At 60.6% G+C, this 55,672-nt stretch carries 60 protein-coding genes and 1 pseudogene (1 of these 61 cut by a window edge); 35 read left to right on the top strand and 26 right to left on the bottom strand.

Annotated features, from left to right (window positions below; all coding sequences use genetic code 11):
* Window positions 1-167: 167 nt before the first annotated feature.
* The 7 genes from AB4Y87_RS06535 to AB4Y87_RS06565 form a co-directional block, all read right to left on the bottom strand.
* Complete coding sequence (locus AB4Y87_RS06535) at window positions 168-1,037, bottom strand: MBL fold metallo-hydrolase (protein WP_442003611.1); 870 nt, start codon at window positions 1,035-1,037, stop codon at window positions 168-170.
* A gap of 101 nt (window positions 1,038-1,138) precedes the next feature.
* Complete coding sequence (locus AB4Y87_RS06540; protein WP_442003612.1) at window positions 1,139-2,161, bottom strand: VOC family protein; 1,023 nt, start codon at window positions 2,159-2,161, stop codon at window positions 1,139-1,141.
* 13 nt (window positions 2,162-2,174) lie between these two features.
* Window positions 2,175-3,089, bottom strand: coding sequence for an alpha/beta hydrolase (locus tag AB4Y87_RS06545; RefSeq protein ID WP_442003613.1), 915 nt, complete (start codon window positions 3,087-3,089; stop codon window positions 2,175-2,177).
* 128 nt (window positions 3,090-3,217) lie between these two features.
* Window positions 3,218-4,216: a helix-turn-helix domain-containing protein gene (locus AB4Y87_RS06550; RefSeq protein ID WP_442003614.1), complete on the bottom strand. Its 999-nt coding sequence runs from the start codon at window positions 4,214-4,216 to the stop codon at window positions 3,218-3,220.
* 159 nt (window positions 4,217-4,375) lie between these two features.
* Window positions 4,376-4,780, bottom strand: a complete 405-nt coding sequence (locus AB4Y87_RS06555) for a carboxymuconolactone decarboxylase family protein (protein WP_442003615.1) — start codon at window positions 4,778-4,780, stop codon at window positions 4,376-4,378.
* 52 nt (window positions 4,781-4,832) lie between these two features.
* On the bottom strand, window positions 4,833-5,843 hold the full coding sequence (locus tag AB4Y87_RS06560; protein WP_442003616.1) for a helix-turn-helix domain-containing protein: 1,011 nt from the start codon (window positions 5,841-5,843) through the stop codon (window positions 4,833-4,835).
* Window positions 5,844-6,086: 243 nt separating this feature from the next.
* The gene (locus tag AB4Y87_RS06565; protein WP_442003617.1) at window positions 6,087-7,004 is read right to left on the bottom strand and encodes an MBL fold metallo-hydrolase; all 918 of its coding nucleotides are present in this window, start codon (window positions 7,002-7,004) and stop codon (window positions 6,087-6,089) included.
* Between the two features lie 304 nt (window positions 7,005-7,308).
* On the opposite strand from AB4Y87_RS06565, the gene AB4Y87_RS06570 reads away from it, so the two are divergent.
* From AB4Y87_RS06570 to AB4Y87_RS06590, 5 genes are all read left to right on the top strand, one after another.
* Window positions 7,309-7,776, top strand: a complete 468-nt coding sequence (locus AB4Y87_RS06570) for a tautomerase family protein (RefSeq protein ID WP_442003618.1) — start codon at window positions 7,309-7,311, stop codon at window positions 7,774-7,776.
* Window positions 7,777-7,836: 60 nt separating this feature from the next.
* The gene (locus AB4Y87_RS06575; protein WP_442003619.1) at window positions 7,837-8,805 is read left to right on the top strand and encodes an alpha/beta hydrolase; all 969 of its coding nucleotides are present in this window, start codon (window positions 7,837-7,839) and stop codon (window positions 8,803-8,805) included.
* A gap of 231 nt (window positions 8,806-9,036) precedes the next feature.
* A complete protein-coding gene (locus AB4Y87_RS06580; RefSeq protein WP_442003620.1) occupies window positions 9,037-9,531 on the top strand; it encodes a tautomerase family protein in 495 nt (164 codons plus the stop codon).
* A 251-nt stretch (window positions 9,532-9,782) separates the two neighbouring features.
* Window positions 9,783-10,613: an alpha/beta hydrolase gene (locus AB4Y87_RS06585; RefSeq protein ID WP_442003621.1), complete on the top strand. Its 831-nt coding sequence runs from the start codon at window positions 9,783-9,785 to the stop codon at window positions 10,611-10,613.
* A gap of 233 nt (window positions 10,614-10,846) precedes the next feature.
* Window positions 10,847-12,232, top strand: a complete 1,386-nt coding sequence (locus AB4Y87_RS06590; protein ID WP_442003622.1) for an MFS transporter — start codon at window positions 10,847-10,849, stop codon at window positions 12,230-12,232.
* Between the two features lie 440 nt (window positions 12,233-12,672).
* Here AB4Y87_RS06590 and AB4Y87_RS06595 read toward each other — a convergent pair whose 3' ends face one another.
* Genes AB4Y87_RS06595 through AB4Y87_RS06605 form a run of 3 tightly spaced genes read right to left on the bottom strand, consistent with a single transcriptional unit; the run spans window position 12,673 to window position 15,479 of the window.
* Entirely contained in the window at window positions 12,673-13,704 is a 1,032-nt protein-coding gene (locus AB4Y87_RS06595) for a TDT family transporter (RefSeq protein ID WP_442003623.1), read from the bottom strand.
* Entirely contained in the window at window positions 13,701-14,552 is an 852-nt protein-coding gene (locus tag AB4Y87_RS06600) for an MBL fold metallo-hydrolase (RefSeq protein ID WP_442003624.1), read from the bottom strand. The genes AB4Y87_RS06595 and AB4Y87_RS06600 overlap by 4 nt, the downstream gene beginning before the upstream one ends.
* 33 nt (window positions 14,553-14,585) lie before the next feature.
* The gene (locus AB4Y87_RS06605) at window positions 14,586-15,479 is read right to left on the bottom strand and encodes an alpha/beta hydrolase (protein ID WP_442003625.1); all 894 of its coding nucleotides are present in this window, start codon (window positions 15,477-15,479) and stop codon (window positions 14,586-14,588) included.
* Between the two features lie 232 nt (window positions 15,480-15,711).
* Between AB4Y87_RS06605 and AB4Y87_RS06610 the strand changes: the two genes are divergently transcribed.
* From AB4Y87_RS06610 to AB4Y87_RS06640, 7 genes are all read left to right on the top strand, one after another.
* Window positions 15,712-16,881: a thiolase family protein gene (locus AB4Y87_RS06610; RefSeq protein ID WP_442003626.1), complete on the top strand. Its 1,170-nt coding sequence runs from the start codon at window positions 15,712-15,714 to the stop codon at window positions 16,879-16,881.
* A 219-nt stretch (window positions 16,882-17,100) separates the two neighbouring features.
* On the top strand, window positions 17,101-17,823 hold the full coding sequence (locus AB4Y87_RS06615; RefSeq protein ID WP_442003627.1) for a flavin reductase family protein: 723 nt from the start codon (window positions 17,101-17,103) through the stop codon (window positions 17,821-17,823).
* Window positions 17,824-19,041, top strand: coding sequence for an alpha/beta fold hydrolase (locus tag AB4Y87_RS06620; protein ID WP_442003628.1), 1,218 nt, complete (start codon window positions 17,824-17,826; stop codon window positions 19,039-19,041).
* A gap of 54 nt (window positions 19,042-19,095) precedes the next feature.
* The gene (locus AB4Y87_RS06625) at window positions 19,096-19,884 is read left to right on the top strand and encodes an enoyl-CoA hydratase/isomerase family protein (protein ID WP_442003629.1); all 789 of its coding nucleotides are present in this window, start codon (window positions 19,096-19,098) and stop codon (window positions 19,882-19,884) included.
* A 58-nt stretch (window positions 19,885-19,942) separates the two neighbouring features.
* Window positions 19,943-20,560: a CGNR zinc finger domain-containing protein gene (locus tag AB4Y87_RS06630; protein ID WP_442003630.1), complete on the top strand. Its 618-nt coding sequence runs from the start codon at window positions 19,943-19,945 to the stop codon at window positions 20,558-20,560.
* Window positions 20,561-20,640: 80 nt separating this feature from the next.
* Window positions 20,641-21,522, top strand: coding sequence for a sulfurtransferase (locus tag AB4Y87_RS06635; RefSeq protein WP_442003631.1), 882 nt, complete (start codon window positions 20,641-20,643; stop codon window positions 21,520-21,522).
* A 20-nt stretch (window positions 21,523-21,542) separates the two neighbouring features.
* Window positions 21,543-22,034, top strand: coding sequence for a PaaI family thioesterase (locus AB4Y87_RS06640; protein ID WP_442003632.1), 492 nt, complete (start codon window positions 21,543-21,545; stop codon window positions 22,032-22,034).
* A 79-nt stretch (window positions 22,035-22,113) separates the two neighbouring features.
* Here the strand turns inward: AB4Y87_RS06640 and AB4Y87_RS06645 are convergent, their stop codons facing one another.
* The 3 genes from AB4Y87_RS06645 to AB4Y87_RS06655 all read right to left on the bottom strand — a co-directional run bounded on the left by AB4Y87_RS06645 (window position 22,114) and on the right by AB4Y87_RS06655 (window position 24,988).
* Window positions 22,114-23,535: an MFS transporter gene (locus AB4Y87_RS06645; RefSeq protein ID WP_442003633.1), complete on the bottom strand. Its 1,422-nt coding sequence runs from the start codon at window positions 23,533-23,535 to the stop codon at window positions 22,114-22,116.
* Between the two features lie 257 nt (window positions 23,536-23,792).
* Window positions 23,793-24,341, bottom strand: a complete 549-nt coding sequence (locus AB4Y87_RS06650) for an AAA family ATPase (RefSeq protein ID WP_442003634.1) — start codon at window positions 24,339-24,341, stop codon at window positions 23,793-23,795.
* Entirely contained in the window at window positions 24,341-24,988 is a 648-nt protein-coding gene (locus tag AB4Y87_RS06655) for a bifunctional 4-hydroxy-2-oxoglutarate aldolase/2-dehydro-3-deoxy-phosphogluconate aldolase (RefSeq protein WP_442003635.1), read from the bottom strand. The genes AB4Y87_RS06650 and AB4Y87_RS06655 overlap by 1 nt, the downstream gene beginning before the upstream one ends.
* Window positions 24,989-25,138: 150 nt before the next feature.
* Here AB4Y87_RS06655 and AB4Y87_RS06660 point away from each other — a divergent pair, with 150 nt between their 5' ends.
* The 12 genes from AB4Y87_RS06660 to AB4Y87_RS06715 all read left to right on the top strand — a co-directional run bounded on the left by AB4Y87_RS06660 (window position 25,139) and on the right by AB4Y87_RS06715 (window position 36,362).
* Window positions 25,139-26,110 carry a Gfo/Idh/MocA family protein gene (locus AB4Y87_RS06660; protein ID WP_442003636.1) on the top strand — a complete coding sequence of 324 codons (972 nt, stop codon included), beginning with the start codon at window positions 25,139-25,141 and terminating at the stop codon, window positions 26,108-26,110.
* On the top strand, window positions 26,103-27,098 hold the full coding sequence (locus AB4Y87_RS06665) for a LacI family DNA-binding transcriptional regulator (RefSeq protein ID WP_442003637.1): 996 nt from the start codon (window positions 26,103-26,105) through the stop codon (window positions 27,096-27,098). The genes AB4Y87_RS06660 and AB4Y87_RS06665 overlap by 8 nt, the downstream gene beginning before the upstream one ends.
* Window positions 27,095-27,661 (top strand): VOC family protein, encoded by a 567-nt coding sequence (locus tag AB4Y87_RS06670; RefSeq protein ID WP_442003638.1) that lies wholly within the window; start codon window positions 27,095-27,097, stop codon window positions 27,659-27,661. Before AB4Y87_RS06665 ends, AB4Y87_RS06670 begins: the two co-directional genes overlap by 4 nt.
* Before the next feature lie 4 nt (window positions 27,662-27,665).
* The gene (locus AB4Y87_RS06675; protein WP_442003639.1) at window positions 27,666-28,568 is read left to right on the top strand and encodes a sugar phosphate isomerase/epimerase family protein; all 903 of its coding nucleotides are present in this window, start codon (window positions 27,666-27,668) and stop codon (window positions 28,566-28,568) included.
* Window positions 28,565-29,557, top strand: coding sequence for a Gfo/Idh/MocA family protein (locus AB4Y87_RS06680; protein WP_442003640.1), 993 nt, complete (start codon window positions 28,565-28,567; stop codon window positions 29,555-29,557). The genes AB4Y87_RS06675 and AB4Y87_RS06680 overlap by 4 nt, the downstream gene beginning before the upstream one ends.
* 71 nt (window positions 29,558-29,628) lie before the next feature.
* The gene (locus AB4Y87_RS06685; RefSeq protein ID WP_442003970.1) at window positions 29,629-30,828 is read left to right on the top strand and encodes an MFS transporter; all 1,200 of its coding nucleotides are present in this window, start codon (window positions 29,629-29,631) and stop codon (window positions 30,826-30,828) included.
* A 107-nt stretch (window positions 30,829-30,935) separates the two neighbouring features.
* Window positions 30,936-32,198: an ABC transporter substrate-binding protein gene (locus AB4Y87_RS06690; protein WP_442003641.1), complete on the top strand. Its 1,263-nt coding sequence runs from the start codon at window positions 30,936-30,938 to the stop codon at window positions 32,196-32,198.
* 58 nt (window positions 32,199-32,256) lie between these two features.
* Window positions 32,257-33,171, top strand: coding sequence for a carbohydrate ABC transporter permease (locus tag AB4Y87_RS06695; protein ID WP_442003642.1), 915 nt, complete (start codon window positions 32,257-32,259; stop codon window positions 33,169-33,171).
* On the top strand, window positions 33,168-34,028 hold the full coding sequence (locus AB4Y87_RS06700) for a carbohydrate ABC transporter permease (RefSeq protein ID WP_442003643.1): 861 nt from the start codon (window positions 33,168-33,170) through the stop codon (window positions 34,026-34,028). Before AB4Y87_RS06695 ends, AB4Y87_RS06700 begins: the two co-directional genes overlap by 4 nt.
* Window positions 34,025-35,011, top strand: coding sequence for a Gfo/Idh/MocA family protein (locus tag AB4Y87_RS06705; protein WP_442003644.1), 987 nt, complete (start codon window positions 34,025-34,027; stop codon window positions 35,009-35,011). The genes AB4Y87_RS06700 and AB4Y87_RS06705 overlap by 4 nt, the downstream gene beginning before the upstream one ends.
* Before the next feature lie 61 nt (window positions 35,012-35,072).
* Window positions 35,073-35,822, top strand: a complete 750-nt coding sequence (locus tag AB4Y87_RS06710) for an SDR family NAD(P)-dependent oxidoreductase (protein WP_442003645.1) — start codon at window positions 35,073-35,075, stop codon at window positions 35,820-35,822.
* Window positions 35,823-35,897: 75 nt separating this feature from the next.
* Window positions 35,898-36,362, top strand: a complete 465-nt coding sequence (locus tag AB4Y87_RS06715) for a VOC family protein (RefSeq protein WP_442003646.1) — start codon at window positions 35,898-35,900, stop codon at window positions 36,360-36,362.
* A gap of 176 nt (window positions 36,363-36,538) precedes the next feature.
* Here the strand turns inward: AB4Y87_RS06715 and AB4Y87_RS06720 are convergent, their stop codons facing one another.
* The 4 genes from AB4Y87_RS06720 to AB4Y87_RS06735 form a co-directional block, all read right to left on the bottom strand.
* On the bottom strand, window positions 36,539-36,799 hold the full coding sequence (locus AB4Y87_RS06720) for a type II toxin-antitoxin system RelE family toxin (protein WP_442003647.1): 261 nt from the start codon (window positions 36,797-36,799) through the stop codon (window positions 36,539-36,541).
* Window positions 36,796-37,062: a type II toxin-antitoxin system Phd/YefM family antitoxin gene (locus tag AB4Y87_RS06725; RefSeq protein ID WP_442003648.1), complete on the bottom strand. Its 267-nt coding sequence runs from the start codon at window positions 37,060-37,062 to the stop codon at window positions 36,796-36,798. The genes AB4Y87_RS06720 and AB4Y87_RS06725 overlap by 4 nt, the downstream gene beginning before the upstream one ends.
* A 297-nt stretch (window positions 37,063-37,359) precedes the next feature.
* A complete protein-coding gene (locus AB4Y87_RS06730; RefSeq protein ID WP_442003649.1) occupies window positions 37,360-38,544 on the bottom strand; it encodes a DDE-type integrase/transposase/recombinase in 1,185 nt (394 codons plus the stop codon).
* Between the two features lie 199 nt (window positions 38,545-38,743).
* Entirely contained in the window at window positions 38,744-38,947 is a 204-nt protein-coding gene (locus tag AB4Y87_RS06735) for a cold-shock protein (RefSeq protein WP_144648155.1), read from the bottom strand.
* Between the two features lie 204 nt (window positions 38,948-39,151).
* Between AB4Y87_RS06735 and AB4Y87_RS06740 the strand changes: the two genes are divergently transcribed.
* From AB4Y87_RS06740 to AB4Y87_RS06760, 5 genes and pseudogenes are all read left to right on the top strand, one after another.
* On the top strand, window positions 39,152-39,496 hold the full coding sequence (locus AB4Y87_RS06740) for a zinc ribbon domain-containing protein YjdM (protein ID WP_442003650.1): 345 nt from the start codon (window positions 39,152-39,154) through the stop codon (window positions 39,494-39,496).
* A gap of 15 nt (window positions 39,497-39,511) precedes the next feature.
* Window positions 39,512-40,018, top strand: a complete 507-nt coding sequence (locus AB4Y87_RS06745) for a universal stress protein (RefSeq protein WP_442003651.1) — start codon at window positions 39,512-39,514, stop codon at window positions 40,016-40,018.
* Window positions 40,005-40,436, top strand: a complete 432-nt coding sequence (locus tag AB4Y87_RS06750; RefSeq protein ID WP_442003652.1) for a fluoride efflux transporter FluC — start codon at window positions 40,005-40,007, stop codon at window positions 40,434-40,436. Before AB4Y87_RS06745 ends, AB4Y87_RS06750 begins: the two co-directional genes overlap by 14 nt.
* Window positions 40,433-40,804 (top strand): fluoride efflux transporter CrcB, encoded by a 372-nt coding sequence (crcB, locus tag AB4Y87_RS06755; RefSeq protein ID WP_442003653.1) that lies wholly within the window; start codon window positions 40,433-40,435, stop codon window positions 40,802-40,804. Before AB4Y87_RS06750 ends, crcB begins: the two co-directional genes overlap by 4 nt.
* A 45-nt stretch (window positions 40,805-40,849) precedes the next feature.
* A pseudogene (locus AB4Y87_RS06760) lies at window positions 40,850-41,380 on the top strand (ferritin).
* 46 nt (window positions 41,381-41,426) lie between these two features.
* Here AB4Y87_RS06760 and zapE read toward each other — a convergent pair.
* From zapE to AB4Y87_RS06780, 4 genes are read right to left on the bottom strand one after another with little or no spacing between them, the layout of a single operon-like run.
* Window positions 41,427-42,602: a cell division protein ZapE gene (zapE, locus tag AB4Y87_RS06765; protein ID WP_442003654.1), complete on the bottom strand. Its 1,176-nt coding sequence runs from the start codon at window positions 42,600-42,602 to the stop codon at window positions 41,427-41,429.
* Complete coding sequence (gene corA / locus AB4Y87_RS06770) at window positions 42,599-43,594, bottom strand: magnesium/cobalt transporter CorA (protein WP_442003655.1); 996 nt, start codon at window positions 43,592-43,594, stop codon at window positions 42,599-42,601. The genes zapE and corA overlap by 4 nt, the downstream gene beginning before the upstream one ends.
* Before the next feature lie 9 nt (window positions 43,595-43,603).
* Window positions 43,604-44,029 (bottom strand): DUF1761 domain-containing protein, encoded by a 426-nt coding sequence (locus AB4Y87_RS06775; RefSeq protein WP_442003656.1) that lies wholly within the window; start codon window positions 44,027-44,029, stop codon window positions 43,604-43,606.
* A gap of 48 nt (window positions 44,030-44,077) precedes the next feature.
* The gene (locus AB4Y87_RS06780; protein ID WP_396133431.1) at window positions 44,078-44,548 is read right to left on the bottom strand and encodes an Lrp/AsnC family transcriptional regulator; all 471 of its coding nucleotides are present in this window, start codon (window positions 44,546-44,548) and stop codon (window positions 44,078-44,080) included.
* Window positions 44,549-44,735: 187 nt separating this feature from the next.
* Here AB4Y87_RS06780 and AB4Y87_RS06785 point away from each other — a divergent pair, with 187 nt between their 5' ends.
* Entirely contained in the window at window positions 44,736-45,971 is a 1,236-nt protein-coding gene (locus AB4Y87_RS06785; RefSeq protein WP_442003657.1) for an MFS transporter, read from the top strand.
* 1 nt (window position 45,972) lies between these two features.
* On the opposite strand, the gene AB4Y87_RS06790 is transcribed toward AB4Y87_RS06785, so the two are convergent.
* The 3 genes from AB4Y87_RS06790 to AB4Y87_RS06800 form a co-directional block, all read right to left on the bottom strand.
* Window positions 45,973-46,479: an Lrp/AsnC family transcriptional regulator gene (locus AB4Y87_RS06790; protein ID WP_216925167.1), complete on the bottom strand. Its 507-nt coding sequence runs from the start codon at window positions 46,477-46,479 to the stop codon at window positions 45,973-45,975.
* 114 nt (window positions 46,480-46,593) lie between these two features.
* Window positions 46,594-47,256 carry a TMEM175 family protein gene (locus tag AB4Y87_RS06795; protein ID WP_442003658.1) on the bottom strand — a complete coding sequence of 221 codons (663 nt, stop codon included), beginning with the start codon at window positions 47,254-47,256 and terminating at the stop codon, window positions 46,594-46,596.
* Window positions 47,257-47,265: 9 nt separating this feature from the next.
* Window positions 47,266-48,516: an MFS transporter gene (locus tag AB4Y87_RS06800; RefSeq protein ID WP_442003659.1), complete on the bottom strand. Its 1,251-nt coding sequence runs from the start codon at window positions 48,514-48,516 to the stop codon at window positions 47,266-47,268.
* Window positions 48,517-48,624: 108 nt separating this feature from the next.
* Between AB4Y87_RS06800 and AB4Y87_RS06805 the strand changes: the two genes are divergently transcribed.
* Complete coding sequence (locus AB4Y87_RS06805) at window positions 48,625-49,599, top strand: LysR substrate-binding domain-containing protein (RefSeq protein WP_442003971.1); 975 nt, start codon at window positions 48,625-48,627, stop codon at window positions 49,597-49,599.
* On the opposite strand, the gene AB4Y87_RS06810 is transcribed toward AB4Y87_RS06805, so the two are convergent.
* Entirely contained in the window at window positions 49,574-50,602 is a 1,029-nt protein-coding gene (locus tag AB4Y87_RS06810) for a nitronate monooxygenase (RefSeq protein WP_442003660.1), read from the bottom strand. The genes AB4Y87_RS06805 and AB4Y87_RS06810 overlap by 26 nt on opposite strands.
* 40 nt (window positions 50,603-50,642) lie before the next feature.
* Here AB4Y87_RS06810 and AB4Y87_RS06815 point away from each other — a divergent pair, with 40 nt between their 5' ends.
* Window positions 50,643-51,578 carry an N-acetylglucosamine kinase gene (locus AB4Y87_RS06815; protein WP_442003661.1) on the top strand — a complete coding sequence of 312 codons (936 nt, stop codon included), beginning with the start codon at window positions 50,643-50,645 and terminating at the stop codon, window positions 51,576-51,578.
* 53 nt (window positions 51,579-51,631) lie between these two features.
* Here the strand turns inward: AB4Y87_RS06815 and AB4Y87_RS06820 are convergent, their stop codons facing one another.
* Entirely contained in the window at window positions 51,632-52,654 is a 1,023-nt protein-coding gene (locus tag AB4Y87_RS06820) for a pirin family protein (RefSeq protein ID WP_442003662.1), read from the bottom strand.
* 50 nt (window positions 52,655-52,704) lie between these two features.
* Between AB4Y87_RS06820 and AB4Y87_RS06825 the strand changes: the two genes are divergently transcribed.
* From AB4Y87_RS06825 to rsgA, 3 genes are all read left to right on the top strand, one after another.
* Entirely contained in the window at window positions 52,705-54,501 is a 1,797-nt protein-coding gene (locus AB4Y87_RS06825) for a glycoside hydrolase family 35 protein (RefSeq protein WP_442003663.1), read from the top strand.
* 41 nt (window positions 54,502-54,542) lie between these two features.
* Window positions 54,543-54,995 carry an NUDIX hydrolase gene (locus AB4Y87_RS06830; protein ID WP_442003664.1) on the top strand — a complete coding sequence of 151 codons (453 nt, stop codon included), beginning with the start codon at window positions 54,543-54,545 and terminating at the stop codon, window positions 54,993-54,995.
* A 222-nt stretch (window positions 54,996-55,217) separates the two neighbouring features.
* Window positions 55,218-55,672, top strand: the 5' portion of a protein-coding gene (rsgA, locus tag AB4Y87_RS06835) for a ribosome small subunit-dependent GTPase A (protein WP_442003665.1). Its footprint extends 733 nt past the window's final position; 455 of the gene's 1,188 nt are visible here — the first part of the coding sequence; the start codon lies at window positions 55,218-55,220; its stop codon lies off the right edge, out of view.

The following is a 55,672-nucleotide window of genomic DNA, read 5'->3' on the forward strand; positions in this document are numbered from 1 at the left end:
GCCCTTCGGAGTCAAGATCGCGGCCCTTCGGAGTCAAGATCGCGTTAGCATGGGACATTGAAGACCTCCTTGTGAAGCGGACTCTTAGACAAGCCCCACTCCACTCGGAGGTCTTCTTTTTGTCACCTAACCACGCCGAGTGTCCCTAACGTCCATGGTCAATACAGCTAGGCGGCGTGAGCCGCCTTTGCTGCCGCCCACGCGGAGCCAGGATTAGCGCGGTTTGGATGCTTTTCGAGGATGGCGGCATATAGCTCGGCGGAGGTTGTGGTGGCTTCGCGCAACACGTCAAAATCTTCAAGGTAGGACAACGTTTCTGCGATATCGTCCGGGTCATCCGGGTAGTCGCTGTGTTTATGCCCTGCCACCACAGCCCTGGCGCCGAGTCTGGACAGTTGCTCAAGTGCAGATCGCCAATTGTCCCGCGATAAGGGAGTAGTCTCCGCGAGGTACGGGTGCGTGTGGTTATAAACAACGTCACCGCCGACGAGCAAACCCAGACTAGGTACCCATACGGCCGTGGTGTCTTCGGTGTCTGTGAAACCCGTTGGAATGATTTGGAGTTCATGGCCATGAAGCTCCAGGACCGGCGAATCGATAACAGTGGGCAGTTGCAGCGGAGACGGGATCTCACCGGGGAACAGCATGCCCCAGAATTCCGTCAGCATTGCAGGCGAGGCATGCTTCCTAGCCTCCCGGACCGTTCCGGAGGTTGCGACTGCAGTGGCTTCCCTATACCGGCGGAGCAACTGTCCGATGCCGAAGAAGTGATCCCCATGCCCATGGGTGGAGTAAATTCGAACCAAGTTGCGGTCGAAAGAGGCGACCCACTCGACCAGCCTCTCGTTTTGTGCCGCCGTCGTGAAGGTATCGATCAAGATCGCGTCACGGGAGCCGTAGAGCAGGGTTGACGTATTCGTTACCCACTGAAGATCGGCAGGCCCATACGGGAGGTCTCGGGTAAGAGAGGGGCGACGGTCGACGAGAACGGCATACTTCAAGCTCTCGTCTTCGCTTTGAGGTAGCTGCGTGATCATTTTTCTCCTTTTGGAAGAACCGAGGCTGGCTATCATCTGGATCTCTCAGCCACCCGACGGAACCGCAGTTCCGTCGGGTGGCTGAATGTCGCAACTCGTTTCTACTTATTGCTGATACCCAGACGCTCGGATGCCTCCGGATAGGGAGTCCAACCATCAATCGGTTGGACCATCTCGAACCGTAGGCCTGTCTGCTCTCGGGCGTCCATCACCAACAAGCGGGTGGGCGCCTCTCCCATGCCGAATTCGTGGAACGGCACGTCCATATCGATGAGTGCGGTGGCTCCCATGCCGACCATTCGCTGTTTGACCGCTTCCACATCGTCCACATAGAACGTCACGTTATGAACGCCAGGGCCGCGCTCCTCGAGCTCCTCGTACCACGAGGTGGGCTGGCCCAAGATAGTTGGCGGAGGTTTCAGGATCTGAAAAACAATGTTTCCGACCTTGGCATGAAGGATAGGTCCGAATCCGAATGCCTTCTCCAGATTCTCGGAGATCTCCTTTTCCACCCGCTCCGCCCCAAGGCAATCGCTGAGGAACTCAAAGACCGCTTCCGGGTCGGGATGAACGATCTCGAGATGGAGGAGGGCCTGGGCGGTGGGTTGGTCGGTGTTGGTTGGTGGTGTGGTGTCGGTTCGTCCTGGATAGGGGTTCCAGCCGGGGACGTTAGGGCATAGTTCGAATCGGAGGCCGGTTTGTTCTCGTGCATCCATGACGAGGAGGCGGGAGGGTCCGTCGCCGAGGCCGATCTCGTCGAAGGGCACGTGAGTGTCGATGATCTCGGTGGCACCCTTGCCGAGCATCCGTTGTTTGACGGTCTCGACGTCGTTGACGAAGAAGGTGACGTTGTGGACGCTTGGTCCGTGTTCGTGGAGTTGGGTGTGCCAGGTCGGAAGGTTGGGTCCGGGGGTGAAGATCTGGAACACGATGTTTCCGACCTTGACGTGCTCGCCGACGACCCCGAAGGTATTCGAGATGTAGTCGGCGATCTCTTTCTCAACTCGCTCGGCACCGAGGCTGTCGCGGAGGAACTCGTAGGCGGCGACCGGGTTGTGGTGGACGAGTTCGAGGTGGACGAACTCGAGGGCGGTGGGTCCGGGTGACGTCGTTGTCTGGGACATGATTCGTGGCCTTTCAGTGCCCGGTGGGGAGGTGTTCGAGGAACCAGTCCCGGGCGGCTTGGGAAGTGGTGTCGAAGTTGGGTCCGGTGTAGGAGTCGAAGTGGCCTCCTGGGATCGGGACCAGCTTCTTGGGCTGCAAGGCTGTTTCGTAGGCCGCGAGAGCGATCTGGCCGTCGGTTACCCGGTCGTGAGGTGCAACGATCATCAGCAGCGGGGTGGGCGAGATCGCGGGGATCCACGACTCGACGTCGTAGCCACGCACGAACTCGACGGACTGCACGGTGAGTTCGTTGCGCCAGGACGGGGCCCGGTCGGCGTGGGTGGTGAACCATTCGTAGGAGTCGCGGTGTCCCAGCGCGGCGTGCCCGGCGGGGTCTTCAGTGACGACGGGCATCATCGTCGGTGCGGCGCCGCTCATCCGGGCGAGTCGTTCGCCGGCGAACGCGGCGTCGGTCGGTGCCCAGTGGTCGATGCGGATCTGGCTGGTGAACGATGCGGTGCCTGAGATGGCTGGGACCTGGGTGACGACGGCTTTGACCCGGTGATCGGTCGCGGCGACGACGAAGGCGTGCGAAGCGCTGTAGCTGGTTCCCCAGAGGCCGATGTGGTCGGCATTGACATCGGGACGGGATTGGGCGTAGGTGATCGCGTGCTGGGTGCAGCGGATCTGCTGCCACGGGTCGATCTCCTGACGTGGCGTACCCGGCAACGGGTCACTGGCCCCGAATCCGGGGTGGTCGTAGACCAGGCAGCTCAACCCGGCCGCCTGGAACACCTCGGCGTAGTGGTCGAGCCACATCTCTTTGACTGCTGAGAATCCGTGCGACAGGACCACGCACGGCGCCTCACCGCTGGAGTCGTCGGCGGGGTAGAACCAGCCACGCATTGTCGCACCTTGTGCGGTGAACTCGATGTCTTCACGGGCCACAGAAATTCCTCCTTGATTTGTTACGGCTTGGTGAATACATCTTCACTGGCGGCGAAGGTCGACTTCCTGCATTTGCGTGCCAGGTTCTGGCCTATCTGTGCCAGAACCTTAAATCGAAAATCAGCACGTCAGGATAATGTCGCGGCGGAGGTCCGGTAATCCCGGGGCGCGCAGCCGTACTCTGCGCGGAAGGCACGAGCGAAGTGGCTGGGATCGGAAAAGCCCCAACGTACCGCGATATCCGCGATTGAACCGGCTCCAGCGGCGAGATCCCGACGCGCCCTAGCCAACCGTCGTGCTCGCACGAACGCTCCGACAGTCTCGCCGGCCTCCTCAAAGACCCTATACACTCCGCGAACCGACATCCCGTGAGCGGCAGCGATCGAAAGGGCTGTGATGTCCCCCGACCGAAGGCGCTGCTCGATCCAGTCCTTCATCAGGGCAATTGGCGGCTCAGTTGCTCCTCCGTTTTCCGCAGTGACGTGGTGGCGGGCCGCCGGAATTAACAGCTCCAAGGCCGCACTGCGTGCCGCGCGCATTTCGGAGGCGCTCAGCCGGTCAAGCGTCCGCGCCAGCAACGCGAGGTACCCGGTAAACAACTCAGTGGCCGGTGCTGTGCGGTCAAGGAGTAGCGGTCGGAACAGGAAGTTCCCGCCACTCGTTTCCTCCAGTGCGATCAGCGGGATAATAAGTGTCTGTTTGATTTGTGGTGAGTGGACCTGAAACCGGATCGGCTGGTCGCTGCGCCACACAACAGCATCGCCTGGGCGCATGTCGAACGTTGCGTCGCCCACAACCAGCGTTTCGCTCCCTTCGCGCAGGACCGTTACACCGAGGTATGGGTCCGCTGCCCGAGCGGCCCGGCGCTTTCCTCGCATGCCTTGGCAGGGATCACAGCCAGCCTCAACAAGGGCAAGATCCTGGATCCAGCGGCGGCGGGCCCAGGACTGAAACGACGCTGCCGTCCAGGTTGCGTCGATACGCACTGCCATGTCTACAAGTGCGGTCGATAAGAACTCTTCAAAAGTGGCCTCCCTTTTGGATGCATCAACCTCAGTGAGATCCCAGTAGCCATCTGCACCAGGGGCAGGCAGCAATCGCTGCGGAATGTCTTCAATGACAGTCATGCCGATTCCCTTCCTTTTTCAAAGCTCGATACAACTGAGGCAGTCTCACAACCGTCCAACGAGAATAGGTAACGCACGAGTGACTGGTGGGGTCACGGGGTCGAATCACGTTAGAGATGGGAGACGAATGGCTTTGGCACGGCCCGCGTCCAGTGGTTCTCAGCCGTTGTTCTCGGCGTTGTATTGGATGATGGTCCGTTCGGCAACACGGAATGACTCCAAGGCGGCTGGAGCCCCGCAGTAGACCATTGCCTGAATCAAGACTTCTTGTATCTCCTTTTCGGTGACACCGTTGTTGAGTGCTCCGCGGACGTGCCCGGCGAGTTCCTGGTTTCGGTTCAGGGCAGTCAACATGGCGAGATTCAGCATGCTGCGCGTTCGCAGATCCAAACCCGTTCTGGTCCAGATCCTTCCCCAAGCAAAATCTGTAACGAGTTCCTGAATGGCCCGCGAGAAGTCACTTGCTTCCTCAAGAGACTTTTGGACATGTTCTTTCCCCATCACTTTTTCTCTCAGGGCGAGGCCTGATGTGGCAGCGGTCTGGGTTGCGTCGAAGTTCGTCAATTTCTGTTTCCTTGCCCTGTCGTCTGTACGTCCGCATGCCAGAAAACTGCTCCTATGTGGGACTCGCCCCTGCAAGGGCATTGAAGAGTGGCGCCCAAGCGTCATCCAAGGGCTGGGATATCAACCCGGTTGACCGTGACGCTTCGTTGACTCCCGAGTCTGGCGCCGGAACGCCGCGACCAAGGGGTGCAGGAGCTGATGCCGGCGCTGTTGTCTGCTGATAACTCTCACGAAACTCTCCGGGTGTCATCGCAAACTCGTGCTTGAATATCCGGCTCAAGTGACTAGCGTCGAAGAAACCCCAGCGGTGGGCAATTGTGGCCACCGGTTGGTCGGATGTGAGCAAGTCGCGCCTGACCGCCGCGAGTCGATGAGCGCGAACAACCGACCGGACGCTGTCACCTGTTGAAGCAAAGGCTCGCTGTACCGTTCGCGGAGAGACATTATGTGCTGTGGCGATGTCCTCTACCCGGAGGGTCCTGCATTGAAGATGCTCGCTAATCCATTGCTCAAGACGCGGCCGAAGCATTGGCAGGAAGTCGCTGCCGCCAACGTTGGCCTTATTACCGAGGACCAGTCCGGCGATGAGCGAAAGCATCGCGTTACGGGCACCTTCCAGTTCCGACTGCGACATTCGGGTGTATTGACGGTCGATCCCGTGCAGTAGGTCTTGGAGGATCTGTGCCAGGGGGCTGTCTGCTGTCCGGAGTACCAAGGAGTCCGGAATACTTGTTTTGGCAAGGAAGGGGATGAGGGCGGAGGAAGGTATCCTGACGCTCTTCTTCCGTACGAAATGCGGAATGACAAACTTGCCCGGCCCGCGGGTGTCGGACAGAAGCACGATCCCGGGCTGTAGGACCGCGCTTCCGTATGCCGTATCTATGACTTGTTTCCCGGCAGAGGCCGTGAAGAGCAGCAATGCCTCATCGCCTCCGCGTCCGTCCTTCGCGCTGCGCACTCCCTCGATCGGCGGAGAATCCCAGTCGGTGATCAGGATGTCCCCAAGGTCGCGCTTCAGGAACTTCCCTGGACGTTCGCTTGCTCCAATCGGCTTTAGATCCATCCTTGCGATGCGCTCATTTGCTTCGATCCTCCAATGAGCATCGAACTCCGAGTTGGTACTGAGAGTATTTCGCAGGTCTAACAAAACGGCCCTTTCCACAGTCACAGACAAAAATCCGTGGCGAACCCGAAGCATCACCCTTCAGGCCCCCACTCCGGGTTCCGACATAACCATAAGCTGAATGACTATGTTAGGGAAGAGTGGATGCGGCCTCGTTTCCGAACGTCTGAAGAAGAATGGTAACTAGTTCACCTCTGTCCCAGTGCTTACGAGGAGTTCGCCGGAATCGCGACGTGCTATCGCACTCTGCGCAGAGAACTGAAGTGTCCACAGGTTTCCGTGATGCGGATACTTGGCCACCATGACGCGGGTGAGTTCTTCGGCATCCTTGGCATCTTGATAAGCGGCAGCGAAATCCTTGATGTAGGCCCGGGTGGTGGCGATCATGTCAGTGACGGCATAGTCATCACCGTCCGGCCTTCGGTGGCCACTGACGATCATCCGGGGATTGAGGCCCTCCACAAGATCCACTGTTTCCAGCCAGTCCTCCCACTCCGCGGGCGTGGAGAGTCCGAGCATTGGATGGATTTCGTTGTAAATCGCGTCACCTGCCACAACCAGGCCGATGTCCGGCACGTGGACCACGGTGGTTGGATTGATGTCGGCCTGCTTTACCTCAATGATCTCCACCAGCGACCCATCGACGTGCAGGGTGTGGCCTTCCAAGGGATCGGGAAGGGGGCCGGCCGTCACGCAAGCGTCACCGAACAACAGATCCCACTCCACTCGTTGCTGCTCCATTGTGTCTTTGATGGCCTCCACTACGTGGGGAAGCGCCACGGCTCTTGCTTCGGGGAAGCGCTCCAGGAGCGGTCCAAAGCCCAGATAGTGGTCGGCATGTGCATGGGTCAGGTAGATCGTGGTGAGTTTCTTGCCCGAGCGCTCGATCAGGTCCCCGAGATCCTTGACGTCCTCTTTGAGGAATAGCGCGTCAACGAGGATTGCCTCCGTAGGGCCGCTGATAAGAGTCGCCGTGGTGGGAGAGAAAGTACCAGTTGGGATGCCGGGAAACTCGCGGGCCGGGATCTCGGGCCAACGGCCGGCGTAGACCGTCGCACGGACCGGCGGGCTTAGCTTCGAGGAACGGGTGTTGCTGCTCATTATGACCTCCAGTGTGGTTGGCGGCTCCGAACGAGGCGCCACAGTTGCCACGCTACGGATGAACAACGAGGTCGCTATAGGAAAATCGCGTCCCTCAGTCGCATATGTGCGCCAGGGTCAGCCACGGGAGCAGGGGCAGTTCAATTCAACGAGGCGCAGTTGTACATCACCTTGACGCGCTGGTCCCAATCCGGCGGTCACGAGCGGCTCTACGGTGATGAAGATCACGATTGCGGGGCTGCTAATCCTGCAAAGGGGGCCGTGGTCACCATGCAACACCTACAAAGGAGAAGGAGGAGCCTGGATGCCATTCTGGGAGATTTATACGCCCGAGGGCGCTTTTGCCGATGAGGACAAGGAGGCGCTGACAGAGAAAATCACGTCGATCTATGAATTAGTGAACCTGCCGAAGTTCTACGTTGTCGTCGTGTTCCACAACATGTCCCGCAACAGCATCTACGTCGGAGGCGAAGCCGCAAACAATTTCATACGCATCCGCGTTGACCATATCGCCCGCGACATGAACGAGGACATGGTCGTGAACGGGATGCCCGCAGGAAGCTTCACCACCGAACAGATTAGGGCGTACTTCCACAATCTGGCCGAGGAGATGCTGGCACCCTTCGTGAAAGAGCGCGGCTACGACTGGGAGATTCACGTCGACGAAACTCCTGAGGATCTTTGGCGTGTGCAAGGCCTCGTCCCCCCACCAGGAGAATCGGACTTTGAGAGGCTCTGGCGCAAGGAGAACCGTCCCGTCCCGTACTACTGAGCAGGCCAACAGGACTGCAACTCACCACCAACTGCCGACGAGTTAGATCAGGAAACACTTGTGAAAAATAGTGAAGCACTCGTAAGAAGAGATATTGAAATCAAGACAGAGGACGGAACCGTTCTTCGTGGCTACCTACACGCAGAACCGAACGTGGCCGCACCCTGCATCGTCATGGCCCATGGATTCGGTGGAATAAAGGAGCACATCGACCACTATGCAGCGGCCTTCGCGGTATCCGGTTTCACCGTGATCGTCTACGACCACCGAGGCTTTGGCACTTCAGGGGGCAAGCTCCGCCATGAGGTTGACCCCTATGTGCAGATGGCGGACTGGCGAGACGTGATCACACAAGCTACAGAACTTCCCGAGGTTGACGGCGCTGCCGGAGTTGGCCTCTGGGGATCCAGCTTTGCAGGAGGGCTGGCCATGGTGATCGGCGCCAACGACCCCAGGGTCCGATGTGTCGTTGCCCAGATTCCACAGGTAAGCGGGCACTTGAATAGTCGGCAGATGTTCAGCGTTGAGCAGAGAGCCGAACTCGAACGGCGCCTCGAGGCCGATCGCCGCGGCCGTATCGCCGGAGAAGCGCCTGAAATGATTCCGGTCTTCTCGTCGGACCCCAACACGCTCTGTGCCCTTCCTCCGAGCGTTGAGCAGGACTTCATCAACTTCGCTCTCCAGGATTCGCCGTCATGGAGCAACGAGGTGACGCTACGATCGGTAGCCCACTTGCTGGAGTTCGAACCAGCCGGATGGATTCCTCACCTGGCACCGAAGCCCCTGCTGATGATCGTAGGCCGGGCTGATACCTGCACCTTCCCGGAAGTCCAGTTGGCAGCATTCGAGTCCGCCCGTCATCCGAAGCAGGTTCTCGTGCATGAAGGCGGCCACTTCGACACCTATACGGACCACTTCGAGCAATCCAGCGAAGCCGCAAGTTCATGGTTCTTGGAGCACCTGCGTGGTGGCGAAGAGTTCCCCTCAATGGCTGCTGTTCCAACAGCGGTGGCGCTGGATAGGCATTAGTAGATCACGCAGCCACCGCCTTAAGCCACGCAACTGGACCTTGCCGGAGTGCGCCTGAATCACGCACTGTTCAACCAGGCGCAGTTGTACATCACCTTGACGCGCTGGTCCCAATCCGGCAGTCACGAGCGGCTATATGGTGATGAAGATCACGATTGCAGCGCTGCTAATCCTGCGACGGGGTCTACGGTCACCCATGCAACACCTACAAAGGAGAAGGAGGAGCCTGGAATGCCATTCTGGGAAATTTACACACCCAAGGACGCTTTTACCGATGAGGACAAGGAGGCGTTGACTCGAGGAATAACGTCGATCTACTACGACTTGGTCGATCTGCCGAAGTTTTACGTCGTCGTCGTCTTTCATGAGATGCCCCGCAACAGCATCTACGTTGGAGGCGAAGCGGCGAACAATTTCATACGCATCCGCCTTGACCACATAGCCCGTAAAACAGTTGACTACATCGAGCACCACACGAACAAGAAGACGGTGGTGAACGGAATCGCCCTCGGAAGCTTGACCTCGGAACAGCTCCGGGCAGACTTCCACGACAAAGTGGAGGAGGTCCTTGTGCCCTTCGTGAAAGAGCGCGGCTACGACTGGGAGATCCACGTCGACGAAACCCCTGAGGACCTTTGGCGCGTTCAAGGCCTCGTTCCGCCACCTGGATGGTCCGAGTTCGAACAGCTCTGGCGCAAGGAGAACCGTCCCGTTCCCTACTACTGAGCAAGCCGATTTCCAAGCAGGGTCTGGCAACATCGCTGGCGGCTGGGGAATCAATAACAGTTCAGACAAAAATGCTCGGCCGGTATGTTCCGGTCGAGCATTTTTGTTTCCGGCAGGGAAGGACCAGAGAGGTGCGATATTGCGGACGTCGCTCATGGAGCGGTGCTGATCATGTCACGGCTTGCGGCAGAACACCGTCGCAATAGGCAAACCGTTGTTACTTCTGTCACATTCTGATAGCTTCATCCGCTATGGAAACGATGATGTTTAACGCCGGCGGCAATGTTCAACTCGAGATTCTCGCGTCAGGCCCTCCGGGGGCGATCCGACCCCGTTCTGCTCTTCTCTTTGTGCATGGCCTCGGTCATGACGCAACGTGCTGGCGCAACTGGATGCACGCAGCCTCCGAGGATGGCTATGCGGCGTACGCGATCTCGCTCAGGGGCCATGGCGGCAGCGGAGGACGCCTGCGTTCCGCCCGGCTGAAGGATTATGTTGAAGACGTCCTTCGCGCCGTCGAGGCTGTCGATGCCGATGAGATCGTCTTGGTTGGACACTCACTCGGTGGACTGGTGGTGCAGCGGGTGTTGGCGCTGCAGCCGACGACGGTGAGCGCGGGCGTGCTTGTTGGCTCTATCACCTCCGGTCCGGCCTTCGGAACGGTGTTTTCGGTGCTGAGAAGCCATCCCTGGCAAGCGATGCGGTTTCTCGCGGGTCGAAGCCTTCGGCTGCCGCCGGACATGTTGTTCGAGCGGATGGGCGCTGAGGAGGCGGCGGAGATCTCCCGATCCCTTTGCGGGGAGTCACCCTGGGTCCAGTACCAGCTGCTTTTCCACCTTCCGGCGAAGGTGAAGTCCGAATATCCGCTTCTGTCCGTCCACAGCAGGCACGACCGAATGGTGCCAGCGCGGTCGGCGCGCGCAACCGCACGACGCTATGGCGCCGATGTGCGGGAACTCGCCGGGATCGGACATGACATGATGCTCGACGGCGGCTGGGAGGAGTCCTGGAGCGTGATCAGCGGCTGGTTGAAGGCGCTTCGGGTCGAGGCCATCTCGCGGACGGCAAGGCCAGCGGATTGAATACCGAAAAACCATTGCTTGAAAGAGCTGTGTAGCTTAAGCTTCTTTCAATCGCAGAGTTCACCCTGTGTCCCCGATCACACTTGAGGATTCGGTTGCCATGAGCAAGGCGCAAGGGAACAACCTAGACGGCAATCGCTCACGGAAGACTGCGTGCCCTGATCCACGAGCACTACGAGCTTCGCATCAGCTCACGCACGCCAACGACGGCGTGCATTAGAAAGGCAAACAACATGGCAATTGCCAACGAGGCGTCAAAGACGACCGACCTCCGGACCCCGGCATCCTCCCGCTTGACCGTTCAGGAAATACTCAATCAGGCGCCGCTTGGCAACAGGCGCCGCGTGATCATCCTTCTCGGGTTCCTGACCATGACCCTTGAAGGAGTTGAAATCGGCCTGTGGGGATTCATCTACCCACAAATAGTCACGCAGTGGGGTACCTCGCTGGCAACAGTTACCACCATGGTGACGCTGGGAGTTGTGGGCCTCACCGTCGGTTCGATGGTTGCCGGCCCGCTGTCGGACCAGATCGGCCGAAGGCTCCCGATTATCGTAGGCACGGCAGGATTCGGGCTGGCCACCTTAGGCGGCGCGCTGGCACAAAACGACCTTACGTTGGGAATCTTCCGGGTGGTGGCATGCCTGTTCCTCGGAGCTGTGATGCCCCTGGTCATCACACTCGTTGCCGAGTTTGCGCCTGAAAAGCGTAAGGCCGCCATTGTGGCCATCACGTTCACGGGTTTCCCGTTGGGGACAGTCATCACCGGCTTCCTGGCATCCACCATTCTCCCCACCTTGGGCTGGCAGTGGCTGCTCGGAACCGGAACAGTCCTGGCATTGATTCTCCTGCCCGCGCTGTTGTGGGGCCTTCCGGAATCAACGGTGTTCATGATTCGAAGGGGAGGCCGGACTGAAAAAGTGACGAAGGTACTGAGTGCCATCATCCCCGGCTTCGACATGAACACTGTGGATCTGACGGGCGCACCGCAGGCTGGCGCTGCCAAGCCGGTTGGAGGTGTCAGGGCCGTACTGTCCAAGAAACTTGTGGTGGTATCGCTGCTCATCTGGCTTTGCTACTTCATCTGCGCCGCAGTGGTTTATATGTTCCTGAACTACCTGCCGCTGATCGTCAAGCAACTTCATATCGACGCCGCGGGCACAGGCAATGTGGTTTCGATGTTCGGCATCGGCGGTGTGATCGGAGCCTTGGCTATCGGGTTTGCCATGGAGAAGCTGGGCAAATATGTATCCCTCGGTGCGGCCTTCACGCTGGCCGCCGGAGCGGCCTGGATCCTGGCATCAGTCAATCTGACCTTGCCCCTGCTGCTGGTTCTGGGCTTCACCATCGGCGTTGTGCTGGTGGGTGCCAACAGCGGTATGAACGCACTGAGCACATCCGTTTTCCCCACTGAAGCCCGCGCAACCGGCGTGTCATGGATGCACAGCTTCGGCAAGGCCGGCTCCATCGTCAGCGGTGTGCTGGGTGGCGTGATGCTGGGTGCGGGATGGGGCGTGGACCAGATCTTCTTCGCCCTGGCCATTCCACTCCTGGCCGGAGCTGCAGCCGTGGGGGCAGTCAGGGCGATGACCATGCGCCGTTCACGTTCGGACGCATAAGGGTCACACAGGACGTCAGCGATAAATAGTCCCAATCCGAGCCACCTTGCTCCTGCTCCGGAGCAAGGTGGCTCCGCTGTTTGCCGAGTCAGCCGGTGGCAAGGTTCGCTGACTTCCGAACGGGTGCTGTCGCACCTTCCGGCGCAGTTCGCTGGCAGCGCCTCCGGCAGGCGCCGACTGGAGAAGCAATTGGCATCCCGCGCCGAGCTGCTCAGGGCTCGATGATCCCGCGCCGCGGTCATGCCCCACTGGGGAGTGTCCTGAACGCGGAAAAGACCTCCGAGTGGAGCTGGACTCTCTACAAGTCCCGCTCCACCCGAAGGTCCTTCCTTGTCACCCGTGCACGCCGCAACCGTTTCCCACAACTCAAGCGCCCGAGGTCGAACATCCAGTTGGGCGCCTCCGCGCGGACTTGCTGTGGTCACGCCTCTGCGGAAGCGTCAGCGCTGCTTCTTAGCTGGCGAACCGTGAATGAGCGTCCGTATTCCGGTACCAAGGACAAAAACAGTGGCAAGGCCCAAGAGGGCCCAGGAGATGAGTTCCGAGCCCGCGACGTCGACGTTCCTGAGCCACCGGATGCCGTAGTTCGCCGATGTTGACACCGGGAAGGTGAAGATCCAGAACGTCAGCGAAAACGGCAGGCTGGCGTACTGGGGAATCAGGGCCACCTGCATCAGAATCATCATGAGGAGGATTCCCGTGAGTCCTGTCTGGATGATTCCGGCACCCTCCGGGCGGATGACTATCCAGGCAACGCAGGCCGTTGCGGGGGCGGCCACATACGCGGCCAAGACGGGCTTCAACTCGTCCGGCATCTCAATCCCCGCCATGAAGCGCACCGTCACCACCGTTCCCATCACCAGCCAGAAAAAAGCGCCGGTTCCCCACGCAGCGATCGCCGCTTGGGGCCAACCCATGGTGGAGAAACCGATACTGGCGATGAAGGGACCTGCGGCAACGGGAAGCAGGTAACCCGGGTGGACCCATTCCAGAGTCACTCCTCCGGTCACCCAGTGGGCCAGAAGTCTTGCTCCGAGCAGCGTGAGAGCGATGATGAAGCACAGGCACAGCAGGGACCAAAACGTCTTGTTGTATTCGATGTAGTGACTGCTCAGGAGGATGCCCACCAAGGGAATGAACGACGCCGAAGGGCCGTTCCCGGGGTGCCTCAGTTCTTTGTCGAAGTGTCCCTTGGACCCGTATCGGAAACTTTTTGCCAGGTACCGGATAAGCAGGATGGACCAGATGCCGGCACTTATCCCGTAAAAGACCTCCGCTGGCCATGCGGGAGCATGAAGTGTCAGGCGTGCCGCCTGCCAGGCGCCTCCCAGCCCAGTGATGCCCAGGGGAATGGCAAACAGGTTGAAGGGGTGCGACGGAGGCTTTGGCGGTGGTTCAGTGACGAGATCGGGCAACCGCGCTTCCGACGCTGTCGCACCGCGCCCTACCGTGGGCGCCTGACCGCCGGTCAACTGAGCAGTTTCATCGCCGCACCCCACAATGCACCCGGGTTTATCCGATCAGGATGAAGCGCAAGCATTGCGGAGAAGAACTCCTCCGGCGTTGGTTGCTCGGCCAGGAGCTTTGATGCGTCCAAAAGGTACCTGCGGGTCTCCTGGATCTGTCCCGGCAGATCGGGCAATGCGGGATTCTTGTGCCCGGCCACAACGAACTTCGGCTCAAGGCTCTCCGCGATATCAATCGCCCGCAGCCAGGCTTCGAGACCTCCATCCTGGGACTCCGTCAGGTAGGGGTGGACCCCGTTATAGACGGCGTCCCCGGCTACCAGGAGTCCGATGGAGGGAACGAAGAGCATCGTGGTGTTGTCACTGTCGGTATGGCCCGCTTCAATGATCTGCAGTTCATGACCCTCAAGTTCAAACGACCCATTGTCCACCGGCTGGGTCACTGTTGTGGTGGGCGGAATCTGGTCCGGGAAGATCGAGTCCCAGAAGGAGGAACGGAACTCCGGAGAGCCATGCATGGCCATTTCCTGGAGCGTGCCCGGGGTTGCCAGTACTGTAACCCCCGGAAACCGCTCGACCAGGGGACCTGCGCCGAACCAGTGGTCGCCGTGGCCGTGGGTGATGTAGATGTGGCTAAGTGTCTTCCCTGAGGCCTCAATCCAGTCCCCGACCCTCGTTGTCTGGTCCACCGTCATGGGCGGGTCAACCAGCACCGCGTTCTCCTGTCCGGAGATCAGCGTGGAGGATAGCGGGGACCAGATGCGGGGGTCACCGTTGGGAAGCGTCCCTCGTCCTGTTTGAGGCAGGGTGCCGGAGACAAAGACGTCGTAAACCAGCTCGGTTGTGGGTGCCATAGTATGCGTCACTTTCCCTGAAGTTTGTGGTGGTTAGAGGTGCAGCAAGAACCAGTCGAGGGCGGCGGAACTTGATTCTTCGAAGTTTTCTACGTACGGCTCGAAGTGGCCGCCCGGAAGCATCACGAGTGATTTGGGCTCCTGGGCCTGTTCGTAGGCCTCGAGGGCCAGGTCCGTGCCGGTCAGTTCATCGTCAGCGGCCACGATGAAGAGCAGCGGCTTCGGGGACACCCTTGAGGCCCAGACTCCTGGTTCGTAAAGGCGCGCTGCCCGGGTGGATTGCAAGGTGACGGTGTTGTCCCAGCCGTATTCTTCCGGACCGGGTTGCGTGTAGAAGCGCAGTGCGGAGGGAACCCGGTACGCGGCAGGCTGGTTTGGGTCGCTGCTAACTACCGCGATCATCCTGGGTGCCTTGCCGGCGGCTTGGTCCCGTTCGTCGTCGATGAAGGACTGTTCCAGCGCAATCCTGGCGTCACCTACTGCGCGGCGGGAACCAGCCACATGGCCGTTAATGGCGGGTACCTGGGACACCACTGCTTTGAGCCGCCCCTCCGTAGCCCCCAAAACCAGGGCGTGCCCGCCGGAGTAGCTGGACCCCCACAGGCCGATGCGCGAGGCGTCCACTTCAGGCCTGCCTTCGAGGTAGGTCACGGCGCGGCGCCAGTCCTTGATCTGCTGCCAGGGGTTGATGTCATGGCGGAGTTCGCCCTCGCTCGCGCCGAAATTGCGGTGGTCGTGGACCAGGACCACGAATCCGTTGGCAGCAAAGCGGGAGGCGTAGGCGTCGAGGCGATGAGCTCGGGTTCCCGCATAGCCGTGTGCCATGGTGATGGCGGGATGAGGTCCTGGCCCATCCGGGATGTAGAGCCAAGCGCGGAGCTTGATTCCGCCGTCGGCCGTGAATTCAACATCCAGTCGTTCTGCCATGAATCTCTCTTTTCTTTCCAGCGCCCCTGGACGGGCAGGGTGAAGCCGCGGGAGCAACGCCGCGCGCCGCGGGGAATTTGTGACGTGTGGGTGAAGGGGGTAAAGACGTGAAATAAGCGTACAGCTTTAGGCTATGTCCTGCAATGATTTTTTGGCGTATGCTCCTTTCACGGCCGCGAGCCGGCCGCCCATTCCAGATTTTCTTCACCAAGGCACGACGAAAGGCAGAAGCATGGCAAGCAGCTTCATCTACGACGGGATCCGTACCCCCTTCGGAAAATTCGGTAAGTCGTTGGCCGGCGTTCGTCCTGACGATTTGGCCTCCCATGTGGTCCGCCAAGTGGTGGACAGGCAGCCCGGGCTGGAGGCGGACAGGATCGACGAGGTGATCTTGGGCAACGCCAATGGTGCTGGGGAGGATAACCGCAATGTGGCGCGCATGGCTGCGCTGCTCGCCGGGCTTCCGACGTCGGTACCTGGCGTCACGGTCAATCGACTGTGCGGCTCCGGACTTGAGGCTGCGATCCAGGCAAGCCGTGCTGTGGAAATCGGGGATGCCGACCTGATTGTTGCCGGGGGCGTCGAGTCGATGAGCAGGGCGCCGTGGATCCTCGCAAAACCGGAGCGGGCGTATCCGGCCGGCCCTGAAACCCTGCACAGTTCGACGCTGGGCTGGCGTATGGTCAACCCTCGGATGAACGAGGCCTGGACTATCTCCAATGGCGAGACGGCTGAAATCCTGGCCGACAAGTTTGGCATATCAAGGACTGAGCAAGACCAGTTTGCCGTGAGAAGCCACAGCTTGGCTGCCAAGGCCTGGTCCGAGGGCATCTACGACGACGAGGTCGTGCCCCATCCGGATTCGGCGCTCCTCACCGACGAGGGCATGCGACCCAGCACTTCCGAGGTGGCCCTGGCTGGCCTGGAGCCGGCGTTCCGCGACGGTGGCTCGGTAACGGCGGGTAATTCCTCTCCGCTCAATGATGGGGCGGCGGCCATGCTCATCGGCCGTGAAGATGCCTTGGAAACGGAACCTCTGGCTCGCATCGTTTCACGCGGGGTGGCCGGCAACGATCCGAACGTTTTCGGCATTGCCCCTGTGGAGGCTGCGAATCAGGCGCTTGCCCGGGCAGGCAAGACCTGGGCAGACGTCGACGTCGTCGAGCTCAACGAAGCGTTTGCCGCCCAAAGCCTTGCGTGCCTGCGGCTTTGGCCTGACCTGGACCCGGAGAAAGTGAATATCCATGGTGGAGCCTTGGCGCTGGGCCACCCGCTGGGGGCGTCCGGCTCCCGCATTCTCATACACCTGGCGCGCGAGCTGAAGCGCCGTGGAGGCGGTGTTGGAGTCGCTGCCATTTGCATCGGCGTCGGGCAAGGCCTTGCTGTCGTTCTGGAGCGATAGCCGCCGCCCCGCCCCCCCCGCGCGGTTGCGGCACCCAAGGCGTTTTCGAATTCTCAATCAACACTCTTGTCTGAAATAGGTAAAGCGGATACGCTTACTTCAGCTGACTTTCACTAGACTCCAAAACTTCCCACCACCGCAGGCCGCGCCGATGCAGCCTCAGGTCGCGTTTCTTCTAAGGAACGCCCCCACACTGACAAGGAAAGATAAAGGCTCTCCATGATCATCAATAGTGCGGATCTCGACGCCGTCGACTCCTACAAACTCCTCATCGGAAGCATCATTCCCAGGGCCATCGCCTGGGTGAGCACCGTCTCACCCGACGGAGTGGCCAATCTTGCGCCCATTTCCTTCTTCACGGCGGTGGGGCGAAAGCCGCCCATGGTGTCGATCTCGCTGCAGCCGCGCTCAGACGGGAAGACCCTCAAGGACACCTTCGTCAACATTCGCGAAACGGGAAACTTTGTGGTGAACGTGGCGACCCTTCCACAGGCAGACGCCCTGCACTCCTCCGCCTTCGAATTTCCCTCGGGCATCGACGAGTTTGAGGCAGTGGGGCTGGAAAAAGAGGCTTCACAAGCCGTGTCTGCGCCCAGGATCAAAGACGCTCCCATCGCAATGGAATGCATCGTTAACCGCATCATCCCTGTGGGCGAGATGAACGATCACGTGGTCTGGGGCGAAGTTGTCCGTTTCCACGTCAAAGACGAGCTTTACCTGGAACGAGGCCGGATTGATACGGCAGCAGTTACCGCCGTCGGGCGGTTGGCGGCTGAGTACACCCTGGTTGAAAACGTGTTTACCACGCCGCTTGAGGATGAACTCCTCAAGTCCAAGCACAAGCAACGCATGGCACGGCTGGACGGTCAGCCGAGCGACTGGTCACCCATCAATACAGCAGCCTGGTCCCCATCCGGCTCGACCCTCACCAAGGAGCAGTAGATGAGCACTGTAATGGAGCAGTTGCAGAAGCAGGACCCTTCGTTGACAACCACTGGCAGCGGCGACGTGGCCGTACTTTTCATCCACGGATTCCTGGATGATCAGAGTGTCTGGGACGACGTCGTCTCCGAACTCGCCACCGCGAACGCCCAGTTTCTCAGGCTGGACCTGGCAGGGATGGGGGACCGGAGCGGGGACGAAGGCCCGTACAGCCTGGAGCGATACGCCGACGACGTCGCTCGCGTCGTGGCGGGTCTGGACAGGCCCGTCGTGATCGTCGCGCAAAGCATGGGAACGTTGGTGGCTGAACTTGTTGCTGTCCGCCATCCAGACAAGGTGGTTGGTGCTGTATTTGTTACCCCCGTGCCTTTGGCCGGGACCCACCTTCCTGAAGAAGCTGTTGGCCCTTTCCGGCATTTGGGCGGGGATGCAGAAGCCCAACGGGGGGTCCGGGAGTACCTTGGCGGCGGGTTGAACGAGTTCGGGTTGGACAAGCTCACCTATATAGGGGGCCGCATCCGTCCGGAAGTCGTGACCCACCTCGTGGACTGTTGGAACGAAGGGATTCCGAACGCCCCTGCGGACAGCGAATTTAGCTCACCAGTGTTAATAATCCGCGGTGAAGCAGACCCGTTCGCGACCGCCGAGCTGGTTTCTTCAGCTGTCGCGCCGCGATTCCGGCACGTCAAGGAGGAAGTACTCAGCGGGGCGGGCCACTGGCCTCACGTCCAGCAGCCTCGGAACGTGGCTGGACTCATCGGTCGATTCCTCAAAGAAGTTTCTGAAGCGTCGGCCCCCACCTCTGGCGCAGCAGATGCCCAAGGCTGGATAAACGCTTTCGCCAGCAAGTCCGCGGACGACTTTGGCGAGGCCTTCCACCGGGACGTTGTCCTTGAGGCTTCCGTCATCCGATCGCCCATCACCGGCCGGGAGAATGTGAAAGCGGTAATGAGCGCAGCCAGCTCTATTTACGAATCCTTGGACTTCACCCATCAAACCGTCAATGGGCCGCGCGCTTACCTTGAATGGCAGGCCACCGCGTTTAGCGGTCTCAAGATCGACGGAGTCACTATCCTCACCAAGGACGAAGCCGGCCAGATCGTCTCGGCCGCCATCCATCATCGCCCGCTTGACGCAGCGCTCCGGTTTTCGGCTGAACTGGGGAAACGCCTTGGGAAGTCTGTGGGCGATGAATGCCGTTTTTACTCCGCCGACTGATTCCTTCGGATTCAGCAGGTTCGCAACTACTTCCAAGCGAAAGGGCATATGCCAATGACCCACCTTACGTTCAGCGTCCAGGACCAGATCGCCACCATCGTCCTGGACAACCCGCCCCAGAACCGAATCGACCTTCAGATGGCGGACGAGCTTTCCGAAGCTGTCACCGCCATAGGCAGTAGCGACGCCCGTGTGGTCATCATTCGGGCTGAAGGCGCGGACTTCAGCTTCGGAGGCGACATCATGACGTGGCCGGGCGCGGAAACGCGGGAGTTGCGTGCCTTGTTTGAGCGCTACATGTCAGTCTTCAACCAGTTGGAGCTGCTGCCGATGCCGGTGATTGCCGAAGTCCAGGGTCTTTGCTTTGGAGGAGGGTTTGAACTCGCCCTGAGGGCCGACCTCATTTTCGCAGCAGAATCAGCGGAGTTCGGGCATCCCGAGCAAACTCTTGGCATCGTCACCCTCTTGGGTGGCATCTATCGCGTTGCCGAAAGGGCAGGCAAGACCCGGGCAGCAGAATGGGCGATGACTTCGGAGAAAGTATCCGCTTCGGAAATGAACCGTGCAGGAGTTGTTAACCGCGTCGTTTCCGAGGACAAGCTCACGGAAGAAGTCTTGGCATTTGCCCAGCGGATCGCCACCGGAGCTACACAGGCATACGCTGCGCACAAGGCGCTCCTGAGAACCTGGTCGTTGGGCGGCGTGGCTGCGGCAGACCAAGCGATGTTCGATATCGCCATGCCGTTGTTTGAACGCGAAGACACGCAGGCCGGGCTGAAATCGGCCGTGGAGGCACTGGAAGCGGGACGGCCACGCCCGGTGTTGGAATTTCAAGGCCGCTAATCGCACTTAACATGGTGGATGGCCAAGGGGGCCCTGGAAGTTGGCGAGAGGGGATGCAGTGAGCGACTGGAACGCGACGCAACGCTATGACATGGAAAGTGCTCCTGGAGGGCTGGGTTTTGTGCATGACCTGCTCAACACGAAATCCGCTGGAAAGCCGCGAAGGACCGATTTGTTGCTTGATCTCGGGCTTGCCCAGGATTGGCTGGATGCTGGTCTGAAACAGTGGGCACTGGCCACCGGACGGCGCTATGTTGAAGTCAAGCTTACGGAACGCGACCTGGAACACCTGCGGTACTTTCGTGATGAACTTGCGGGCACGCTAAACGCCGGAGGCGACCCGGACGCCGTCGTTGGTTCCGACATTGACGCTTTGCCCACAGTCTGGACGACCGCTACCTCCTTGAGGCTCAAGTCCAATGGCGAGATCCAGGCTGAACCGCAGGGAGCCGGAGCCGGTCACATTGAGTCCCTGGCTATGACGGAGATCTTCCAGGCCCAACTCGCAGGGACCTGGCACCGGCTCAAACTGTGCCGCAGCGAAAAATGCAGGGTTGCGTTCTTTGATCGCTCCCGCAACAACAGCGGCGTGTGGCATGACGTAAGAATCTGTGGAAACCCGGCGAATCTGCGGGCGCACCGGGCACGAAAACTTGAATCAAAGCTCGTGAATTGACTCCCATTTCTGTTCGTTCCTGAACAATGTGCAGGAGGGTCTTTTCGCTGACCGGGCTATTAACCCCACTAAGGACCTCAATGCAAGCTTTACCTGCGGACAATTCCGCCCGAATCACCGAGTACGCGCATCCTGACAGGCTGGTTACAGCCGAATGGCTTGTGCGGCACATGGCTGATGACAGACTGGTCATCGTGGAGTCTGACGAGGACCCGCTGCTTTATGAACTGGGCCACATTCCCTCGGCCGTCAAAATTGATTGGCACACAGATCTGAACGACCCCGTTATTCGCGACTATTTGACGGGTCGGGAATTCGCCAATCTAATGACGTCCAGGGGTATCTCGCGGGACAGCACCGTTGTCATTTATGGTGACAAGCACAACTGGTGGGCTGCCTATACCCTCTGGGTGTTCCGTCTCTTTGGCCATCCTGACGTCCGCTTGCTCGACGGCGGGCGGGAAACGTGGATCTCCGAAGGGCGTCCCCTCGAGACGTCGCTGCCGCCCGCAAGGACCGCAACGTCCTATCCGGTAGTCACGCGCGACGACACATCCATCCGCGCGTTCAAGGATGACGTCCAGGAACACCTCGGCCGATCCCTCATAGACATCCGCAGCCCTGAGGAGTACAGCGGGGAGCGGACGTCAATTCCCGATTACCCGCAGGAGGGCGTACTCCGTGGCGGGCATATTCCCGGGGCGCGCAATGTCCCGTGGGCGCGGGCTGTTTCCGACGACGGGACGTTCAGGCCGCGAAGGGAACTGGAGGAGATCTACTTCCATGAATCAGGCCTGAAAGTGGACGATGAAGTTATTACCTACTGCCGGATTGGTGAGCGTTCAAGCCATTCCTGGTTTGCCCTGACTTTCTTGCTGGGTATGGACCGGGTGAGGAACTACGACGGGTCCTGGACCGAATGGGGCAATGCAGTACGGGCTCCCATAGCGGTCGGTAGTTGAAGCGAACAAGAGGAGCACTAATGAGTGAGCGTCAACGAGTCGTAGCGTGGGACGATCCAGCCCTTGGCGCGGCAGCCATGCCCGGCATGAGCGGCTTGGAATACCTGCACGCAATGATGGGCAAAAAACTCCCACCCCCACCGATGGGGGAATTACTGAACATGACCCTGGTGCATGCGGCACTGGGCACTGCCACCTTTACCTGTCACCCCGACGAATCCCATTACAACCCAATCGGCTCGGTTCACGGCGGGCTCCTATGCACCCTGCTCGATTCCGCCCTTGGCTGCGCCGTGCAGACAACCCTTCCCCAAGGCCAGGGTTACACCTCCATAGAGATTAAGGTGAACTACCTACGCTCGGTGCAGGCTGACAGCGGCCCATTGACCTGTGTAGGCGTTGTCTCGAAGCCCGGCAATCGCGTTGCCTTCGCGGACGGCACTGTCACCGACGCCAAGGGCAAGCTCGTAGCTACCGCCACCGGCTCCCTGCTCGTCTTCGCAATCGACTGACCTGGTGGGGTCAGCGCCACAGAGGGAGAGCCCCCGACCGGTTTCGGTCGAGGGCTCTGCCAAGTGAATCGCCCGGGATCTACATCCCTGAACTCTTCGTCCGGACCGCGGCCGGCGCAGTCGTCGAAACAAGGTGCTCACCCTCCAATACTTCGGGGTCTGCGGGTGCAACGGTGGCACGTTTTCCCTTACTGCCAGTCTCAGGGAGCGTGAAGTACACGATGAGGCAGAGGGCGACTATCGCGATCATGTAGTAGGCGACGAACATTGGTTGTCCGGCGCCAACGAAGGCAGCAGCGACCAGCGGTGCGGTCCCGCCGAAGATGGCAATCACGATCTGGTGAGAGAACCCGATGCCAGACACCCGGACGGATGCAGGAAACAGTTCTGCCTGAATCGTCGGGTAAACCGACTGCCAGATACCAAGGACCACCCAGCCTGAAGCTGAAACCAAAACGTAAACGCCGAACCCTGGCTGGTTCAACAGCAAAAGCAAGGGGTAGAACAGTGCGATCATGCCGATGGCGCCGATGATGGGGAAGATCTTGCGGCGGCCGAGACGGTCGGAAAGGTAACCGCAAATTGGCACGATGATCACTAGTAATGCAAGTCCGATGACACTTCCTGCAAGCGTTGAGGCGAGGTCCCGGCCAGTCGTGAGTTTGGCGTAAGTGGGCAGGAAGGTCGCCCATGTGTAGTAAGCCACGGCGGGGGCAGAAAGGGCTGCCGTCTGAAGCAGGGCCTTTGGATGATCGCGCAGGAGATCCCGCAGACGCGCCGGTGCAGACTTTTGATCGACGGCGGCACTTGCTTCAAATTCAGGGGTTTCATCCGAACGGGCACGCAGAATGAGGCCAACTACTCCCAGCGCACCGCCAATGACGAACGGAATGCGCCAACCCCAGGCCGCCAGTTCATCGGGGGAGAAGGCTGAAGTGACCATAGCCGCTGCACCAGTCGCTGCGAGAGTTGCGAGGCCGCTTGCCATGTTGGAAAACGAACCGAAGAGACCCCTGCGGTTTGCAGGAGCGTGTTCAACCATGAACGCGATGGCGCTCTGCTGCTCGGTGCCGGCGGAGATTCCTTGCAGGATGCGCGCAACCAAGAAGAGAATTGGGGCGGCGTAGCCGATGGTTCCAAAGGACGGCGTAAGGCCGATGATCAGGGCGCCGAGGGCCATCCCGGAGATGGACAGTGTCAGAATAAGCCGTCGGCCGAAACGATCTGCCAGTGGCGAGATGATGATGCCGCTAAGAGGCCGAACCACAAACCCCACCGCGTAAGTGAGAAGGGCTGCCACGAGGGAAGCGAACGCAGAGTCACTCGGAAAGATCTGCGACGAGAATACTGCTGCGAGCAGACCGTAGATGTACCAGTCGTACCACTCCACAAAGTGGCCGATGGTACCTGCGATCAGGTTGACGCGGCGGCGGGGCGGCTCGGGCGCTTCGGGAAATTCCGAAGAGCCTGGACTGTCCAGCGCTTCTTTTGAGGTCTTCATTGAACTCTCCATATTTGGGTTCCAGGGAGGATAGGGGTTCGATCCGAGGCAGTCGGCCAGGCCGCCGATTGGGCTATGGGCGCTTACTGCCAGCATGGGGCCGGTACGCGAACTCTTCAAGGCTTTGCGTTTCCAGCGGTTCTTACCTGGGACACGCAAATGAGATCGGTTGCTGAGATCGGTTGCAATCAACCCTACGGACTGAATGTGATGCTTGTCAACGTTTTACTTGTGGCGCGTGTAGGCCGAAGGTCGGTTTACTCAGCCTCAATGGAAAGAGGCGCTTCGTTGTTGAAGTCCAGGAATTGCACTCCGGACCAGGCGCACTCCAAGCTGCCGTACACAGACCAGTATTCATCCCAATGGGCGAGTTTCCACTGGTCGCGCTCCAGTCCGCGGCGGGTGAGCCGTTCGCGGAGAACTTCCTGACGTACCCGCACTCGGATGACTGTGATCTCGCACGAGGGCCACAGAAAGTTTTCTGCAGCACGGGTCAAATAATCTGCTTCTCCGAAGTAGGCTCCAAAGGGAGCATCAAGGACCACTGACCGGCCGAGGCGTAGGTTCACGCCCGCCACATCCATGAGGGTTTCGTACTCAAGGGGCAGCAGATTGTCGCGATAGTAGTCGTTGGACTCGCGGTCGGTGGGATCGTGCCCTGTGGCGGTCAGTGCGAATTCAACGAAGCGGCCGCTGACCCGGTCCTTGTCCAGATATGCAGCCTCATGCTCTTTCGCCGTTTGCTGGGCAACCGTCGTTTTTCCCGAGCCCGCCGGTCCGATAACAATGAAGACGCCCGGAGACATTATCGGCGGGCCTCTGCCACTGCTGACAGGAATTCCTCGGCAGCTTTCGTGACGCGGGTAAAGTCGCCGTCCGGCTGCCATGCCTTTGTCACGTAGCTGCCCACACCGACGCCCGCCACGCCCGCCGCGAACCATTCGCCGACGTTTTCCAGGGTCACGCCACCTGCGGGCATGATCGGCAGATGGGCCAGCGGCGCCAGCACAGACTTCGCATAGGCAATGCCGCCAGCCTCGGTGGGGAAGAGCTTGAGGATATCAGCACCCGCTTCTGCTGTTTCCACTAGCTCAGTCGGTGTGTAAGCCCCACTGATTGTTGGTATCTGGTATCGGTTGGCTGTGCGGATCATTGCAGGGTTCAACTGCGGGCTGACCAAGAACTCTGCGCCGGCGCGGATGCACTCGTAGGCTGAATGCTCATCCAACACTGTCCCGGCGCCGACTGCCACGCCGGCGGGCCCATGCTTGGCGGCGAGTCGTCGAATGACGTCTACGGCGCCGGGAATGGAAAGCGTGATTTCGAGGGCTTTGAATCCTCCTTCGATAGCGGCTTCCGCCACACGTTCGGCGAGTTCGGCGTTCTCGAGTCGCACGATGAGTACGGCCCCGGATTCGTCGATGGTTTGCAGGGTGCGAAGTTTCTTTTGCATGCTGGCTTCTTTCCGGACGGGAAGCGTCCTGGTCTCGAGCAGCCCGGCTCGTGTTGATGTTCCGTTGACAAACTCTCCCACCATCCATACTGTTATTGCAACCGATCTCAGCAACCGATCTCATACAAGGGGGTATTGCGGTTGACTCAAGTGCGCACAATCATTCTTGGTGCTTCCCATTGGCACGTTCCGCTTTATGCGCAGGCCATTGGTGAAGAGCACAACGTCCTCGGAGTCAGTGACGAGGACGTGTCCATCGTCCAGGGACTTGCCGACGGCTGGGGGGCGCCGGTTGAAGCTGACTGGCGGAAGCTAGTGGACCTTCCCGATGTTGGCCTTGCCTATGTGTTTGGCCCCCACGATGGCATGGCGAAGAAGTGTTTTGCCCTGATAGAACGCGGTATTCCGTTCGTGGTGGAAAAGCCGCTGGGAACTTCGCTTGCCCAACTTTCTGCCGTACGTAATGCCGCCGAGGCAGCTGGCGTGCCCGCCACAGTACCCTTGGTCCAGCGGGGCGGCCCGACCGACCGATGGCTGGCTAAAGCTGGACGACCGACGTACCAGCGAACATCTTTCATCGCAGGACCACCATCCCGGTATCTCTCCAACGCAAACCCCTGGATGCTCGACCCCAGCAAGGCCGGCGGAGGATGCTTGGCCAACCTCGGTCCACATTTCGTTGATCTGTTCCTTCAGGGCTGCGATGAGTCAGCGGCACACATCCAGTCCCGGCTCTCGTCGGTCCTTCATGACCAGGCTGTTGAGGATCATGCCAGTTTGATCATCACCACGCCGGCCGGACGCGAAGCCATTGTGGAGGTTGGTTACGCATTCCCCGGTTCCCCGCTCAAGCGCTACTGCAGCTTCACTTCGGTCGGAGAAGCGGGATTCGCGTCCGTCGATTCAGACGGCACAGCTACCTTCACAGCGCTGGACGGCACCACGGAATCCGACAAGATCGATGTGGACAGCGACCCGCTCTACGACCCCTTCGTGCGGAGTGTCGCACGGACACTGGATGATGGATTCCGGGGCCTGCCCACGCTGGCCCAGCTCGAGAATGTCATGCGGCCCATTTGGCGGGCCTATGACGACCAGCACGGAGGAAATGAACATGCCTGACTTGAGTATCGACGTCGTTGCAAAAGCTGCCGGTGTCCACCGGTCAACAGTCTCCCGGGCGTTCTCACGCCCTGAGGCGGTGAAGAGTGAAACACGCGAGCACATCCTCCGGGTCGCCGAGGCACTCGGCTACACAATGAGTCCGCTGGCGCAGGCGCTCCGTCGAAAGACCAGCACCATCATTCCTCTGATTGTCCCTGACATTACGAACCCGTTCTTCGCAGAACTTGCCAAGACAATGACACAGGCAGCTGACGAGCGCGGCTACCAACTCATGCTCTGCGTCACCAACGGCGACCCGGCCAAGACCGATGGATACTTCACAGCGATGCAGGCGATGTATGCCCCGTTCGGGATTGTGGCGCCCTCCACGAAGGTGGATTCCGAAGCCCTGAAGCGTTTTGCCTTCGGCCATAAGGTGGTGGTGATCGACCGCGTGGAAGGCGACGACTCCGTTCCTACGGTCACCGTCGACAGCCGCAAAGGAATCATGCTGGCGTTGGACCATTTGCATGCTTTGGGACACACCTCGATCGGCTACGTTTCCGGTATCGCCGGGACACATACGGCCCAGGACCGTATGGACGCCTATCTGGAGCTCACCGCCCAAAGCGGCAGCGCGCCTGTGGTGCTGGACAGCGGGTCAGACCTGGATGCGGGAACGCGCGGGGCAGAGCACTTCCTGCAGATGGACAATCCGCCGACGGCCATCATCGCGGCCAACGACATGGTGGCCTTTGCAGTGATCTCGGAACTCGGTCGGAGCGGCCTGCGGGTACCGGACGACGTGTCGGTCATCGGGTTCGATGGGCTCGCTCTCGGTGCGCGCTTCAACCCTCCCCTGACAACAGTGCGGCAGCCCATCGCCGACATGGGACATATCGCGATCGAACTGGCAGAAAAGCAGAATGTTGACGGCTCCGTGGACCACATCGTCCTCGAACCTGAGCTTCTGGTGCGCGGCTCCACCTCGGGACCTCGAAAATGAGTGGGGCAGGGGAGTCGACGCTCCGGYGTCTGCCGGGACTCCAACACACGGACCACGTCGGACTGACGGTTCCAAACCTTGACGAGGGCGTTCGGTTCTTCGTCGAAGTGCTCGGAGCTGAAGAGCTATACCGCTCCGAACGCGGGCCCGACGAAGATTTTATGCCCTCGAACTTCGAAGTCCCGGCAGATGCCAAGCTCACACTCGCCATGCTGAGACTGCCTCCGAACCTCAACATCGAGCTTTTCGAGTGGAGCAGCGCTGAGCGGCGCGAGACGCCACCGCGTCATTGCGACGCCGGTGGCCACCACCTGTGCTTCGTCGTGGACGACGTCGATGAAGCCATCGAAGTGCTGCAGGAGACACCAGGGGTTCGCGTGCTCGGGGAACGCAAGGAAGTCGCAGGTGACAGCCCTCGTGTAGCCGGCAACCGCTGGACCTACTTCGTTACCCCTTGGGGACTGCTGATGGAGATCGTGGATCGGTCCCGCGTCGCAGCCCCGCCCCGGCTGGTCGGTCCCGCGGACTGGGCAGCAACAAGAAAGACGTCAGAAAGGACATGAAACCATGCGGCTAGCTGGTCACACACTAGGCACCCCGGACCACACGGTTCCCCAAGCAATTAATCTCTTCCGATCGGTGGGGCTCGACGCCGCCGAAGTCATCTACCAGGATGACTACAAGTCCGGGTTGCCTTTAAGGGACCATCGCGCCGCGATGGAGGCACTGAAAGCGGCCGAAGGCGCAGGTGTACCCATTGTGGGTCTCACGCCATACACCACCGCCATTAATGCCCTGGACGACGTGGAATGGCGCAAAGCAGTCGACGAATTCCGCGGCGCCATAGAGACCGCACACCTGCTCGGCGCCGACCGGGTCCGTGTTTATGCAGGTTCCTGGCACCCCGGTGACAACGATCATGCGGCACGGTGGGCGAAACTGCGTCAAGCCTTGGAAACCCTCGCGCCTGAAGCAGACCAGGCGGGGGTTCGCCTTTGCGTTGAAAACCACTTCGGCACTATGACCCAGACCGCTGCGGACACCGCTGCATTGGTCCGGGAAATCGCCCATCCTGCCGTCCGCGTTCTCTATGACCAGGCCAACCTGACATTCACGCACGACGAAAACTACGAAGAAGCCTTCGCAATCCAAGGCGACCTGATAAGTCACGTCCACGTAAAGGACCTCGTCTTCACCGATCCCAACGCCACCTTCCGGGCCACTGAAACAGCCCGAGTCAACGCTTCCGAGCGGGCGGTCTGCTCCCGCGTCGTGGGAAGCGGCGTAGTTCCCTGGTCCCAGATCCTCGCCACGTTGCTGCAGCACGGCTACGACGACGTGCTGAGCATCGAGCTTGAATACCGGTGGCACCCCCAAGACCTCCCTGCGCCCGAAGATGGCTTCCGCCAATCCGCCGCAGTCCTGCGCTCAATGCTCTCTGATCTCGCTGAAGTAAGGAACGCCCGATGAACACCAATCGTCTCCGCGTCGGAGTTGTCGGCGCGGGCAACATCGCCACCATCGCCCAATTACCCACCCTCGTACAACGCGACGACGTCGAATTGGCCGCCCTCGTCTCCCGGCGTGAAGATCCCAGCGCTCTGATGCGGCGCTGGGGCTTCGACTCCTCCTACAAGACCGTCGAGGAAATGCTGGCCTCACAGGAACTGGATGCTGTCTTTGTCCTGACACCACGCGCTGAGCACGCCCACGCCGTCCAACTGTGCCTTAATCACGACGTCGACGTTTTCTGTGAAAAGCCATTGGCCCCGGCAACCGATGAGGCAGAACGCCTTGCAGATCTCGCCGACGAACGCGGTCGGGTGCTCATGGTCGACTTCAACCGCCGCTATGCGCCCGTCTATACAGCCGGCAGGGAAATTTTCGGAACCAACGGCGCCACCTTCTGCGTCGCCCAGAAAAACCGCCCCGGATCTGAATACCGCGCGACGTTCGAGAACGCCATTCACATGGTCGATCTCCTCCGCTGGTACTGCGGCGGCGAGCCTGAACACGTCACCGCCCACGCCGCCGGTGACGACCCTTGGGAAGAAGACGGCCTCGCAGCAACCATCCGCTTCAGCACGGGGAACACAGGCGTCTTGATGGCGGCCCGTACAGCAGGAGCTTGGAACGAAAAGCTGGACGCCTACGGTGACGGAAAGACCGTCGAAGTCAGGGCACCCGAAACGGTTTCCACCACGATCAACGGCGTCACGACATCACGGGAACTTAGCGCCGAGGCATATGGCTGGGCTACTGCGACAGACACCCTCGGATTCTCGGCTGCCGTTCACCACTTCCTGGACCGGGTCGCCGACAGGGGACAACCGCTGACTTCAGGCCGCGAAGCCGTTCACACGCAACGCCTGCTGGACCGGATTCTCGCTTCCGCCGGCTTGCCCACAGAAGAACAAGCCGGCCGCGAATGGGCCAGCCACGCAGTCAGCGGAAGCTGAAGCACCAGGCGAGCCCGCCCAGCCTCACGTCAGGTCCACTAGGGCGGTTCACCGTTCTTATCGGTATTCTGCTGGTCGCCTTCAGTGCCAGGCAAGCGGTTTCGGCGGCATCCCCACTCCTTGACTCAATTGGTAAGGACCTTCCACTCGATGCCGTGTCAACAGGGACGCTGGGGATGCTGCCGACGGCCGGCTTCGCCTTAGTAGGCTTTCTGGCTCTCCCGCTCGTGCGTCGCATCCAGCTCGAGCATCTGCTATTAGTTGCACTCCTGCTGACAACGTTGGGTCAGGTCGGACGCGCACTGGGTTGGACCACCCTGGTCTTTTTGGCTTTCACCTGGATCGCCATGCTGGGCATCGGGATGGTCAATATCGTGGTTCCGCCGCTTCTGATGAAGTACTTTCCCAAGAGAATCGGGCTTCTTTCAGCCCTTCACGTGACTCTCCTGGGCGTCAGCACGGCCATTGCCGCCCAATGTGCCACACCCTTTGCCAATCTTTATGGCTGGCGGTTGTCAGTCGGCATTTGGGCGGGCTTCAGCGCAGTCGCAGCCCTGCCCTGGCTGATGGTTCTTGCCGGGAAGTGGAAAGGTGAGCGCAGCGCGAAGCCAATAAGTCGTGACCCTCCAGCGCCACCTGATAGGGCGATAAAGCCCTGGCGATCCTCGGTCGGCTGGGGTATGGCGCTAATTTTCGCCGGCTGCTCAAGCAATACCTTTGCAGCCCTGATGTGGCTTCCGGCTGTTTTTGTCGACCGGGGGATGAGCGGGGAAACGGCTGGCTCTATGCTTGCGCTCTATTCAATTATCGGCCTGCCTGTGGGTCTGATCGCGCCTCTGGTGGTAGCGCGAATGCCGCGCCCTATGCCCATTGCGGTCCTGTTCGTTGTCGCGTTCGCCATCGGCTACGCAGGCATCGTCTTTGCTCCACCAGCTTCTGGAGTGGTGTGGGTGGTCGTTGCTGGGTTGGGCCAGGGTGCCTATTCCTTTGCGTTCACGATGATCAACAAACGCAGCAGAACGGAAGCTGGCTCGGGGGCACTATCGGGGTTCGCCCAGGGAGTCGGTTACGCCCTCGCCGGCATCGGCCCACTGCTTTTTGGTCTCCTGCACCAACCAGGCGATAACTGGTTACCCTCTTTCAGTATGCTCGGAGCCTGGCTTTTGGTGCTGACGGCGGGAGCCATAATGATCAACAAACCACGCTGTCTTGACGATGTACGCCAAACCGGCACACCAGAGCATCAAGCGCCTCGCCTCCGGATCAAATAAATCCTTGACAGACCCCTTCGGCCGTCTTATGTTTATTGCAACCGATCTCAGCAACCGATCTCATTCGGACTGACGCTAAATGCAACCGATCTCAAAGGAGAGACGCAATGATGAGAAGCTCAGGCACTTTGACCGCCGTTGCCCTTGCCGCAGTACTACTGACAGGCTGCTCGAGCACCTCGGGCGACGCAGGCAACGACAAAGAAGATGGTCCAGTGGTATTGACGTACTGGGACTTTATGGACCCGAGCCAGAACAATCCGCGGGCCGCGGCGCTGAAGCAAAACATCGAGAACTTCGAGAAAGAAAATCCCAACATCGATGTCCAGTTGTCCACGGTTTCCTTCGGAGACATGATCAGTAGGCTCCCGCAGGCGGCAGCAGCGGGCCAGACACCTGACGTGGTCAAAATGTTCGCCCCGGTAGTCCCACAGATTGCTGCCGCCCAGGTCTATCAACCGCTCCCGGACGAAGCTAAGCAGGTCACAGACTGGCTGCGCCCTGCAGACAAGCTGGCGGACAAGGACGGGAAGCAGGTAGCGGTGCCGTACGACTACCGGACCTGCACGCTGTACTACAACGACAAGACCCTCAAGCAGATCGGAGCGGCTGTCCCCACCACCTGGGACCAGGTGGCGGATGTCGCCGGAAAAGCAGCAGCCGCTGGCTACACAGGGTTCGGCACGGGCTTCTCCGGTGTCGATAACTCCGCGATCATCTCGACATTTTTTGATTGCTTCATGAGTGAGGTGGGACAGGACATCTCGGATAAGGACGGCAAAGCCGCTTTTAACACCGAAAAAGGTAGAGAATTCGCCGACTTCCTTGTCAAGCTCAAGAAAGCCGGAGGCATGTCAAACAGCGTTGTCGGCGACCAGTACTCCACCGTCACCGATGGCCTGCAGAACGGCACAGTTGCTATGGCGGTCCTTGGAACAGAACGCCTTCTGACACTGCAGAAGGCCAACCCAGACATCAAGTCCGCCACTCTTCCCAAGGCTTCGAATGGTTCGGACACGGGATCGACCTTCGGCTGGACCCTTGGCATAGGTGCGGGAAGCAAGCATGCCAAGGCGGCTTGGAAGTTCATTGAATACATGACCGGACCGAAGGCTGGTGCGTTGATGGCAACCGGAGGTGACGTACCCACTCGTTCCGCGACCTTCAAGGAGCCATACTTCAGCACGCCCGAAGCGAAGACGGTATTGGATGTGAGCAAGTTCGTTGAAGAACACAGCGAGCCCCACACCTACCCGGACAACTGGATCGCCATTGCAAGTGGCCTCGCCGGAGCCGGCCAGGAGTTGTACCTCAACAACCGGTCAGCGGACGAATTCATGAAGATTGCCCAGGACGCGGCCAACAAGTGAGCCTCGATCCCGACAGGAACATCGACGTAACTGCGCTGGTCCCAGGAAAGCGAAACCCATGTCAGTGACACAAGCACCCCGCACGGCGCGGAGCATCACGCCCCCTGCCAGATTGGCCCGGAAAGACCGCGCTGTATGGCTCTATGTCGTCCCGGTCGTAGCGGTGTTCCTCTTCGTTTTCGTCGGGCCCCTGATCTACACGGCCTGGACTGCCCTGCACGAAACCACGTACTACCAGATCAAAGAGTTCTCCGGGCTGAATTCATTCACGGAGCTCTTCTCAGACAAGGATCTACCAAAACAAATCGGTACCACTCTTGCCTTCTCACTTGGTGCGTTGGCAATCGCCCTGCCGCTTGGGTTTGCCTCCGCAGCGGTATTGAACAAGATCATCCGCTTCAAGCGGACGGTTCGAAGCCTGTTTCTGCTTCCTTGGCTGATGTCACAAGCCACCGTCGGCACCCTTTGGCTATGGTTCCTCAATCCCAACTATGGTCCGGGCACAGCAATCACCAAGGCTTTGGGCTTCGGCCCCACGGACGTGTTCTCATCGCCCGGTTCTGCCTTGGTGGCTGTAACCCTCATCACAGCATGGTGGTCCTATCCTCAGGCCATGGTTCTGTTCCTTGGTGCCCTGCAGACCGTTCCGAATGAACTTTACGAGAGCCTCCGCGTCGATGGGGGAAACGCCTGGCAGGGATTCGTGAACATCACGCTACCCTTCCTCCGGAACACCATCGTCTCGGTCGTCGTCGTCCTGCTCATGCTCTATGTACAGATGGTGACCATCATCCTGGTCACTACGCGAGGCGGCCCGCTCGGCGGCACGGAAACCCTCTCCATGCGCGTATTCAACAAGACATTCCAAGACTTTGACCTCTCGGGAGCCTCGGCAACTGCCATTCTGCTCTTCGCTATCAACATCGCGCTGACCCTGGTAGCCATTCGATTCCGACGGAAGGACACGCTGTGACTGCTGCAATCCCGGCCAAACGACGACGTCCTGGGCAGGTTCTGCGGCGGGTACCCATCTGGGTAATTGTTGCTGTAACGGCAGCCCTTGTGTTGCCTCCAATCCTTTGGATATTGTCGACCTCCCTGAAGACTGAAGCCAATACCGTGGCTTTCCCACCGGTGTGGATCCCGGCCCCATTCTCCTTCGACAGCTACGCGGGCCTGTTTACCTCCGCTAATGTCCGCTTCTTTGCGAACTCACTCATCTACGCCATTGGATCGATTGTTCTCGCCTTGGCAGTATGTGTACCGGCAGCGTACGTCGCCACCCGTTTCCGCGGCCGTCGTATGGAAAGCCTCATGACGGGCATTCTGGTGCTGTCTATGGTTCCGGGTGTTGTAGTCTTCATCGCGCTCTATTCCATGTTTGTCAAAACGTCCCTCATTAACAGCTACCCTCTGCTGATCCTGGTTTACACGGGCATAATCTGCGGACAGACGATCCTGTTTCTTCGCAATTTCATCGAGAACATTCCGGTTGAGATCGAGGAAGCTGCGGCAATTGATGGCTGCAGTCGACTTCAAATACTTATACGGATTGTGCTGCCACTGATCCGTCCGGGTATAGCGGCCGTAGCAATCTTCATCTTTGTGTTCGTCTGGAATGACTTCCTCGTCGGAACCGTCCTGGCAACCACCGAGGACATGAAGACCGTGCAGAACGGCATCGTCCGGTATATCTCAACCGGCTTCGGCAACTTCTGGGCGTCCTTCGGCGCGTTCGTTATTGTCGCGTTCATTCCCGTCCTGGGCATTTTCGTCGCATTCCAACGCTGGTTCATCGCGGGCCTGACCTCCGGTGGTGTCAAATCATGAGCGCACAGGCAACTGCTCCTCGTGTAGCCGTCGTCGGAGGGGCCGGCTGGGCAGGATCACGGCACGCGCGCGCATTCGCCGCGGCGGGGGCCGACGTCGCAGTCATTGTAGAGAAGGACGAGCGTGGCATTGCGCTCGCTCAGGTGTTAGGCGCACAGTTGGTGCCCAGTGCCCAGGAACTCGACCCTGAGCACCTGGACCTGGTTGTCGTAGCATTGCCCACTACGGTGCAGCCGCTCATAGTCGCAGATTTGCTGAACAGGGGATTCCGTGTGTTGACGGAAAAGCCGGTAGCTGCAGATGCCGAAGGCGCTGCGGTCATGGCTGCCGCTTCTGGTGTAAATGAGAGGCTTATGGTGGGGTACACGCTTCACCATCATCCCGCCGCTTCAATTGCCTCTCAATGGGTCAGGAACAACGACGTGATCGCTGTTTGTGTTCGTTCGGTCGCCCATAAAAAGGACATCAACTCGTGGCGCGCTGACCCGAAGGAGGGTGGCGTCGCCGTCGTGAATGGCATTCACGCCATCGAACTGGTCTCATCATGGTTTGACGGTGACCCAAAGGTGCTGACTACCAGTACCAGCAGCAGCCTGTATGGGTCCCCGGTGCCAGAGCATGTCATATCCGCCCTCGAATTTCCTGAGGGTGCCGTATTCACGATGCAGAGCTACTGGTCTCCCTGGCAGGAGCCGGAAGGTCTCAACCAGGGCGATTGGAGCCTCACCATCGATGTCCTGGCAACTACAGGCCGGCTGTTGTGGTCCAACGATTCAGTTCACATCTGGGACCGTGACGGTGGCCATTCCGTGAACACTTTCGAGCCCTCGGATCTCTTCCTTCGCCAGGCAGAGGCGGCGATAAAGTTCTGCGCGGGTGAAAGTCCCGCAGTCGGGTTCGCTCAAGCACTCCACGCTACAGAAATCGCCGATGCCCTCCTGGCAGCGGCAGTTTACGGCGCTGAGGATGTGGTTACCCCGTAGCATCGCGAAAAACTAGACAGTGGCACCGGCCGAACTGAGCAATACCAAGTAAGGATTGAAAATGAGCCTCAAAGACCAAGTGGTTTTGGTAACGGGATCGAGTGGGGGAATCGGCGACGCCGCCGTCAGCGCACTCACAGCGGCAGGCGCCGTCGTCATCGGCGGGGACCGGTCCCCTAAAGAGGGCCAATCGCTAAAGGAGTTCTACCCCCTCGACATCACGTCGGAAGAACAATGCGCGACCCTTGTTAAGGACATCGCAGCCAAATATGGTCGAGTAGATGTCCTCATTCATGCAGCCGGAGTGCTGGGCCCCACCCCCAACATCATGGAAACAACCACAGAAGAATTCGACTCAATTCTGAGGATCAACGCCACGGCGACCTTCACGATGGTGCGGGAGACCGCCAAGTCCATGCTTGAGTCCGGCACGGCCGGCGCCATCGTCGTCCTGTCCTCCGTCGCGGCCAAAGAAGCACGCCTCAATTACTTGCCGTACAACGCGAGCAAGCTCGCCGTTCTGCACATCATGTGGTCATTCGCCGAACTGCTTGGGCCTGACGGCATCTCAGTCAACGCCATCGCCCCAGGCCCGGTGAACACACCCATGCGGGCACAGTTCGACAAGGATTCCGGCTCGGGAGCGGCTGCCAGCAGGGCAAAGAGGGCAGCCCAACTGCCGATGCGCCGGTTTGCCGAACCCGAGGAAGTCGCCCGCGCCATCCTTTTCCTTGCCGATCCGGACAACCGCTACATCACGGGAGTGTCTCTTGATGTGGCAGGGGGAGCACATCTGGGAATCGGAACCTGAATCACCAGGCGCGGGGTTTCACAAACCTTGAGGCCCCGTCAGGGCCGAGCCCCTCCGCAATTAACAGGGAGCGAAGTGAAAGCCGAAATCAGACATCATCACACTGCCCTTCATGTCGCGGACCTGGAGCGTAGCGCACGGTTCTATGCCGACGGGCTCGGACTGATCCGTTCGGAGGCTTGGACGTCAGGGTCCTACATAGGCGAACTCTTCGGCCGTCCGGGCGTGAAGGTCAGAGCGCTGCTCCTCACGACGCCTGACGGAACCTTTCAGCTGGAACTCGTCCAGGTCGAGGATCCTCCAACCGCCATCAACCCCACTGAGGCGCAGCCGGGAACGGCGCACCTTGCCTTCACGGGTGTTGATGTCCGGAAGGTGTTCGCTGAGATGACAGCGCTCGGATATGGCGCGTTGTCCGAACCGGTTAAGCCGGATTCCGGCCCAAACGCAGGGGGTCTGCTGATCTACTTGCTCGACCCAGATGGTAACCGAGTGGAGCTCATTCAGGCGCCGGACTGGCAGGATCGCGACACACCCTGACAAACAACACGCGCACTAAATCCGGAGCCTCTTAGGAGGTCGACCGAGAAGGGCCACAAATGAAACGGGCCCTGAGCCTTATCGATAACGACGCTGGCCGTCGACGCGGTGAATGGCGACCTCGCCGCGTGCTCAAGACAACCTGACAGCGCCTGACTTGGCGGTATCGTCCTTGCCTAGTGCTGGTAGATGTCCCGCCGGTGGCCCAGGGCGACAACCAGGACGATCAGCTGCCCGTCCCGGATCTCGTAGATGATCCGGTAATCGCCGGTGCGCACGCGCCAGTCGCCGCTGCTTCCGGCGAGCTTCTTCGCCCCCGGCGGGCGCGGGGTTTCGGCGAGGAGTTCGATGGCGGCCTGGATCCGCCGGCGTGCATCGGGTGGGAGTTTGCGCAACTGCCGCAGCGCGGCTGGCGCGACCTGCACGGCATAGCTCACGCCAGGCCCAGTTCCGCCTTGACTTCCTCCCAAGGCACCGGGCCTTCGCCGGTGTCGGCCATTTCGGCCCGCGCCGCGTTCGCCGCCCGGAGGTCTTCCAGGTCTTCGGCGGCTTCAATCAGCGTGGCGAGGTCTTCGGCGTCGATTAGCGCCGCGACGCGGCGGCCACGGCGCAGCAGATACACCGGTTCATGGCTCACCCGGGCGGTATCGACTGCCTCCGAGAGTCGGCTCCGTGCGTCCGTCACAGTCATTTCGCTCATGCCCAATCTTAGACTCGCTAGCGCTGAAATGTACATCAGCGCGGAAAGCGCCGAAACCACGATACTGGATGTTCCGTTTTTTCTGCCATGTCGTGGAGGAAATCCAAGTCCTTCGCTGAAGCGGGGGCCGGGACAGTTTCTATGGCAGCGCGCGCGTGTAGGCGGTGTGCACTGGCTTACCCTCGTCGATCCCCCTGTTGCCTCATTGCAATACCTCCGGGAAGAGTAATACGTTGCCTCATTTGAAAACCTCCGGATGAGTGGCTTCGTTGCCTCGTTGAAGAACCTCCGGATTGCCTAGCCGTTCCAGGCTCGGTTTACGGGTTTGAGGGGTGCTGGTTTCTTGACCAGGGCCAGTGTTTCCAGCTGTCCTGTGAGCGCCAGAATCTGACGTGAGAGGGCTCCGGGCTTGATGCGTTTGAAGGCGGCGTTCATCTGGATGACAGGGCGTTTGTGCATCCGTTCATGCCGGATCGCGCGTTGGTGGGGTGTGGCTGGCGCGTCGTGTTTCTTGGTGACTTTCGCGCCGTGCCGCTGCTTGGAGAGTAGCTTCTGCTGGGGCAGCAGGTAGTTGGTGAAGACACGGTCCAGCTCCCAGATCTCGTTGAGTTTCTCCAACTCCGCGGTGGTGTCGTAGCGCAGGTAGCCGACCAGTTCCCGGACCCTGGCCCAGTTCTTCTGCTCCACGTGGGCTCCGTCGTTCTTGTTGCCTGGCCTGGATCTGGTGAACGTGATTTGGTGCGCGTGGCAGTAGGCCAGCAGATGCTCGTTGATGAACTCGGATCCGTTGTCCGAATCGATGCCGATGATGGGGAACGGAAAGACCGCAGTGACGTGTTCAAGGGCCTCGAAGACCCATTTGGCGGCCTTGTTCCGCACCGACCGGTTCACGGTCCAGCCCGTGGCGATGTCCGTCACCGTCAGGGTGCAGCAGAACTCCCCGAAGCTGTTGCCTCCCTCGTGGCCGACCAGATCGATCTCCACAAATCCCGGGACGGCGTCGTCCCACTCGGCCCACGTACGGATCGGGATCTGGGATTTCAGGAGAGTGCCCGGCTTCGTGTGGGATCGGCCCCGCAGGACCATCTTCGACCGTTCGCCGGCGAGTTTGCGGTCGATGGTTGCCGCGCTCATTCGCATCAGCAAATCCGCCTGCCCGTCGGTGATCTCAAGCTCTTTGTCCCGGCGCAGCAGCGGCACCAAGACAGGCAGCATCGGGGCCAACAGCCTGCCGGCAGGGGCGCGCAGCACCGCCCAGCATTTGATCAGCGGCGGCACCAGATCGGGGCCGTAGACCGGGGTCCTGCCCGGCCTGGGCCTGACAACTTTCAGGACCAGAGCCTCCCGCAGCGCTGCCCGGGCGTAGTCGCGGTGCCAACCGGTCAGCTCGACCAGTTCGTTCAGGATCCGGGACTTCCCTGACCGATCAGCACCCTTATAGGCGAGGGCTTTCTTCTTCGTCACAGCTTGCCGCTGGGCCATCGTTAGCTCCATGAAAACGGGCATAGCCCCGAACCGCCGCCACACTTGCGAACCACGCCGTTACGCGGAGGTTTTCAAATGAGGCAACGTATCCGGCTACGCGGAGGTTTTCAATGAGTCAACGCGCCTTAGCTCCACAGATTCCGCCTACAACAAAACCGGCCAGGCACAACGTGCCTGGCCGGTTTCTTGTGGGAGTTTAGAGGGGTTGGATGTTCTCCGCCTGAGGTCCCTTGGGGCCTTGGGTGATGTCGAACTGGACCTTCTGGTTCTCGTCCAAGGAACGGTATCCGCTGGAGGTAATTGCGGAATAGTGGGCGAATACATCCGGGCCACCGTCGTCCGGGGCAATAAATCCGAAGCCCTTTTCAGCGTTGAACCATTTTACTGTGCCTGTAGCCATGCTTGTTTTTCCTTCACGGGTCGCTGGTCGGTACCGCTTGTCGGATCACCGTCCCCGCCACTCACATTATTGAGCCTATGTGTCGATCCGACATGGGGCAACAGATTCGGCGGCGCGCCTTCGTAATATGGTTGTGACCGAGGCACGCGATCGGGCTGTGGTTGAAGAGCCGGGCGGCAGTGGATGGCGCCTTAGAATTACCCTGTGAACGACTCCCTGCCTCCGTGCCCCGAATGCTCCAGTGAATACACCTACCAGATGGGCGTGCTGCTCGTTTGCCCTGAATGCGCCCACGAATGGTCACCCACCGCCGAGAGTGATGTGCAGGCGCACGTCATCAAAGACGCGGTGGGCAATATTCTGAGCGACGGCGATACCGTCACAGTGGTCAGGGACCTCAAAGTCAAGGGCAGTGCCACGGCCATCAAGGTGGGCACCAAAGTGCGGAACATCCGGCTCGTTGACGGCGTGGGGGATCACGATATTGATTGCAAGGTGGACGGGTTCGGCCCTATGCAGCTCAAGTCCAGCGTCGTAAAGAAAGTCTGACAGGAGGCCTTCACGATGACCGGAACCCCAGTACCTAAAGGCCTCGCCGGCCCCATCCTGGTAGGCGTCATGCCCGGGCAGCGGCCCGTCGTCGTCGAGCGCGCCGCTGAGGTGGCGCTGAGCGCCGGGCTCCCACTGGTGTGCGCGTTCGTCGATGTGACGGTGTATCCGGTGGATGGCACCACGGGTGGCCCGTCTGCCCCGATTGATCCCGACGGTGTGGACGATGACGCCGAGGATGCCCCGGAATCCGTTCGGACAGCAATTGCCACCCAGCTGGCCGAAGCCGATCTGAACTGGTCCATCGTTTCCCTGGCAGGGGAGCCGGCACGGGCCCTGGCCCGTGAGGCCGAAGAGATCGGGGCGTCCATGATTGTGGTGGGCTCCAGGGACCGGAAGCTCGGATCGGCCATTAAAGAGCTGACAGCTGGCTCCATTGCCAGGCAGCTCTTCCACCGTCAGGACCGTCCTGTCCTCGTTGTACCCGTGGAGCCACGGGTACCGGTGGATGATGACGACTGAGATCAGGCGTCCTGTCCATCTTCACTGGGGGTTCATCGGAATCGTGGCCGCAGGTGGTGTCTTGGGGGCGCTCGCCCGGTACGGCCTCGGACTGTTGATTCCCGCGCCAGGGGCATGGCCGTTACCCACCCTTATTATCAACCTTTCCGGCGCCCTGGCGCTCGGCGCCTTGCTGGAAGGACTCTCCAGGAGGGGGCCCGACGTCGGACGTCGCCGGCTGCTGCGCCTCGCCTTGGGTACAGGCTTCCTGGGTGCCTACACCACGTACAGCACGCTCGCATTGGATGCTGTCCGCCTGTTTACTGCGGGAGACACGCCTGGCGCCACAACTTATCTGGGTGTGAGCCTGCTGGGTGGGGCGGTGGCAACCACAACCGGAATATGGCTCGCTGCGTGGCATCACGGGCGGGCGACATGACTATCGTCCTGTTGGCCTTGGCGGGGGGACTGGGCGCGGCTGTTAGATTCATGATGGATGGGCTCATCCGGGCACGCGTACGTACTGCCCTGCCGTGGGCCACCATCTTCATCAATGTTTCCGGTTCCTTGCTCCTTGGGTTCCTGGCTGGCGTGGTGATGCAGGGGCAGGCGCCCGAATCCCTTCAACTGATCCTCGGCACTGGTTTCCTGGGCGGCTATACCACCTTCAGTACGGCAAGCCTGGAGACCATCAGGTTGGTGCAGAGCGGGCGGTTGGGGCTGGCGCTTGTCAACGGCTTGGGTTCCATGGCCGTGAGCGTCGGGGCTGCCGCTGCCGGTGTTTGGTTCGCTCTGCTGCTGGCTTAACAGATGACTGCCTGGCTGTCTTGGCCCGGCTGTAGGATCGGTGCCATGGCTAAGAAGACATTCAATGAGCTGTTGTCCGTTCAGGTCGCCAATGAGTTTGCGGCCTCCCAGCAATACATTGCAGTAGCCGTGTATTTTGACGGCCAGGACTTGCCGCAGCTTGCCCGGCATTTTTACCGCCAGTCCCTCGAGGAACGGAATCACGCCATGATGATGGTCCAGTACATGCTGGACCGCAACGTGCCCGTCGAGATCCCCGGCATCGCCCCGGTACGCAACAACTTCTCCAACGCCAAGGAACCCATCGCTTAGGCTCTTGAACAGGAAAGGGAAGTCACCCGCAACATTGAAGAGATGTTCCGCGCCGCCCGTGCTGAGGGCGACGCCTTGGGCGAGCAGTTCATGCTGTGGTTCCTGAAGGAACAGGTTGAGGAAGTTGCCTCCATGACCACGCTTCTAAACATCACCGAGCGGGCGGAGAACCTCTTCGATATCGAGAACTATGTTGCCCGTGAGAGCGTCGGCGACGGCGGACACGACACGAGCGCCCCGTCTGCTGCCGGCGGCGTGATCTAGCGACAGAAGACCAAAGGGCCAACACCCGCACGAGGCCGCCCGAAGCTCAGCTTCCGGCGGCCTCTTCGATTGCCAGGGCATCGTCGTGGTCGGACCTGCCCAGCAGGGACAGGCGGCTGGCAATGCGGGCCAGGTCCACGGGCAGGACGCTGCCGGAGGGCTCCGCGTCCCAGTCCAGGGGTCCGGCGCCGATCAGGAACAAGGTGATGTCCTGATCGTGAAGCACGTCCACGGCATTGCTGAACCGCTGCCATGCGGGCGCAGAAGCAGGGTCGCCCCCGGCAGGGGAGGGAACGTCGTCGATGACCCAGGTCTTGAAACTGTGCGCCAAGGCCAGGAAGTCCGCGCTGGAGGTCAGCCCTGCGCACAATTCCGGAAACCCCACCCAGAGCAGGTCCGGGTCTGCGTTCTTGACCACGATCGGTTGCGTTGTTGGGGTCAGCACACGGCTTTGGGACGCGGATGGTCGGAAGAGCCCCAACCGTCCCAGTTGTTTGGGCGTGCCCGGCGTGATGATCCGGCCAGAGCTGAAGGCCTTGGGCGAGTCGCCGGGTTCTGTACCTGCTGCAGGAAACCGCCGGAAATCGGCGGGGCCGTTGATCTCCACAATCTCCATCATCTCTTTGATGGCTTCGATGGTGGGCACAAAATGGTCGTGCCACAGGGGATTGGGCAACAAATCGTCCGGAGCGTAGTTGGACGTCACCACCAAGGGAATCCGGCGCTGCGCCGCGGATCGCAGCAATCGCGCGATAAACATTCCATCCCCAACGTCATGGACATGGAATTCGTCGAAGAACAGGACATCGATGTCCGCCAGGAGCGCGTCCACCGAGTGCTGAATGGCGGTTCCATCCGCGGAAACGGAACGATGTGTTCCCGCATGCAGCCTGCGGAAGAAATCATGAAAGTGGACCCGGCGTTTCCGGGCCCGAAGCCTGTCATGGAAACTGTCCATGAGCCACGTTTTACCGCGACCCACAGGTCCGTGGAGATAGATGCTTCGAGGCGTCCTCTGCTGTAGCGCACGACGACGGGCCGTTACCGCTGYACCAAAGGCCGCCAACCGCTGCGCTGCTTCATGCTGACTGGGCTCAAGCTGGAAACCCAACCGTCCGGCGTCGTGCGTGATGCCCTCCAAGAGCGCCAGGACAGTTTCCCGGTTGCCCTGCTTCCCTCGTTGCGGGCGGCTCCCTCGTTGTGGGCCGAGCAGGGGCGTCACAGCCAGCCTTTCCGCTTGAAAATGAGATACATGAGCAGTGCTGCTCCGACCATGAGCCCGATGGCCATTGGATAGCCGAAGTCCCAGTGCAGCTCCGGCATATGGTCGAAGTTCATGCCATAAACGCCTGCCACAAAGGAGGGTGCGAACAGAATGGCGGCCCACGAGGAAATCTTCTTGACCTGTTCGTTCTGCGCAGCGCTCGCCTCGTTCTGGCGATTCGCCGTCAGGGTGCCGTCAAGGGTCAGGGCGTTCTGCAGGAGATCCCTGAAGGAGTTCACCCTGGAGATGACGCGCTGGACGTGGTCCTCTACGTCGCGGAGGGAACGCTGGAGCTCAATGTCCACTCCGTACTTCTCGAAGCCTTTCTCCAGCAGCACCATGATGTCCGGAAGAGGCTGGATGGCCCTTTGGAATTGGATGACTTCACGGGCAAGTTCATAGATTCGCCGTGAAACCGCCGTATCGCCGCTGAAGAGCTGATCCTCGATTTCATCGATGTCGTTCTCGAGTCCAGCCACAACGGGCGCGTAATCGTCCACCACCTGGTCCAGGAGGGCATACAGCACCGCTTCCGGTCCATGCCGTAAGAGGTCCGGGCGTTGCTCCAAACGGTGGCGGACACGCGCAACTCCGCCGGTCTCAGCATGCCGGATGGTCACCACGAAGTTGGGACCAGTGAAGATGTGCAGCTCGCCGAACTCCACCGTCTCGGTAGCATCCAGATAGCGGGCGGGGCGCAGGACCGTGAAGAGGTTGTTGTCGTAGCGCTCCAGCTTTGGCCGCTGGTGCGCTGAAACGGCGTCCTCCACTGCGAGTTCGTGGAGGCCGAATTCGTGGGCGACGGCGGCCATCTCGTCCCGGGTGGGCCGGTATAGCCCGATCCACGCCATGCCACCTTGCTCCGAGAGTGTCTCGAAAGTTTGCTCCAGGTTGTGCGGGGTGGCTGTGCGTACGCCCTCTACATAGACGGCGTTATCAATGATGGTCACGAGTGAACGCTACTGCATGGCACCGATGATGGCCCCGGCAATGGTCATGGCGAGGATGTCGTGCCCCGCGTCAATAACGGTCACCTCAGAGGGGCGCCCGGCGAAACCGTTGTGGATGACATGTCCTCCGGCACGGAAAACCAAGGCCAGGATCAGGGCGAAGAGGCCACCGGCCAGGAAAGTGTTGAGCTCCAGGGCGCTGATCAGGATTGCCAGGAGGATGCTGGTGAGCGCCGCGGCAAGCATCATGGGAATCCAGATGCCCGCACCGCCGTCGATGTTTTTCAGGTCCTCTTCGGTTTTGCCGATCGCTTGCATCCACCGGCGTCCGAGGACGGCCGGCATGTACCAAACGAACCCGATCACCATGCTTGATATGAAAGCCAGGAGGACAGCGAGCCAGTTGATGTGCGATATGTGTGAGAGCCAATCCATGGTCAAAAGCCTAGTGGCGGCGGAGCGCTGGAACCGGTGTTCAAGCGTTCATGCTGACCGCGTGTTGGTGGAACCGGCCAACCTTTCCATCAAAGGCTCGGTGCGGTAGGGGATATGCGTGTGGAGGGCCAGGACAGTTTCTGTTCGGATGACGCCCTTGGTACGCAGGACGGACCTCAGCGCGGATTGCAGATTATGCGTATCGGTTGCCACCACGCGGCACCAGAGATCTCCTCGTCCGGAGATTTCGTGGACCTCCAGCACCTGTGGAATCAACCGCAGGGCGCCGATGACGCCATCGAGTTCGCGGTGGGTCACTTCAATGGTGATGAAAGCTACGACGTCGTACCCCACCTTTTCGAGGTCCACTTCGCGGCCTGCTGCCTGGAGGACCCCGGACCGGAGCAGCCGTTTAAGGCGGCTCTGGGCAGTATTGCGGGCGATGCCGAGTGAGTCGCTGAGCTCGGCGATCTGGATGCGGGGGTCCTTGATGAGTTCCAGCAGGATCTTCAAGTCCATGGGGTCCAAGGTATTCAAATGGTCACTCCGGCTCACTTAGACGACGCTAGTTTGAGTATTTTGCTCAATTTTCCCACGTTTCTGCTTTGCTGAGCGCAGTCCTACGGCAATCTGTTGCTACCGAAACCTGGCTGCACTCTCCATCCCACAAGGAAGCCGTGTGCAGCCTCGAACCAAAGGCACGGAAATGACTGTCTTGAGCGAACTCCGCATGCGTCCGGCCAAAGCCGGCGTCTGGAGTTGGGATGCCACCACCACTGCACGGTTGGTCCTGGCCGGCACAGTGATGTTCGCCTTGCTGGTGGGCGCAAATCTGGCTACACCTCTCTATCCTTTGCTGCAGGCAAGCCTGGGTATGTCCTCCTTGGAGGTCACAGTGGCCTTTGCCAGCTACGTACTGGCGCTTGTTGCGGTTCTCATGGTGGCGGGGCACTGGTCCGATCACATTGGGAGGCGGGCAGCACTGGTCCTTGCTGTCGTCATGGGCTTGCTGGGCGGCATCATCTTCGCGAATGCGGACAGTCTTGCCGTGCTGTCCCTTGGCAGGGCCTGTCAAGGGGTGGCCGTAGGGCTGGCCACCGGGGCAAGCTCCGCAGCGCTGCGTGAACTATTGCCCCAGAGGCCTGATTGGGCCTCGCGTTTCACGTTGCTCTCCTCGGCTGGTGGCGTGGCTGCCGGACCCGCGATCGGTGGTCTCCTGTCGCTGCTTCCGGATCCTACGCGAACGCCCTATTACATCCACTCCGGGGTGCTGCTTGCCACGCTTATTCCACTTTGGCTACTCAAGGCAAGGCCCGCGATTGCCCCCGCTGCAGGAAAGCCGGCGTTCAAGGTTCTCGCTCCACGAAAACCCGCCATTTCCCGTCACGCCCGCGGTGCCTTTTGGATGGCATCGGCAGTGGGCTTCCTGAGCTTCGCAGTCTTTGGGTTCTGCCTGTCGCTGGCTCCCGGATATTTCGCAACGGTGGTGCATGCTGATTCCAGACCCCTTATCGGGCTGCTGGCTGGGGTGACCCTGGGTGCTTCGGCGCTCAGCCAGCTGGTAGGAGTACGCGGACGCTACCTGGTCCCCGTTGCCCTGGCGGTGTTGGGCATCTCGATAGTCCTGGTGGGAGCTGCCGCAGCTTGGTCGAGTCCGTTGTTGCTGGTTGCAGCCAGCGTCACTGCGGGTGCAGGGCAGGGCATCGCCTTCCGTCAGGTGTTCAACGATGTTGCCGGGAAGGTCGAGGCAGCCCGGCATGCGCAGGTCATCAGCACGGTATACGTCATCACCTATTTGGGGAGCGCAGTTCCGGTGATTGGTTTGGGAATGGCGGTCTCGGCACTTGGCTTGCAGACCGCCGTCGTTGGTTTTACCGTGCTGTGCGGGGTTGCAGCGCTGGCGCTTGCCGCGGCGTCACTCCGGCGTGCCAGGCGCGCCTGAGCTACTCGGGGAGCGGACCGCGGTTGCCCGGGATGTGCTGGAAGACCATGGTGGTTTCCGTGTGGCCAACCACCGGATCAGTCGCGAGGTTATCCAGCAGCCAGTTGCGGAGGTCGTCGGTGTTGGCGACTGCAATGTGCAGAAGGTAGTCCACGGAACCTGTGGTGTGGAACGTGGAGATCACTGCGGGCAGCTTAGGGACGCGTGCCGTGAAGCGGTCGATCTGGTCCCGATCATGGGCGCGGAGACGGACGGCAATGAGCGCCTGCACCGAGCGGCCGATGGCCGGCAGGCTGAGGATCGCCTCAAAGCCTTCGATGATCCCGCGTTCGGACAGGGCCCTTGTCCGCATCAGCGCAGTGGACGGAGCGATTCCCACTAGTTCTGCCAACTGTTTGTTGGAGATGCGGGCGTCCTCCACCAGGGCGGCAAGGATCCGTTCATCTATGGCGTCCAGCGGCTCGGCGCTACCTGACGTTGGCCGAACATTCTTCGCGGGGTTGCTCACGGATCCTCCTGAAATTGCCTCTCATTCATCATAATCACTGAAATCCTGGCTAACCATTCGTTCCAGATGGTACTTCCCGAATATTTGTCCGTGATGGCGCGGGTACTACGTGGATTATTTTGGGGTTGGGTCCAAGGGCTGTCGCTCGCTGTTCTTGAGGCTCCGACGCCGGGCGAGCCGTTGGAGTGGCTCACTGAGCACCATGAGGAGCAATGGCAGGTTTCCCAAGTCTGGAACTATGAGAGCCAGGATCAGCGCGGCGAGAAAGAGCGCCGCCACGATGGTCCCGGCCTGGATCCCAGACCTCGTGGCCGCCTCGTCCAGGTCATGCAAGTGCGGGTGCGAGCGAAGATAGACGCGGGCCAGCAGCAGCAGGAAACTCGTAGCGAAAAGCGTGCCTATGTAGACAAGCGGCTGCGCCCAATCCCCCTGCATCTGTGTTGACAGTGCGGTTGCCACCGGCATCCACACAATGGTGAACATCCATGCGATAGTCAGCCACAAAAGTACTGAATCCACGAGCCGGACGTTGCGGAACAGCCGGTGATGGTGCACCCAAAAAACAGAGATAAGGACAAAGCTCAGGACGAATCCCATGAGGGGATACCGCTCCTCGGCAAACCACTGGGCTGTGGTGCCATGATGGTCAGCCAGTTCACCAACGCTCTCCATGAGGGGGAGGATTAGCAGCGTCAAGGCGATCGCCACCACCGCATCGGTAAACGCCTGCAGCCGTTCCGGCGAGGACAGCTCCCGGGAACTTGTGACCTCTGTCATGCCTGACGATTATAGGGRTTCCGGTGCCGAAAGTGGCCTGGTTTGCGCCGGCGGTGAGCGATGTACGACGGCGGTGACTACCGCCGTCGTGATGGCAAGGCCCATGACGCTCCACGCCAAAGCCGGCCACCCGAACGCCTGGAAAGCCAGGCCTCCCGCCCAGCCGATGACACTGGACCCCAAATAGTAGGAGAGGTTATAGAGCGATGCCGCTTGGGCGCGGCCTGTTGTGGCGATCGCGCCGGTCCACCCAGAACCTACACTGTGGGCTGCGAAAAAGCCTCCAGTAAATACCACGAGGCCGATCAACGTGGCCACGAGGTTCTCTGCCAACGTGAGGGCGAGTCCCGCGATCATCATGGCAATCCCAAAGAGCAGGACAGTGCGCCGCCCAAAGCGCGTGGTGAGTCCGGCCGCCCACCGGGAGCTCACGGTTCCGGACAGATAGGCCAGGAAAATGAGGCTCACCAGAGTGGTGGGAAGTCCGAATGGTTCACCGTGGAGCCGGAATCCGAGGTAGTTGTAGACCGCGACGAATCCGCCCATGAGCAGGAATGCCTGAAGGTAAAGGGAGAACAGCTTGGGATTCGTGGAATGGCCTCGCAGTGTGCGCAAGGCTCCGCGGAATCCCTTCGGCGGTACGGGCATGAAGCGTCGCTGTTTGGGTACCAGCACCACGAACAGAACCGCGGAGACGGTGGCCAGCAGGGACACTGCCAGCGCAGCTGCCCGCCACCCCCACAGTTCTCCCACTGGACCTGCGACCAGTCGTCCGGCAAGTCCGCCGAGCGTGGTTCCAGCAACATAGCTTCCAGCCGCGAGTGCCGTGTGGATCTTTGTGACTTCTTCGTTGAGATACGCGATGGCTATGGCTGGGATTCCGCCCAGGGCCATGCCTTCAAGAGCGCGCAGTCCGAGGACCAGTGGAACGGTCGGTGCCAGCGGAACAAGCAGCCCCAGCACCGTTGCTGCTCCGATGCCGATGGCCATTGCACGAACCCGGCCGATCCTGTCTGCCACAAAGGACCACGGCAGGACGCTGACCGCAAGTCCCACGGTGGCCAGGGAGATACTCAGTGCGGCTTCTGCTGCCGAGATGCGGAGGTCGGCTGCCATGAGTGGCAGGACCGCCTGGGTTGAGTACAGCTGGGCGAACGTAGCCACGCCGGCCAAGGTCAATGCGGCAAGCACGCGTCGGTAGCCACGGGAACCCTTGGCATGCCCGTCCCATGGTGTAGCGCTCACAGCTGTTTTAGTCACTGGCCCAGACTAGGCTTCCTGGACTGTGCGTTCCAATGCATGATTCGCTTATGATTCATGCAGGAATGCATGACTTTCGTACTGATGCTGGAGCGGAACGGCAGGCGCATGGAACCGGATCACCAACAGCTTGTGCAACTCCTGCCGCTCCTACCCGTCCTGGCAGAATTGGGCCGGACGGAGCATATGACGGAAACGGCTGAGCTCCTCGGCGTTCCCCAGTCCACGGTGAGCCGTGCAGTGGCCAGGGCAAGCGCGATTGTGGGGATGGATCTTCTTGTTCGTGATGGGCGTGGCATCCGCCTGACTCCAGCGGCAAGGACATTGCTGCCCTATATCGAAGCGGCGCTGGAAGACTTCCAAGCCGGATTGGATAGGGTTCGCCACGAGTCGGACGTGGTCAGGGGACGGATCGGGGTCTCGTTCCAGCACACGTTTGGGGAAGCGACGCTGCCCCTGCTCATCAGCGCCTACCGCGGTCGCCATCCGCATACGGTCTTCGAGCTCCGGCAGGGTCCGCGCGATGACTGCCTGGAAGAACTGGCCAGGGGCGATACAGATTTCGCCCTCACTGCACCGATCGCCCCGGACGGCAGGGGCATCCACTCCCTGCCTCTCTACAGGGAGCCGCTCCGCGTAGTGCTGCATTATCGACACCCACTCGCGAGCCGCTCAAGCGTGCACCTCTCCGAGCTGCGGCACGAGCCCTATGTGACGCTGCCCGCCGGCGTCGGCCTCCGGGCCTTGGGTGAAGCGTTGCTGCGCGAAGCAGGTTTCCGTCCGCGGACCGCCTTTGAAGTCCAGGAATCCCACACTGTCCGTGGGCTGGTCGCGGCCGGACTTGGCTTCAGCATCCTGCCTCCCGCCGGGCCGGGCTCCGGAACTGGCCAATTCCTGCCGGGGGCCGAGTTGGGACTTGTTGAAGTTGCCATCGAATCCGATCTTGCCTTCCGTCAGATCGGCATGGCTTGGCGGGAGCGCACCTTCGAACCCGACGCCGTCAGGCTATTCCGTGAGCTGGTGGTCAGGGAGGGCGAAGCGTTGCTGGCCGAGCTTGTCAGAGCACGTTCAGGAAACTCCTGACAACATCCTCCGCAGATCCTTCCTTTGCTGATCGCCAACCGGTGCCCGCCCAGAGATTGAGGCGCTCAGGATCACCGGCCGCCGATGCTGCTGCCCGGATCGGCGCCGTCAGATGATGGATTGCCGGATAACCCTCCGGTGCGTTGGGGTGGTCGCGGACGAACTCGTTGACCAGAGAGCGGGCGAAGCGCCCCGTAAAGGCCCGGGTCCTGGCCGTCTCCGAATAGCGCGGATCGCCGAGGGCGTCTTTATGCGCTTGCCGGGCTCCGCTTTCCTCCGTGCGTATCAGCGCCGTACCAACTTGCGCGGCTGCCGCACCAGCGGACAGGACTTCGCGAAGCGCTGAACCGTCGCTGATCGCGCCGGCTGCAATCAAGGGAAGGTCGACGGCGGTACGCACCTGGGCGATGAGACCCGCCGTCGTGGTGCTTTCTCCTGGGCCGGCGGCGAGGAACGCCGCCGTGTGTGCTCCTGCGGAACTATGCTGCACCGCAAGGGCATCCGGGCCTTCCTCCGCGGCGGCAAGGGCCTCGGCAACACTCGTCACACTGGTGATGACAGCAGTTCCGGCCTTCTGCAGGGCCTTGACCACAGAGCGTCCCGGCAGCCCAAAGGCGAAGCTGACGAACTCCACAGGACCCCCGATCAACGCGTCGATTTTGTCCTGCCAGGCGTCGTCGTCATCAAATCGGAGGGCCGGGACTGCCACGCCGTAGCGGGCCGCCTCTGCTTCAAGTTCCGTCCGGTACGCCTCCATCCTCGCGCGAGCCGCCGGGGACGGGGAGAGTTGCGCCATATCCGGTACAAAAACGTTCATTCCGAACCGGATGCCCATTGCACGCGCAGTTGCGATCTCGGCCGTCATGGCCTCGGGGCTTTTATAGCCGGCGGCGAGAAAACCCAAACCGCCGCCGGCTTGAACTGCCTGCACCAGGGCGGCAGTGGACGTTCCACCAGCCATGGGCGCTGCAATGAAAGGCGTATCAAACAGGGAATGCGACATTGCGGTTTCTCCTCGGGGCGCTCCAAGCTAGTCTTTCACGGTGAACAATCTTGACTCTGCCATGCATTCCCACGCGTCCCCGGAGGCACTCACCGGTACCGTGATCGGGTTGGATATCGGCGGAACGAAAACGCGGGGTGTGAGGTTCGAAGACGGCGTTCCCGTCCTGGACGAAAGCGCCGGAAGCTCCAATGTGCAGAACGTAAGCCGCGAAGAGGCCATGGCAAATCTCGCTGAGCTTTTCGGAAAGATCGGCGGCGGTGACATTGACGAGGTTTACGCGGGTGCCGGAGGAATTGATACCGATGAGGACGCGCAAGCGCTCGCCGACCTCATTTCTCCGCATGTCCCCGGGGCACGCATCACGGTGGTTCACGATTCCCGGCTGCTCCTGGCCGCAGGGGGAGCAAGCACGGGCGTGGCCGTGATTGCCGGAACTGGTTCTGCCGCGTGGGGTAGGAACGCGGCCGGTGAGGAGGCCCGGGCCGGAGGCTGGGGTTATCTTCTGGGCGACGAGGGGAGCGGTTACTGGCTGGGCCGCGAAGCCGTGCGTCACAGCTTGCGGCGGATGAACCAGGGACTTGAGCCGGATACCCTGAGCCGTGCCTTGCTGAATTCCTGTGGAGTGGAAGAGCCTGGCAAACTGATCGCCTTGTTCCACTCCCCGGAAACGGGTCGCCGTTATTGGGCACAAAAAGCGCGGCTCGTCGTCGAAGCTGCGGACGCCGGTGATGAAACCAGTTCACGTCTGGTGGACCAAGCGGGCAGGGACTTGGCTGACTTGGCCGAACAGGCCGTTCGACAACTCGGCTTGGATGGTCCCGTAATCCTAGGCAGTGGACTGGGCATGAACGTCCACCGCCTGCAGGAATCATTCAAGGCGCGGCTGGCCGAGCAGGGCATCGTCGATGTCCGGATTCTCCAACAGGACCCAGTGTTCGGCGTCCCTATGCTTGTGGCCGAGCAGCGGGCATAGCGGTTTGAACATCAGCCCCGTGTCCGAGGACCTCAGCCTCGGGTACGGGGACCTCACCCTCGGGTACGGGGACGCAACTTAACGCCCGGAAGCGGCGGCGCAGGGATTCGTCCGGCTTCCGGCCCTGCGTCTGGACCATGGCCCTGGACCAACCCGAAGCGTGAAGTGGCGGCAGCGTCGTCGTCGAGCAGGCCTTCGGCTTCCCATTCCAAACGCGCTTTTTCCACTTCCTCATGGGTACGTCCCACGAAGTTCCACCACATCAAGAGGTCTTCCCCGAACGGTTCGCCGCCCAAAAGCATGAAACGGGTATCCGGTTGGGCCTCTACGATCAGGTTCTGCCTGCCGGCGCCGAGGTAGGCCAGGGGGCCTGGTTCGATGTCTTCGCCGTCGATGTTCAAGTGGCCGTCCAGCACCAACACGGCATGCTCAAACTCCGGAAGCAGCGGAAGCTGGAGTGTACCTGCGCCGGTGATGTCAGCGCCGACGATGGGGCTGAACATTGTGGCCGGGGAACGTTGACCGGCAAATTCGCCCACCATCACGGTTGCTGTGTAGCCCTCGCCAACAGCCACTGGAAGTTCGGTGTGTTGCTCGAAGGAGGGTTCGCGGTGCCGGTGTTCGTCAGGGAGTGCAACCCACAACTGGAGTCCCCGCGACATGGGAATCTCGTCATCCGCCCCGGTCAGCGTAGCTGCAGGCAGGACCGAGAATTCGGAGTGGGAGATTCCATGGCCAGCGGTCATGATGTTCAGTTCACCCGGTTTGACCACCACATCGCTTCCCACGCTGTCGCGGTGCCGCACGGCCCCTTCCAGCGGCCATGTCACGGTTTGGAGGCCGCAGTGAGGGTGGGGGAGAACGCTCATTGCCACACGGTCCGGACCAAAACTGTCCAGGAAGCACCAGGCGCCAACGGTGGGCAACCCGCGCTGGGGCAACGTGCGGAACACGTTCATGGCGCGGACTCCGCCCAGGGGAACTTCACGCTCAGGCCATAACTGCACACACGGGCCTTGTCCTTCAGGGGCAGCGGGGCAGACTTGCTCCGCCGGGGAAGTATCAAGATTGGTCATGTGTTCATCACCTGTGCATAAATGTTGTAAGTTGAGCTAATCTGTTCCGTGTGAACAACGCCGTTTTGAGCTACCACRACGCCGTCCTCTACCGTTCGGGTGAACCGTATCGCATCCTTGCCGGAGCCATCCACTACTTCCGCGTTCACCCTGATTTGTGGCAGGACCGGCTGCGTCGACTCAAGGCCATGGGCGCCAATACTGTTGACACCTACGTTGCCTGGAACGTCCACCAGCCTAAGCGCGAAGAGGCACCGGACTTTACAGGCTGGCGGGACATTGGCCGTTTCATCAACCTCGCCGCTGAGGAAGGTTTGGACGTGATTGTCCGGCCAGGCCCCTACATTTGCGCGGAATGGGACAACGGCGGCTTCCCGGCCTGGCTCACTGGAATCCCCGGCATTGGCCTGCGCTGCATGGATCAACAGTTTACGGCCGCGATCGAGGAGTGGTTCGATCACCTTCTCCCGCATATCGCATCCCGGCAGGCATCGGCGGGTGGTCCCGTGGTCGCCGTTCAGATTGAGAACGAATATGGCAGCTACGGCGACGACCACGATTACATTCGCTGGAACCGCCGTGCCCTGGAAGAGCGAGGGATCACTGAGATGCTCTTCACAGCCGACGGCGGAACCGACTATTTCCTCGACGGCGGCTCCGTGAATGGAACGTGGGCGACAGCCACGTTGGGAAGCCGGGGCGATGAGGCAATCGAAACCTGGAAGAGGCGCCGGCCGGACGAGCCCTTCTTCAACGTCGAATTCTGGGGCGGTTGGTTTGACCACTGGGGCGAACACCACCATCGCCGCGACGCCCAAGATGCTGCTGCGGAAGCACGGAAGATGCTCGATGCTGGTGGATCGGTGTGCGTCTACATGGCACATGGCGGCACCAACTTTGGCCTGGGTTCCGGCAGCAACCACGATGGCACCATGCTCCAGCCAACCGTCACCAGCTACGACTCCGATGCCCCCATTGCCGAGAACGGAACATTGACACCCAAGTTCCATGCCTTCCGTAAGGAGTTCTACCGAGCCCAGGGCATCAATGACCTTCCCGAGCTGTCCGCCGCGTTGCTCGCGGATGCCCCTGTCCTTCCCGCACAGTCCCTGGCCCTGGCAGAGGGCCGGGACCTGTTGGAGCTCGTTCGCGATTCGGGCAAGGCAGTAAACAGCGTCAAACCGCTCACTTTTGAACAGCTGGGGCTGGACGCCGGCATGGTCCTCTATGCAGCCAAAGCCACCCTCCCGGGACGACCCGGAGCTCCCGTGGAGGGCCGCCTCAAAATCACAGGGTTGAATGACCGCGCCTACATCTGGGTCGACGGACAGTATGCCGGCGTCCTTGACGATATCAACGCGGCCGAAGGGTTGGTTGTCACCGGAACCGGCGTCCCGGCCAAGCTGGAGATTCTGGTGGAGAACCTAGGCCGCATCAACTATGGCCCCCTGACCGGACATGGCAAAGGCATCCTTGGAGGCGTCCTGATCAACCAGCGCTACACCTTCCATTGGACACAGACGCCCGTGGCTTTGGCTGAATGGGCGGCCGAAGACCTTGAAGGACTGGCGGGAGCCGAGTTCGAGGTTGCGGAACCGGCGGATACGTATATCGCACTCCCCGATTCCGGAAAGGGCTTCGTGTGGCTCAACGGCTTCCTGTTGGGTCGGTACTGGGACAGAGGGCCGCAGGTCACCCTGTACGCCCCTGCACCTCTGGTGAAGATCGGCTTGAACAGCATCAAGGTGCTGGAGCTCGCCAAGCCGGGGACCGTCGTCGAGCTTCGCGAAGGACCGGACCTTGGTCCGGAAGAAGCGGGGCCGATAACGGCGGCCGAATTGCCTTAGTGCAGACCGACTCAGAAGTAGCTGCCAACTAAGCTGGCACCATGACCCTGGAGTTCGACACCCGCCCTGCCGCTTACGCCGTCATCATTCAGGAGGACCGGATTCTTCTGGCCTACTGGAAGCAGGACGGCAAGGAAGGCTGGACGCTGCCGGGCGGGGGACTGGACCTTGCGGAGCATCCCGTGGACGGATGCCGCCGCGAGGTCTTTGAGGAAACCGGCTACGAGGCCCGCATTGATCGCATGCTGGGCATCGACGTCGGGCACTGGCCCGCGGAAGCCCTGGCGGACGGTACGCTGCGGGACTTCCAGGCACTCCGGTTGGTCTACGAAGCGACGATCGTCGGTGGCGAGCTGACGCACGAAGTTGATGGCAGCACCACCCATGCGGCATGGATTCCCTTGGAGGATGTCGGCAAACTCAACCGGGTCTCCCTGGTGGACGTTGCGCTGCGGCTGCACAATGAGCGGCCTGCTGACGGGAAGCTCAACTAGTCGCGACTTCAAAGACCTAGCCAAAGCCCCGTGGCTTGGCTACGCTGTAGAACGTTGCCGGCCCACCAGCTGCCGGCCTGGATGCCGAGGAGGTGGAAATGATGATTGCCATAATCCTGCGCGCCCCGCACTCAAACGCGGCGCACCATCATCACACCACCATTCCTGTCCCGGCATCAGCCTGCCAAAACTAGGGGGCCGGGCCTCAGCAGAGGTTCCAACGTGAAAACTTACGCTTCTTCAAGCGACCCAAAAATCAGTTTCAGCAGCGCCGGCGACGGCAACCACCTGAAAGGCCCAACAGACTACGGCTATACCGAAAGCATCGCTGAACTCTTCCGCACCAACCCGGCTACGGGCGGCGACACAAGCGACAACACTCCGGGACGGGTAGTTCGTCTCGATAGGAATCGGGTGCTCGTAGCGTCCAACAGCGGCCTGCTCCATCTGCCCTATCCAGGGCATGGCTTGGTTCCCGCCACCGGGGATTGGGTGTGGCTGGGGCATAACCGCGCCGGTGAGCCATCCGTCGTCGAGGTTCTTCCACGGCATTCGGCACTGAGCCGCAAGCGCGCCTTCGAGGCATCGTCCGAGGAACAAATCCTGGGCAGCAACATCGACATCGTGGCAGTAGTAGTGCCCGTGGACCGGCCTCTTACCCACAACCGGTTGGAGCG

It is taken from the genome of Paenarthrobacter sp. RAF54_2, from assembly GCF_052113945.1.
Classification (GTDB): domain Bacteria; phylum Actinomycetota; class Actinomycetes; order Actinomycetales; family Micrococcaceae; genus Arthrobacter.

Bases quoted from the DNA above. Each gene is read 5' to 3' on its own strand.
- AB4Y87_RS06535 (WP_442003611.1), bottom strand. From the start codon at position 1,037: ATGATCACGCAGCTACCTCAAAGCGAAGACGAGAGCTTGAAGTATGCC.
- AB4Y87_RS06600 (WP_442003624.1), bottom strand. From the start codon at position 14,552: ATGGCACCCACAACCGAGCTGGTTTACGACGTCTTTGTCTCCGGCACC.
- AB4Y87_RS06565 (WP_442003617.1), bottom strand. From the start codon at position 7,004: ATGAGCAGCAACACCCGTTCCTCGAAGCTAAGCCCGCCGGTCCGTGCG.
- AB4Y87_RS06730 (WP_442003649.1), bottom strand. From the start codon at position 38,544: ATGGCCCAGCGGCAAGCTGTGACGAAGAAGAAAGCCCTCGCCTATAAG.
- AB4Y87_RS06705 (WP_442003644.1), top strand. From the start codon at position 34,025: ATGAGCGCACAGGCAACTGCTCCTCGTGTAGCCGTCGTCGGAGGGGCC.
- AB4Y87_RS06750 (WP_442003652.1), top strand. From the start codon at position 40,005: ATGATGACGACTGAGATCAGGCGTCCTGTCCATCTTCACTGGGGGTTC.
- AB4Y87_RS06690 (WP_442003641.1), top strand. From the start codon at position 30,936: ATGATGAGAAGCTCAGGCACTTTGACCGCCGTTGCCCTTGCCGCAGTA.
- AB4Y87_RS06650 (WP_442003634.1), bottom strand. From the start codon at position 24,341: ATGTCTCCGGGCGTCTTCATTGTTATCGGACCGGCGGGCTCGGGAAAA.
- AB4Y87_RS06625 (WP_442003629.1), top strand. From the start codon at position 19,096: ATGACCCACCTTACGTTCAGCGTCCAGGACCAGATCGCCACCATCGTC.
- AB4Y87_RS06775 (WP_442003656.1), bottom strand. From the start codon at position 44,029: ATGGATTGGCTCTCACACATATCGCACATCAACTGGCTCGCTGTCCTC.
- AB4Y87_RS06610 (WP_442003626.1), top strand. From the start codon at position 15,712: ATGGCAAGCAGCTTCATCTACGACGGGATCCGTACCCCCTTCGGAAAA.
- AB4Y87_RS06710 (WP_442003645.1), top strand. From the start codon at position 35,073: ATGAGCCTCAAAGACCAAGTGGTTTTGGTAACGGGATCGAGTGGGGGA.
- AB4Y87_RS06785 (WP_442003657.1), top strand. From the start codon at position 44,736: ATGACTGTCTTGAGCGAACTCCGCATGCGTCCGGCCAAAGCCGGCGTC.
- AB4Y87_RS06540 (WP_442003612.1), bottom strand. From the start codon at position 2,161: ATGTCCCAGACAACGACGTCACCCGGACCCACCGCCCTCGAGTTCGTC.
- AB4Y87_RS06675 (WP_442003639.1), top strand. From the start codon at position 27,666: ATGCGGCTAGCTGGTCACACACTAGGCACCCCGGACCACACGGTTCCC.
- AB4Y87_RS06745 (WP_442003651.1), top strand. From the start codon at position 39,512: ATGACCGGAACCCCAGTACCTAAAGGCCTCGCCGGCCCCATCCTGGTA.
- AB4Y87_RS06615 (WP_442003627.1), top strand. From the start codon at position 17,101: ATGATCATCAATAGTGCGGATCTCGACGCCGTCGACTCCTACAAACTC.
- AB4Y87_RS06680 (WP_442003640.1), top strand. From the start codon at position 28,565: ATGAACACCAATCGTCTCCGCGTCGGAGTTGTCGGCGCGGGCAACATC.
- AB4Y87_RS06810 (WP_442003660.1), bottom strand. From the start codon at position 50,602: ATGTCGCATTCCCTGTTTGATACGCCTTTCATTGCAGCGCCCATGGCT.
- AB4Y87_RS06735 (WP_144648155.1), bottom strand. From the start codon at position 38,947: ATGGCTACAGGCACAGTAAAATGGTTCAACGCTGAAAAGGGCTTCGGA.
- AB4Y87_RS06820 (WP_442003662.1), bottom strand. From the start codon at position 52,654: ATGACCAATCTTGATACTTCCCCGGCGGAGCAAGTCTGCCCCGCTGCC.
- AB4Y87_RS06645 (WP_442003633.1), bottom strand. From the start codon at position 23,535: ATGAAGACCTCAAAAGAAGCGCTGGACAGTCCAGGCTCTTCGGAATTT.
- AB4Y87_RS06665 (WP_442003637.1), top strand. From the start codon at position 26,103: ATGCCTGACTTGAGTATCGACGTCGTTGCAAAAGCTGCCGGTGTCCAC.
- AB4Y87_RS06635 (WP_442003631.1), top strand. From the start codon at position 20,641: ATGCAAGCTTTACCTGCGGACAATTCCGCCCGAATCACCGAGTACGCG.
- AB4Y87_RS06780 (WP_396133431.1), bottom strand. From the start codon at position 44,548: ATGGACTTGAAGATCCTGCTGGAACTCATCAAGGACCCCCGCATCCAG.
- AB4Y87_RS06795 (WP_442003658.1), bottom strand. From the start codon at position 47,256: ATGACAGAGGTCACAAGTTCCCGGGAGCTGTCCTCGCCGGAACGGCTG.
- AB4Y87_RS06725 (WP_442003648.1), bottom strand. From the start codon at position 37,062: ATGAGCGAAATGACTGTGACGGACGCACGGAGCCGACTCTCGGAGGCA.
- AB4Y87_RS06695 (WP_442003642.1), top strand. From the start codon at position 32,257: ATGTCAGTGACACAAGCACCCCGCACGGCGCGGAGCATCACGCCCCCT.
- crcB (WP_442003653.1), top strand. From the start codon at position 40,433: ATGACTATCGTCCTGTTGGCCTTGGCGGGGGGACTGGGCGCGGCTGTT.
- AB4Y87_RS06560 (WP_442003616.1), bottom strand. From the start codon at position 5,843: ATGGATCTAAAGCCGATTGGAGCAAGCGAACGTCCAGGGAAGTTCCTG.
- AB4Y87_RS06620 (WP_442003628.1), top strand. From the start codon at position 17,824: ATGAGCACTGTAATGGAGCAGTTGCAGAAGCAGGACCCTTCGTTGACA.
- AB4Y87_RS06570 (WP_442003618.1), top strand. From the start codon at position 7,309: ATGCCATTCTGGGAGATTTATACGCCCGAGGGCGCTTTTGCCGATGAG.
- AB4Y87_RS06830 (WP_442003664.1), top strand. From the start codon at position 54,543: ATGACCCTGGAGTTCGACACCCGCCCTGCCGCTTACGCCGTCATCATT.
- AB4Y87_RS06590 (WP_442003622.1), top strand. From the start codon at position 10,847: ATGGCAATTGCCAACGAGGCGTCAAAGACGACCGACCTCCGGACCCCG.
- AB4Y87_RS06550 (WP_442003614.1), bottom strand. From the start codon at position 4,216: ATGACTGTCATTGAAGACATTCCGCAGCGATTGCTGCCTGCCCCTGGT.
- AB4Y87_RS06605 (WP_442003625.1), bottom strand. From the start codon at position 15,479: ATGGCAGAACGACTGGATGTTGAATTCACGGCCGACGGCGGAATCAAG.
- AB4Y87_RS06805 (WP_442003971.1), top strand. From the start codon at position 48,625: ATGGAACCGGATCACCAACAGCTTGTGCAACTCCTGCCGCTCCTACCC.
- AB4Y87_RS06580 (WP_442003620.1), top strand. From the start codon at position 9,037: ATGCCATTCTGGGAAATTTACACACCCAAGGACGCTTTTACCGATGAG.
- AB4Y87_RS06640 (WP_442003632.1), top strand. From the start codon at position 21,543: ATGAGTGAGCGTCAACGAGTCGTAGCGTGGGACGATCCAGCCCTTGGC.
- AB4Y87_RS06585 (WP_442003621.1), top strand. From the start codon at position 9,783: ATGGAAACGATGATGTTTAACGCCGGCGGCAATGTTCAACTCGAGATT.
- AB4Y87_RS06655 (WP_442003635.1), bottom strand. From the start codon at position 24,988: ATGCAAAAGAAACTTCGCACCCTGCAAACCATCGACGAATCCGGGGCC.